Below are 51,876 nucleotides of genomic sequence, written 5' to 3'. Positions count from 1 at the left end.
GCGGGCGGCGCTCGATCTCATAGACGCTGAAAATCTATCGCCTTGCAACTGTTCGCCCAAATGCGATCACCTGACGAACACCCTGACCTGCAGCTCACCAACTCAAGCAGATCTTTCCAAAATGCTTGTTGCTCTCCTGATACCTGAACGCCTCGACGATCTGCTCCAACTCGAAGTGCTTGTCCACCACCGGCCGCAGGCCGTTGGCATCGATGGCGCGGACCATCGCCTGCTGCTGCTCGCGGCTCCCCACCAGCACCCCCTGCAGACGAATCTGCCGCACCAGCGCCTGGACCAGCGGCAATTGCCCGGCCACGCCGGTAAGAATGCCGATCAACGACACATGACCACCAATACGAGCGGCAATCATCGATTGCTCGAGCGTGGCCGGGCCACCCACTTCGATCACATGATCGACCCCGCGGTTGTCGGTGAGCGCACGCACGCGCTCGCCCCACGCCGGGGTGGTCTTGTAGTTGATCAGGTGGTCGGCGCCCAGCGCCTTGAGGCGTTCGAGCTTGGCATCGCTGGACGAGGTGGCGATCACCGTGGCACCGGCCAGCTTGGCGAACTGCAGGGCGAAGATCGAAACGCCGCCGGTGCCCTGCACCAGCACGGTGTCGCCGGGCTTGAGGTGGTCGTCGCTCATCAGCGCGCGCCAGGCCGTAAGGCCGGCGGTGGTCAGGGTGGCCGCCTCGGCGTGGCTGTAGCTTTTGGGGGCGAGGGTGAAGGACGTGGCGCGGGCGGTCACCTGCTCGCGGGCGTAACCGTCGATGCCGTCGCCGGGCACGCTGGCGAAACCTTCGACCTGGGCCTGGCCGGCGAGCCAGTCGGGGAAGAAGGTGCTGACCACCGCATCACCGACCTTGAACTCCGTGACCCCGGCACCGACCGCGATCACCTCGCCGGCGCCATCGGCCATTGGGATGCGCCGCTCGCTCGGGCCCCACATGCCGCTGACCACGGCGAAGTCGTGGTAGTTGAGGGAGCTGGCGTGCAGGCGCACGGTGATTTCGCCGGTGCCGGGCGCGGCGGCCTCGCTAGTGCCGACCTGAACCTTGTCGTAGCCGCCGCCGGGGAGGACGTAGATCGCCTTGGTGCTCATTCGAGGGGTCTCCATCGAGGGAAAGGGTGCAGAGCAGCTTAGACAGGTCTGACCGATCGCGGGGCAAGCCCGCTCCCACGCCTACCCGCACAGACGTAGGAGTGGGCAAGCGTGGGAGCGGGCTTGCCCCGCGATTGGCCATCAGCCCAGCAGTTCCCTCAGCGCCCGGCAATCCGCCGCATGCCAGTCGGCCAGCTCCGGCCAGGGATTGTCCGGCAGGTTGACCAGCACGGTCCTGGTCCCGGCGGCTCGCCCGCAATCCAGGTCGAAGCGGTAGTCGCCGACCATCACCATCTCGCCCGGCGCCACCGCCCATGCCCGGGCGATCTGCAACAACCCGTCCGGGTTGGGCTTGGGCTCCGCCTCATCACGACCAAGCACATGCTCGACCGGGAAGCAGTCGGCCAGCCCAATGGCTTCAAGGGTGACATGGGCCAGCTCGCGGGCGTTGCGGGTCAGGATCGCCAGCCGGCATCCGCGCCCGGCCAGTTCGCGCACCAGCTCCACCGCACCTTCAGCAGCCTGCGAGGCAATCGCCAGGTCGCGTTCGTGCTCCAGCAGCCAGGCATGCTTGGCCGCCGCCTCGGCCGCTGGCAGCGCCGCCAGGTGGGTGAGGATGTCGTGTTCGGCCGGGATGTCGAGCGCCTCGCGGATGGCCGCAAAGTCATGCACCGCGACGGTCAGGGTGCCGTCCATGTCGAACACCCAGTGGCGGATATCACCGAGGCTCATGCCCAGTCCTTGCGGTGGCGGATCAGGCCTTCCTGGGTGGACGAGGCCACCAGTTGCCCGGCGCGGTTGAAGATGCTGCCACGGCAGAAACCACGGGCATTGCCGGCCCAAGGGCTGTCGGTGGCGTACAGCAGCCACTCGTCGGCGCGCAGGTTGCGGTGGAACCACAGCGAGTGATCGAGGCTGGCGATCTGCATGTCCTTCTGCCACACCGACTTGCCATGGGGCAGCAGCGCGGTGGTCAGCAGGCCGAAGTCCGAGGCGTAGGCCAGCAGGTACTTGTGCAACGCGGGGATGTCCGCCAGGTTGCCGTCGGCGCGGAACCAGGCGTACTTGACCGGGTCGCCCGGCTTTGGGTTGAACGGGTCGCGCTCGGTGACCGGGCGGATTTCGATCGGCTTGGCGCACAGCACCTTGTCGCGAATGCGCTCTGGCAGCTGGTCGGCCATGGCGCTGGCCAGCTCGACTTCGCTGGGCAAGTTCTCCGGGCCGACCACGTCGGGCATCTGCACCTGGTGTTCGAAGCCTTCTTCGTCGTACTGGAACGACGCGCTGCAGGTGAAGATCGGCTGGCCCTTCTGGATCGCCGTCACCCGCCGGGTACTGAAACTGCCGCCGTCACGCACGCGATCCACCGAATAGACCACCGGCATGCTGGCGTCACCGGGGCGCAGAAAATAGCCGTGCAGCGAATGCACATGGCGGGCGTCCTCGACCGTCTGGCTGGCCGCCGACAACGACTGGCCGAGCACCTGGCCGCCGTACAGCTGGCGGAAGCCCAGGTCCTGGCTGCGGCCACGGAACAGGTTCTCCTCGATGGACTCTAGGCTCAACAGGTCGACAAGGTCGTCCAGTACGTGACTCATGGAAGGTTCTCCTGGCAAGGCATTACGGCGCGGTTATACCGGCAAATGATACAGGGTTTGTCGGCGGCCCCGTCGAGGGGCATCCCCGTCAGCCACGCAGGGTGTCCTGCCATCGGGCCCGGTCGATGCGGTACAGCACGTGGGGGCGCAGGGGGTGGCCGACGGGCAGCCGGGGGTGTTCGAAGCTGCCGTCCAGGTCCTGCTGCATGCCGATGGCCTGCATGACTTTCTGCGACGGCAGATTGCCCTCGGTAGTGAACGACACCACCTCCTCCAGGCGCAATTGGGCGAAAGCACAGCGCAGGCAGGTCCAGGCCGCCTCGCTGGCGAACCCCAGCCCCCAATGGCGCCGGGCCAGGCGCCAGCCGATCTCCACCGCCGGGCCGAACGGGGCTTCGAAATTGACGTTGAGCAGCCCGGTCATGCCGATGAAGGCGCCGCTGTCCTTGCGCTCCAGCGCCCACAGGCCAAAGCCGAATTCATTGAAATGGCCACGCACCCGGCCGATCAGCGCAGCGGCCTCCAGGCGGGTCATCGGTGCCGGGAAATAGCGCATCACCTGAGGGTCGGCGCACAGCGCGGCGAACTCACGCAGGTCGTCGTCCTGCCATTGGCGCAACACCAGGCGGGCGCTTTCCAGTTCGAGGATGGGGGGCATCGGGGGGCTCCGGAATCGCGGTCTGGCAGTTTACAGCGTAGGCCGCTGAATGAAGTTTCATCCAGGCCGCTGGCAGCGGATGTTTTTTTCACATCCCGTTCACCGGGCTCCGACAGGCCGCTTAGCACAATGCCTGCCATTACAGCGGCCACAAGTCGACGCCGCACTGCCATCGGAGTGACGCATGCTTTCCAGCACGACCTTGCACGACCCTGCCCTTGTGGCCCGCCCCAAGCGCCGACGCTCGCGCAAGCTGATCAGTGCCGCCATCGGCCTGTTGATGGCCGTGGCCGGCGTAGGTACCTGGCTGGCAACGAGGACGCACATCGTGGACCTTGGCAACGAGCAACAGCTGAGCGAAAGCAGCCTGTTGCAGCAATGGAAAGACGGCGCGGTGCTGGTGATGATCCGCCATGCCGAACGCTGCGACAGCGCCCCCGGGCCATGCCTGGACGACCCCACCGGTATCACCGTGGCCGGCAGCGAGGCGGCTGGCCGGGTGGGCCAGGGCCTGCGGCAACTGGGCCTGGCCGGTGCGGACGTGTTCAGCAGCCCGAAGCTGCGCACCCGGCAGACCGCGCACTTCCTGCTGGGCCAGGACGCGGCCACCCAGGACTGGCTGGAAACCTGCGACAAGCAGTTCGCCGACGAAGCCCTGGCACGCAAGCGCAGCGGCCACAACCTGGTGCTGGTCACCCACAACGGCTGCATCGACCACTTCGCCCGCCAGCAACGCGTCGTGGGGGGTGAGCGCGAGAGCGGGTATGCCAGTGCGCTGTTCGTGTCGGTGAATGGCGAGGGCAAGGCCAGGATTCTCGGGCGCATGAACGAGCCGGACTGGCAGCGGGTGTTGGCGTCCTCCGGTAAGTGATGCATTGAATTTTCAGGCCAAATCGCCGGCAAGCCGGCTCCCACAGGGGCTGCACTGATGCTTGTGGGAGCCGGCTTGCCGGCGATTGGGCCCACATTGCCAATACAAAACTGGCAAGATCGGCACAGGCCCACTTCACGAAACCGCCATGCCCCTGCCGCTGATCTACCACGACGACTACAGCCCTGAATTCCCGCCGGACCATCGCTTCCCGATGGACAAGTTCCGCCTGCTGCGCGACCACCTGGTCGACAGCGGGCTGACCACCGACGAGGCGCTGCTGCGCCCCGAGATCTGCCCCAACGACATCCTCGCCCTGGCCCACGACCGCGACTATATCGAGCGCTACATGAACGGCGAACTGTCCCGCGAGGACCAGCGCCGCCTGGGCCTGCCCTGGAGCGAGGCGCTGGCGCGGCGCACGGTGCGCGCGGTGGGCGGCTCGCTGCTCACCGCCGAACTGGCCCTGCAGCACGGCATCGCCTGCCACCTGGCCGGCGGCACCCACCATGCCCACTACGACCACCCGGCCGGGTTCTGCATCTTCAACGACCTGGCGGTGATCAGCCGCTACCTGCTGGAAGCCGGCCGCGTGCACCGGGTACTGATCTTCGACTGCGACGTGCACCAGGGCGACGGCACCGCGCGCATCCTGCACGACACCCCCGAAGCCATCACCGTGTCGCTGCACTGCGAGCAGAACTTCCCCGCCCGCAAGGCCAAAAGCGACTGGGACATTCCCCTGCCCCGCGGCATGAACGACAGCGCGTACCTGAAGGTGGTCGAAGACGCGCTCAACTACCTGCTGCCGCTGTACCAGCCCGACCTGGTGCTGTACGACGCCGGTGTCGATGTGCACAAGGACGACGCCCTGGGTTACCTGCAGCTGACCGACCAAGGCCTGGCCGCCCGCGACGAGCATGTGTTGCGCCAGTGCCTGGGCCGCGATATCCCGGTAGTCGGGGTGATCGGCGGCGGCTACAGCAAGGACCGCGAAGCCCTCGCCCGGCGCCACGGCATCCTTCACCACAGCGCGGCACGCGTCATGGGTTGTTCACAATGACTGTGGAACCGCTTGTGGATAACCTGCGGGAAAGCGCCTCCAGCCCTTTGACTGCATGGCCTGCGGGGGTTTGATCGTTTTTTGATCAGCAGTGTGCAGCGGCGCCGTGGGTTGTTCACAATGACTGTGGAACCGGCTGTGGATAACCTGCGGGAAAGCACCTCCAGCCCTTTACCTGCCTGGCCTGCAAGATGCTGATCATTTTTTGAACAGTACTTGCAGGTACCTGGCTGGGGTAGAATGCGCGCTCTTTTCCACAGCCTGCTGCCGACCATGAACGATCCTCGCCCTGCCTCCCCTCCCTTTGTCGCCGTGATCGGTGGCGGCCCCGCCGGCCTGATGGCCGCCGAGGCGCTGGCCCGGCGCGGGGTGGCGGTGCAGGTGTTCGACGCCATGCCTTCGGTGGGCCGCAAGTTTCTGCTGGCCGGGGTGGGCGGCATGAACATCACCCACTCCGAGCCCTACCCGGTCTTCGTCGGACGCTACGCCGAGCGCCAGGGCGAAATCGACGGCCTGCTGCGCGGCTTCGACGCCGAGGCCCTGCGCCAGTGGATTCACGGGCTGGGCATCGAAACCTTCATCGGCACTTCGGGCCGGGTGTTCCCCCGCGACATGAAGGCCGCGCCACTGCTGCGCGCCTGGCTCAAGCGCCTGCGCGAGGCCGGCGTAGTTATCCACACGCGCCACCGCTGGTTGGGCTGGACCGCCGAAGGCGCCTTGCGGATCGCTTATCCACAGGGTGAATTGCAGCTCCAGGCCGATGCCGTGGTGCTCGCCCTCGGCGGCGGCAGCTGGGCACGCCTGGGTTCGGACGGCGCCTGGGTGCCGCTGCTCGGCGAACGGGCTGTGGATATCTCGCCGCTGCAGGCGAGCAACTGTGGCTTCGAGGTGGCGGGCTGGAGCGAACTTTTGCAAAGCAAGTTCGCCGGTGCGCCGTTGAAGAACATTGCCCTGAGCGTGCCCGGCGCGGTGCCGCGCAAAGGTGAGTTCATCCTCACCGCGCAGGGCGTTGAAGGCAGCCTGGTGTATGCCTGGTCGGCGGCGGTGCGCGAAGCGATCAACCGCGACGGGCGTGGCACCTTGCTGCTCGACCTGCTGCCGGACCGGCCTGTGGACAAGATCGCCCAGGCCCTGGCCAAGCCCCGTGGCTCGCGCTCGATGGCCAAGCACCTGCACGGCCAGTTGGGGATCGATGGGGTGAAGGCGGCGCTGCTGCGCGAGTTGACCGATCAGGCGACCTTTGCCGACCCGGAGCGCCTGGCTGCCGCCATCAAGGCGCTGCCGATCACGCTGGTGCGCACGCGGCCGCTGGATGAGGCGATCAGCAGCGCCGGCGGGGTGCGCTTCGAGGCAATGGATGAGGGCTTGATGCTACAGGCCATGCCCGGGGTGTTCTGTGCCGGCGAGATGCTGGACTGGGAAGCGCCGACCGGGGGGTATCTGCTGACGGCGTGCTTTGCCAGCGGGCTGAGGGCGGGTAGAGCCGCAGCAGACTGGCTGAAACTCCAAAGCTGACCCGCTCCCCTGTGGGAGCGGGTTTACCCGCGAACACGGGCGAAGCCCGTGCCATACACAGCGTTGGATTCTTCGCGGGTGAACCCGCTCCCACAGGGCTCGTACCAGCTTTACAAATTGAGCGAGCCTGCTGGCATCACAAGGCCAGCTTATGGCTTGCGCTTGCGCGCCCCACCGTTGAAGCTCGGCACCTTGCGCACCGCCTTGACCGCCGGCGCCGCCGCCCCGCCCTCGTCGCTGTCCATCCAACGCCCCAGCCCGCGCTTGGCGCTGTTCTCTTTCGGCTTTTTCGGCTTCTTCGGCTTCTTCACCACCTGGCCACTGGCATCGATCATCGGTACCCGGTGGTCAGGGATGAAATCCGGCTCTTCATGGCGTGGCAGCTGCTGGCGAATCAAGGTCTCGATCGACGCGAGCATCTGCACTTCGTCAGCGCACACCAGCGAAATCGCCTCGCCTTTGTTGCCGGCACGGCCCGTGCGCCCGATGCGGTGCACGTAGTCTTCGGCCACGATCGGCAGGTCGAGGTTGACCACCAGCGGCAGGTCGTCGATATCCAGCCCGCGCGCGGCGACATCGGTGGCCACCAGCACCTGCACCTCACGGGCCTTGAAGCTGTCCAGCGCGCGCTGGCGAGTGGCCTGGGGGCGATCGCCGTGGATGCCATCGGCGTTGACGCCTTCGGCGAGCAAGCGCTCGACCAACTGGTCCACGCCGTTGCGGGTCTTGGCGAACACCAGCACCTGGCTCCAGCGCTGCTTGCGCAGCAGGTGGCAGAACAGGTCGGCCTTGCGCTTCTTGTCCACCGGCACCAGCCATTGCTTGACGGTGGTGGCGGCGGCGTTGCGCGGGCTGACTTCGATGCTCAGCGGGTCGTTCAGCGCAAGGCCCGCGAGCAGGCGGATCTGCTCGGAGAAGGTGGCCGAAAACAGCAGGGTCTGGCGCTTGCGCGGCAGCGCGGCGTACACCGCCCGCAACTCTTCGGCAAAGCCCAGGTCGAGCATGCGGTCGGCTTCGTCGAGTACCAGGGTTTGCACCTGGCCGAACTTGATGGCGTTCTGGCGGAACAGGTCGAGCAAGCGGCCGGGGGTGGCCACCAGCAGGTCGACGCCGCGGCGCAGGCGCATCATCTGCGGGTTGATGCTGACCCCGCCGTACACCGCGTAGGTGGACAGCGGCAGGTTCTCGGCATATTCGCGCACGTTGACGTGGACCTGCTCGGCCAGTTCGCGGGTGGGCACCAGCACCAGCGCGCGGATCGAGTTGCTGGCGACCTTCTCGCCTTCCAGGGCCAGGCGCTGCAGCACCGGCAGGGCAAAGCCCGCGGTCTTGCCGGTGCCGGTCTGGGCGGCGGCCATCAGGTCGCGGCCGGCGAGCACGGCGGGGATAGCCTTGGCCTGGACCGGGGTGGGTGTGCTGTAGTCCAGCGTCTGCAAGGTGCGCAGCAGCGGTTCGATCAGGCCGAGTTGGGCGAAATTCATGGCAATACCGTCAGGGGGTTCAGCGAAGGCGGCAAGTTTACCCCAGCACCGCAGTGGCCCAAAGAACTCATCGTGGGAGCGGGCTTGCCCCGCGATTGGATGGCACCGGCTACGCTGGTATCGCGGGGCAAGCCCGCTCCCACGAAACCCTGCCTTACTTGCATGCCTGCTCTTTCAACGGCGCCGGCTGCTCGGGCGCCTTGCGCCACTGCGGCAGGCCGATCAGCACCACCGCGCCGATGATCACTGCCATCGCCAGGCACTCCTCGGCTCCGATCTGCTCGCCGGCAAAGACGATCCCCAGCAACACCGCCACCGCCGGGTTGACGTAGGCATAGCTGGTGGCCGCCGCCGGACGCACGTGCTTGAGCAGGTACATGTAGGCGCTGAAGGCGAGGATCGAACCGAACAGCACCAGGTAGGCCAGCGCGCCCCAACCGGCGGCCGTGGGCATCTGGGTCAGGCGCTCGCCGCTCAGGGCGCTGCCGATCAGCAGCGCGGCACCGCCCACCAGCATTTCCGCGGCGCTGGCCATGGCGCCCTGGGGCAGCGGCAGTTGCTTGCTCCACACCGAACCGAAGGCCCAGGCCGCCGCGGCAAACAGGATCAGCGCAGCGCCCATGGGGCTGGCCTGCAGGTTCGAACCCATGTTGAGCATGCCGATGCCCACCAGGCCGAGGGCGATACCCGCCCATTCCAGGCGCGAGTTGCGGTGGCCGAACAGCAGGCCGAACACCAGGGTGAACAGCGGCACGGTCGCCACCGCCAGGGCGGCCACGCCCGAGGCTACCCCGGCGTGCTCGGCCAGGGTCACACCACCGTTGCCGCAGCTGAGCAGCAGAAAACCGATCGCCCCGGCCGCTCGCCATTGCGCCCAGGTGGGTGCCGGCGCCCCGCGCCAGCGCAAAAAGCCATACAGCAGGCTGCCGGCAATCACGAAGCGCACGCCCGCCATCATCAGCGGTGGCCAGGATTCCACGCCGATGCGAATGAACAGGTAGGTCGAGCCCCAGACCAGGTACAGGGCAAGAAAGGCGCCGACAAGCAGCAAGGGGAAGCGACGGGAGGCAGTCATGGCTGGGGGCTCGAAATCCGTTTACGGGTGGCTTAGTTTAGAAAGGGCCACGGGCAAACTTAAGTTACAAAACACGTTTAAATCACCGAAACACTTTGCAAAACATGGTTATGCACAGCCTTGACCATCGATTGCAAAGTCATCAGGAATCGCCATGGACAAGTACGACCGCATGCTCCTCGCCGCCCTGCTGGAAGACGGCCGGGCCACCTACGCGCAGTTGGCGCGCCAGGTCAACCTGTCGGCCCCGGCGGTGGCCGAGCGGGTCGCCAAGCTCGAGGCCAGCGGGGTGATCAGTGGCTACACGGCCAAGGTCGACCTGGAGAAGATCGGCCTGCCGATCCAGTGCGTTATCGAGTTGCGCTTGGCCAGTCATGGCAACCAGCAGGCCTATGACCTGCTGACGAACATCCCTGAACTGACCGAGTGTCACCGGGTCACCGGTGACCCCTGCGTGATCATGCAGGCGGCGGTGGCTTCGATGGGGGAATTGGAGGCGCTGATCAACCGGGTGTCGCAGCTGGGCTTCAGCAAGACCTCGATCATTCTGTCGAGCGCGGTGGAGCGGCGGGTGCCGCTGGGGCATCTGGAGGGCAATGGCAGGAAGGGATGAAATAGCCAATCGCGGGGCAAGCCCGCTCCCACGATTACTAAGGGAGCAACTGTTTTGTTCACAATTTAAAAACTTGCCGCGATCACTGTGGGAGCGGGCTTGCCCCGCGATTGGCCTTCAATGACGCAGCAGCAGCTTGCCCTCGATCGGCACGTAGCGGCTGGCCGCGCGGATCACCGACAAGGCCGTCAGCCCCGGCACGCCATAGACCACGGTTTCGACGCCGTGGCGCTGCATCGCCCGCTCCAGCAACAGGTCGAAATCGCCGTCACCGGAGGCCAGCACCACCTGATCGACCCGCGCCGCGGCCTCGATCACATCGAGGGTGATGCCCACGTCCCAGTCGCCCTTGGCCGAGCCATCGGCGCGCTGGATGTAGGGTTTGAGGCGCACCTCGAAACCGAGGTTGCGCAGGATCTGCTGGAACTGTTGCTGCTTGCTGTCGCCGCGGTCGATGGCATAGGCCACCGCTTCGACAATCTGCCCTTCGCGGCTGACGTCGGCCCACAGCGCGGCATAGTTGAAATGGCAGCCGTGGCCCTGGCGAACCGTGTAGTAGAGGTTCTGCACGTCGGCGAACAGGGCGATTTTCTTCACGCGTGGTGACCTCGCTGAATCCGTGAAGGGGGCTGCTGCGCAGCCCTTTCGCGGGCAAGCCCGCTCCCACAGGTTATGCGCTGCTTTTGTGGGAGCGGGCTTGCCCGCGAAAGGGGCGCAACGCGCCCCCAAGTGCCAGCGAGTATGCCAGAGCCCTCAGACGTAGTCGTCGTCCGAGAAGAAGCCGCCATCATCACTGCCGTAGTCGGTATCGGCAAAACCACCCTGGTCGCTGCCCCAGCCACCGTTGTCGGCCACCTGCTGCTGGCCGCCCTGGTCGTTCCAGCCGCCTGTGTCGCTGGCCGGCGCGGGTTCTTCCTTGATCACCTCGACCACCTCTTCAGGCTGCGAGTGATGATTGAACAGGCTGCTGATGCCCTGGGCCAGCAGCACGCCGCCGGCTACACCGGCAGCTGTCTGCATCGCCCCGCCGAGGAAGCTGCTGGCGCCACTGCGTGCTGGCGCTGGCGCGGCGCCGAAGCCCTGCTGTGGTTGAGGAGGGGCGTAGGCCTGCGGGGCAGGCTCGCGCCAGCCACCGGCGGAAGATGGCGGTGGCGCAACCGAACGCTGGGGTTCCGGGCTGCGGGCAGCGGCACCGCCACCAAAGATGCTGGACAGGAAACCACCGCCGCCATTACCCGCGCTGGAACGGCTCGCTTCAGCCTGGGCACGGGCCTGCTTGAGCTCGGCCTCGAGCTGCTTGTTCTGCTCGTCCAGGCGCTTGATCGCAGCCTCCTGCACCAGGATCGCCTGGGCCATGTAGTACGGCGCCGCCGGCTGCTGGCGCAGGTGCTGTTCGATGCACGCCTGGGCCTGGGCGTCGCGCGGCTGGGCCGGGTCCTCGGCTTGCTTGAGGCGGCCGAACAGGCCGTCGATCAGGGTTTGTTCTTCAGTGTTCATCAAGCGACCTCATGGGCTGAACTGGACAGCGGACAGGCTCAAAGATGGGGGGCCGGCGCGGGCGATTCAATCGCCCGGGCCATGAAACTTTTTTCAGCAAGCGGGCGGTCTGGGCTAAAGTTACGCCCTGCTTTTTCTGCCATGCGATGTTGACCGATGAATCCGCTGAGCGTTCTGCGCGACTCCCTGTACTTCTTCCGCCGCCACCTGGCGAGCATCCTTCAGCTGTGCCTGCCGTTGGTGATGCTCGAGGCCCTGTGCAGCCAATTGCTCTACCGCGAGCTCGGCGAGCAGGCTTCGCCGGCCTACGGCATGTTGGTCAGCCTGTTGTTCTACCCGCTGTACAGCGCCGCGCTGATCCTCTACCTCGACACCCGCAGCAACGGCGACGCGATCGCCAAGCGCAACCTGTTCGCCCGCGCCGTGCAGCTATGGCCGGCGCTGGCGCTGTTGATCCTGATCAGCTCGCTGCTGATCATGGCGGGCCTGATGCTGTTCATCTTCCCGGGCGTGTGGATCATGGTGAACCTGGTGTTCGCCGAATACCTGCTGGTGCTGCGCGGCCTGCCAGTGGTCGAGTCGATGCGCACCAGCGCGCGCATGACCACCGGGCACTTCATGCGCATCATGGTGTGCATGCTGTCGGTACTGGCGCCGCTGTGGCTGATCGATGGCTTGCTGCTGACGGTATTCCCCGAGCCGCAGCCAGGCGTGCAACTGGCCCTGGACAGCCTCAGCGGCTTCCTGCAGCTGTTCAGTACCGTGGTGCTGTACCGCCTGTTCATGCTGCTGGAGAGCGAAGCGGGGGCCTGATCGTCCGTGCCTGGCAACAATGCGGCCGGAGCATCCTTGGCACCCGCCGGTTAGCCGGCCCTGCCTGGTCAGGTGCCTCTGGGCTTGGCCCGCGCCGTGGCCTCGGCCACCAGCGGGTTGTCCGGCCAGTAGTGCTTGGGATAGCGCCCTTTCAAATCCTTCTTCACCTCGGCATAGGTGGTACGCCAGAAGTTGGCCAGGTCCTGGGTGACCTGCACCGGCCGGCGTGCCGGTGACAGCAGGTGCAGCTTGACCTGCAGGCGCCCACCGGCGATGCGCGGGGTATCGGCCAGGCCGAACAGCTCCTGCAAGCGTACGGCAAGAATCGGTGGCTGCTCGCTGTAGTCCAGGCGGATGTTCGAGCCCGAAGGCACGCTCAGGTGCGCTGGGGCCAGCTCGTCCAGGCGCTGGGGCAACGGCCAGGGCAGCAGGTTGCGCAGGATCGACGACAGGTCCAGCGCGGCGAAATGGCTCAGGCGCGAGACCTTGCCCAGGTAGGGTTGCAGCCAGTCTTCCAGGCTGGCCAGCAGCGCTTCGTCGCCCAGGTCGGGCCACTCGCTGTGGCCGTCCTTCGCCAGGTCCAGCTGGCGCAGCAGCGTGACCCGGGCCTGCCACTGGCGCAGTTCGGGGGTCCAGGTCAGCAGGTTCAGGCCCTTGCGCCGCACCAGGCCGAGCAAGGCCCTGGCGCGGGCATCGTCGTCCAGGCCGGGCAGCGGCTCGCGGCTGAGCACCAGCTCGCCGACCTTGCGCTGGCGTTCGGCGCGCAGCACCTGCTCGCGTTCGTCCCAGTCCAGCAGGTCGAGCTGTTCGACCTGCTCGGCAAGCACATCATCGAACAGTGCCCGCTCGAATTCGGCGGCCAGGTAGATGCGCTCTTCGCGCTGGCCCTGGCGGCTGCCGAGGTCGGCGATCACCAGCCAGGGGCATTTCATCAACGCATCGGCTTCGCCGAACAGCGCCGCACGGCCGTTGGCCAGGCGGTATTCGGCGCCGCCTTCGCGACGCTGCTGGGCGACACGGTCGGGGTAGGCCAGCGCCAGCAGGGCACCGAGCCAGCGCGGATGCTCGGGGTCGGCCACTGGGGTGCGGGGTTTGCCGCGCAGTTGCCCACGGTATTGCCGGGCCAGCTGCCGGGCACGTTGCACGCCGCCCTGGCCACCGCGTGAGGTTCTGCTTTCACCACTGAGCACGCTCAACCGCGAATGCAGGTCGGCGCCGCCGCCGCGCAGGATGTCACGCTCGCCCAGCAAGGCCGCGACGTCGCAGGCCATGTCGGCCAGCCCCAGGTCCTGGCCGCGCAGCAGCAGGTGGGCGATGCGCGGGTGGGCCGGCAGATCGGCCATGGCCTGGCCGTGGGCGCTCAACTGCTCGCGGTGGCCGGGCTTGAAGGCGCCGAGCCGTGCCAGCAGGTCCTGGGCCTGGGCGAAGGCGGCAGTGGGCGGTTGGTCGAGCCAGCTCAGCTGTTCGGGCGGTACGCCCCAGCGCGCCAGCTGCAGGGCCAGCCCGGCCAGGTCGGCCTGGAGGATCTCGGCGCTGCCATGGGCCGCCAGTTGGTCATGCTGCGCCTCGGACCACAGCCGATAGCACACGCCCGGCTCCAGGCGCCCGGCACGGCCGGCGCGCTGGGTGGCGCTGGCGCGGGAGATGCGCTGGGTGTCGAGGCGGGTCATGCCGCTGCCGGGGTCGAAGCGCGGCACCCGGGCAAGGCCTGCATCGATCACCACGCGAACGCCGTCAATGGTCAGGCTGGTCTCGGCGATGTTGGTGGCCAGCACCACCTTGCGCTGGCCCTTGGGTGCCGGCTCGATGGCGGCGCGCTGGGCATTCAGGTCGAGCTCGCCATGCAGCGGGCAGAGCAGGATACCGGGGCGCTCGCCCACGGCCTCCTGCAAGGCCTGGTGCACCCGGCGGATCTCAGCCTGCCCGGGGAGGAACACCAGCAGGCTGCCGCTTTCATCGGCAAGCGCCTGCAGCACACAGTCGACCACCCGCGGCTCGACGAACTCGCCAGGCTGGAAGGGCCGGCTCCAGCGGATGTCCACCGGGTGCATACGGCCCAGGCTGCTGACCACCGGAGCGTCATCAAGCAGCCGCGACAGGCGCTCGCCCTCCAGGGTGGCCGACATCAGCAGGATCTTCAGTGGCAGCTCGTCACGCAGCAACCCGCGGCCATTGAGGCTCAGGGCCAGGGCCAGGTCGGCGTCGAGGCTGCGCTCATGGAATTCGTCGAAGATCAGCAGCCCCACGCCGTCCAGCGCCGGGTCGCTCTGCAGGCGGCGGGTGAGAATGCCTTCGGTGACCACTTCGATGCGGGTATTGGGGCCGACCTTGCTGTCGAGGCGGATGCGATAGCCCACCGTTTCCCCGACCTTTTCGCCCAGCTCGCTGGCCAGCCGCTCGGCGGCGGCACGGGCGGCCAGGCGGCGGGGTTCGAGCATGAGGATGGTCTGCCCGGCCAGCCAGGGTTCGTCGAGCAGGGCCAAGGGCACGCGGGTGGTCTTGCCGGCGCCGGGCGGCGCCTCGAGCACGGCTTCGTCGCGTTCGCCCAGGGCCAGGCGCAGGTCGGGCAGTACGGCATCGATCGGTAATGAAATCATGGTGGTCCTCGAACAATCGCCCGAGTATAACGGCGAACCTGGCCTGCCCTATCATGGTCTTAAGCTTCAGGCGCCGCCCTCTGCCGCGCCCCTTGTCGTGGTTACCTTTTCCGGAGATTCACATGCGCATCCCTTCCCGCGTCATCGGTGGCGCCCTGATCGCCACCCTGCTGACCCAGCTGACGGCCTGCGGCACGGTTTTCTTCCCTGACCGTCGCGGCCAGATCGAAGGCAAGATCGACCCGATGATCGCCGCACTGGATGCCGTCGGCCTGCTGTTCTACATCATCCCCGGCCTGATCGCCTTCGGCATCGACTTCGCCACGGGCGCCATCTACTACCCCGGCGGCTACTCCGCGCAGGTCGATCCGGCCAAGCTCAAGCCCGCCATCAATGCCGATGGCCAGGTCGACAGGCTCAAGCTGCAGGCTATCCTCGAAAGCGAACTGGGCCAGCGCCTGCCGCTGAACGACCCACGGCTGATCCAGCAGCGCGGCAGCGTCGAGCAACTGGCTGCCCTCGGCCTGGTACCGGCAGCCTGAAACCCATAAGGACGATCCTCGGCGCATGACCGTGACCAGCGAACACCAACGCCTGCTGCGCCTGGCCACCCGGGCATCCTTGGCGGTGGCCAGCATCCTGGTGCTGAGCAAGGCCGTGGCCTGGTGGCTGAGCGGCTCGGTGAGTTTGCTGGCCGGGCTTACCGACTCGGCGCTGGATGCCGTCGCCTCCTTCCTCAACCTGCTCGCGGTGCACTACGCGTTGCGCCCGGCCGACGACGATCACCGTTTTGGCCATGGCAAGGCAGAAGCCCTGGCCGGCATGGCGCAGGCGCTGTTCATCGGGGTCAGTGCGGTATTGATCGGGGTGCAGGCCGTGCAGCGCTTGCAATCGCCGCAGCCGCTGGGCGACACCGGGGCCGGTATCGCGGTGATGCTGCTGTCGCTGGTGCTGACCTTGGCGCTGCTGGCGTTGCAGCGCAGGGTGATCCGTATCACAGGCTCGACGGCGGTACGCGCCGACTCGCTGCACTACCGCTCCGACCTGCTGCTCAATGGCAGCATCCTGCTGGCCCTGCTGCTGGCGCGCCTGGGCTGGCCACAGCTGGATGCGCTATTTGGCCTGGGTATCGCCCTGTACATCCTGTGGAGCGCGGTGCAGATCGCCCGCGAGAGCACGGCGATCCTGATGGACCAGGAACTGCCGGCCGACATCGGCGAGCGCATGCTCGAAGCGGTGCTGGCGATCCCTGGGGTCAAGGGCGTGCACGACTTGCGCACGCGGGTGTCGGGGAGCCATTGGTTCGTGCAACTGCACCTGGAATTGCCGGGGGAACTGCCGCTGCATCAGGCCCATGGCTTGTGCGTGCAGGCGTCGCAGGCGATCCGCGAGCGCTACCCACGGGCCGATGTGCTGGTGCATGCCGATCCGGTGTAGGCCTCATCGCTGGCAAGCCAGCTCCCACCTTGACCGCGCTGCTCTGAAGAAATGCGTAATCCTGTGGGAGCCGGCTCAGTTGATGCTGTAACCCCGCCCGCCCAGGCAAGCACCCAATGCCCGTCGATAGTTGTCTGCCACGTTCACCGGCGGCGCATAGCTGGCGGTTGCCGGGTCGAACCCACTCTGGCTCACGGCCCAGCGATGGCACTGATAACGGTCCTGCTCCTGCTGCTCCGGGGCCTGGCCGTACAGGGGATAGGCGATCACATCGTAACCGCCTGCCGGTTGCGGCGCTGGCGCCACCGTGGGCGGGTTGACCACCACGTACTCGGCGCTGCTGGCCTGGTACTGGTAATAGGTGTCGGCCACCAGGAAGAACAACGCGCCGCCCAGCCATACTTCGCGCGCATAGGGCGGCAGGTAGCTGACCCGCACGCCGTAAGGCGGCCTGACCACAACGTAGCCGCCGCCATGGGGGCGATACCAGTAGCCACCGGAGTAGTAGTAGTCCTGACCGCGATAGGGCACTTGCCAGGAGCGGTCCGGGAAGCGATCGATGGTATGCCCGGGGTGATACTGCGGCCCTGGGCCCCAACCATCGCCATGGCCGTCCGGCCGCCCCGACCAATCACCGCCCGGGCGCTGACCGGGGCCACCGGCTTGCCAGTGACGGTTGTCGTCATGCCGGCGCGGGATGTCCTGGTAATAGCCTTGGCGTGGCGGCTGGGTCTGGCGCACTTCATCCCGCGAGTTGAGCGGCGAGCCACGCCCGCCATTGGGATCCTGCGGGCCGTCCCCCGGCCCTTGGGCCAAGGCGCCCAGGCTGATACCGATGCCCAGCAAACCAACACCTGCCAACTGCCAGATGCGTGACCTCATGTTGTTCCTCTCAGTAAATAGCCCCTGCCTGTACTGCCGGCAGTCTAACGCGCCGCACAAGGCCGGCTGATGAAATAGCGGACAGCGAGTGCGTCACACCCGCGCCAGCAAACCGCGCAACAGCAACTCCAGCGCCACCAGTGCATGTTCCAGCCGGGCATCGCCCTCCTCGCCCTGAGCGACCCAGAACGCCGCTTCGGTCAGGCTGCCGTGGACCATCGCCGCCAGCGCCCAGGGGTCGGCCTCGGCCACCACTTGCTGCTGGATCAACCCGGCGAGCAGTTGCTGCAGCGAAGCCACGCAGTGTTGTTGCGCCTCGGGCGAGGCACCGCCCAGTACTGCCCGCGCATCGCGCAGGACGATGCGCTGGATCTGCGGCTCGCGGGCCATGCGCAGGTAGGCCTGGCAGCGTTGACGCAAGCCCTCCCAGGGGTCGCTGGCCGCGTCTGAAATAGCCTGCAGGCGGGCGTCCATCTCAGCGTCGATTTGCGCCACCACCGCCGCCAGCAGGCCCTGCTTGTCACCGAAGTGGTGGTAGAGGGCGCCGCGGGTCAGGCCGGCACGGGCGGTCAGATCGTCCATCGAAGCGTTTGCATAGCCCTGTTCGCTGATGACCTGACGGGCCATCGCCAGCAAAGCGGCGCGGGTTTCTTCCATTTCGGCGCGGGTACGGCGAACCATCACTCCCCCTTACATACACTGCGTATGAATATTTACATTCACATCGTATGATTATTTAATCATACGTGCTGTACGTATTCATTCCGCCGCTCTGCCCTTTGCAGCTGGCGGGGCTCAAGGAGGAACCGAGATGCCTAATCCCTACACCCGACTGTTTGCCTTGCCCGGCACGCGGGGCTTTGCCCTGGCAGCATTACTGGCACGCTTGCCACTGCCGATGACCGGGATCGCGATCATCACCCTGCTGTCCCACACACGCGGCAGCTACGCCCTGGCCGGGGCGGTATCGGCCACTTTCGTGCTGACCTATGCGCTGCTCTCGCCGCAGGTGTCACGCCTGGTCGACCGCCTGGGGCAGCGCCGGGTACTGCCGCTGGCCAGCTTTGTCAGCGTGGCCGGCCTGCTGTTGCTGGCCGCTGCTGCGTGGTTGCGCAGTGCCGATTGGTTGTTGTTCGCAGCGGCGCTGCTCAGCGGCTGCATGCCCAGCATGTCGGCCATGGCCCGTGCCCGTTGGGCCCACCTGTACCGCGGGCAGCCGCTGTTGCAGAGCGCCTATTCGCTGGAGACGGTGTTCGACGAGGCCAGTTTCATCGCCGGCCCGCCCCTGGCGATCGGGCTCGGGGTGGCCCTGTGGCCGGCAGCCGGGCTGGTTGGCGCCGCCACGCTGCTGGCGCTTGGCACGCTGGCACTGGTGCTGCAGACGGCCAGTGAGCCGCCAGTGGGCGATGTCGATCGCACGCCCTCGCGCAACCGGTCGCTGTGGCGCCAGCCAAGCCTGCGGCGGCTGACCTTGCTGATGGTGGCGATGGGCGTGATCGTCGGCACGGTAGATATCGTCAGCGTGGCGTTCGCCAGTGAACGCGGGCAACCCTTCGCGGCCAGCCTGGTGCTGTCGGCCTACGCCATCGGCTCTTGCGCGGCGGGCCTGGTGTTCGGCGCCGTGCGCTGGCGGTTGCCACTGCCGCGCCAGCTGCTGGTGGGCGCGCTGGCGACGGCGCTGGCCACCCTGCCCTTGTTGATGGTCGACTCCCTCACCGGGCTGGCCGGGGCAGTGCTGCTGGCCGGGGTGTTCTTCGCCCCGACCATGATCATCGCCATGACCCTGGTGGAGCGGTGCGTCGCCACGCAGCAGTTGACCGAAGGCTTGACCTGGTTGCTGGCCGGGCTGAATGTCGGCGTGGCTTTGGGCGCCGCTGCGGCGGGGCAACTGGTGGATGCGACGACACCCGGCCAAGGCTTCGTCATCGCCCTGGCCGGTGGGCTGCTGGTACTGCTGAGCGCAGTGGCCGCGAGCCTGTGTCCGGGCGTGGCGCGGGCAGATATACCGGCTGTTCATTCCTGAAACAGCTGCACACTGTCGACGCCATCGCGGGGCAAGCCCGCTCCCACGGGCCACTCGATAGGGCCCTCAGGCGCAATAAAAAAGGGAGGCCTTGCGGCCTCCCTTCGGGAATTGTCGTCCGTGCTCGGCACTTGTGGTACCGGCTCACCTCGCGCCGCCTTCTGGGCAGTGCGTAGCCCGGGGGCCGTGCCGATCCGGTTGGAGGGCTGGCCGCGAGCGCCCGTCTGGGGCGCCTCGCCGTGGACTGATGTCCGGGCAGTGATTCTGGTGATAAAGATAGGCGAGCACGGGGGGCAGAGGATTGCGAAGATTGCTCTGATAAATACTGCTTGCGCAATTTTTCACTCAGGATCGATAATTCGCCGCAATCCGAACAGAAAAGGCCCTATTCATGAGCAAGCTCGACCGCTATGACCTGAGCATCCTTGCCGAATTGCAGCGTGACGCGCGCATCTCCAACCAGGAACTGGCCGAGCGCATCGGCCTGTCGCCCTCCCCTTGCTCACGCCGGGTCAAGCAGCTCGAAGACGACGGCTACATCTCGCGCCAGGTGGCGCTGCTGGACCGCAAGAAGCTCGGCCTGAGCCTGACCGCCTATGTGCTGATCGGCATGGACCGCCACACCCCCGAGCGCTTCGAAACCTTCGAGGCGGCGATCCGCAACCTGCCGCAGGTGCTGGAGTGCAGCCTGGTCACCGGGATGGACGCCGACTATCAGCTCAAGGTGGTGGTACCGGACATGGACCACTACCAGAAGCTGCTGCTCGGCAGCCTGACCCGCATCGACGGCGTGACCAGCGTGCGTTCGAGCTTCGTGCTCAACCAGGTGCTGGCCAGCACCGAGCTGCCATTGACCCACCTGCGTTGAAACCCTGCGCGCCCGGCGTATGATCGGGCTCTTATCCTGCCTGGAGTTGACCGATGGATCCCGCCGTATTCGAAGAGTGGATGATGATCGTCCTCGTCACCGTGCTGATCGCCTTCATGGGCTTCATCGTCTGGGACCTGGCGAAAAAATCCAAGGCTGGCCGGTTCGGCACGCTGATCCTGTTCTTCGTGCTGGGCCTGGGCGTGCTGGCGTTCATCATCAAGAGCGTGGTGGTGGGGTTTCTCGAAGGGGTTTAGGTACCTATCGCGGGGCAAGCCCGCTCCCACGAATGTAGGGAATGTGGGAGCGGGCTTGCCCCGCGATAGCGATCAGAGCTTCGCCGGCACTTCCCGCCAGCAACCCTGTTCCAACCCCTCGATCGTCCAGTCACCAATCCTCACCCGCACCAGGCGCAAGGTCGGCAAGCCCACCGCCGCCGTCATGCGCCGCACCTGGCGGTTGCGTCCTTCACGAATCACCAGTTCCAGCCACGCCGTCGGCACGCTCTTGCGAAAGCGCACCGGCGGGTTGCGTGGCCACAGCGTGGGCTCGTCGAGCAAGCGGGCTTCGGCTGGCAAGGTCGGGCCATCATTGAGCTCGACGCCATCGCGCAGGCGCTGCAACTGCTCCGCGCTCGGCTCGCCCTCCACCTGTACCCAGTAGGTCTTGGCCAGCTTGTGCTTGGGGTCGGCGATACGGGCCTGCAGGCGCCCGTCATTGGTCAGCAGCAGCAAGCCTTCGCTGTCGCGGTCCAGGCGCCCGGCCGGGTAGATGCCGGGGATGTCGATGAAATCCTTGAGCGTGGCGCGCCCTTCGCCGTCGCTGAACTGCGTGAGCACGTCGAACGGCTTGTTGAACAGGATCAGGCGCGGTTCGGCCGGCGGCGCCTTGGCCTGGCGACGTGGGCCGGAAGGCCGCGCCGCCGGGCGGCGCGGGGTGTTGCGGGGTGGCAGGGGCATGGATCCTCAGCGGAACGGCGGCTCATCGAAGCTGCGCAGTTTACGCGAGTGCAGCGAGTTGAGCTCGGTACGCAACAGGTCGAGGGCGGCGATGCCGATCTTCAGGTGCTGGCTGACCGCGCGGTTGTAGAAGGCGTTGGCCGAGCCGGGCAGCTTGATCTCGCTGTGCAGCGGTTTGTCGGAGACACACAGCAAGGTGCCGTACGGCACCCGCAGCCGGTAGCCCTGCGCGGCGATGGTGCCGCTTTCCATGTCCACCGCCACGGCGCGCGACAGGTTGATCAGCGGGCGCTCCTGGGCCCAGCGCAGCTCCCAGTTGCGGTCGTCGTAGGTGAGCACGGTGCCGGTGCGCAGGCGCTTCTTGAGTTCCTCGCCACGCTCGCCGGTAACCTGCGCCGCCGCTTCCTGCAGCGCCAGCTGCACTTCGGCCAGGGCCGGGATCGGGATGTTCGGCGGCACCACGCGGTCGAGGATGCCGTCACGGCGCATGTAGGCGTGGGCCAGCACATAGTCGCCGATGGTCTGCGACTGACGCAGGCCGCCACAGTGGCCGATCATCAGCCAGCAGTGCGGGCGCAGCACGGCCAGGTGGTCGGTGATGTTCTTGGCGTTGGACGGGCCGACGCCGATATTGACCAGGGTGACGCCATCGCCGTCGGCGGCGATCAGGTGGTAGGCCGGCATCTGGTAGCGGTGCCAGACCACGCTGGCCACCAGGGCCTGGGCCTCGCCGTTGTCCATGCCCTTTTCGATGACCACGTTGCCCGGCAGGACCATGCGCACGAAGCGTGGGTCCTGGCGCAGCTGCTCGAGGCCATGGCTGATGAACTGGTCGACGTAGCGGTGGTAGTTGGTCAGCAGGATCCACGGCTGCATGTGCCGCCAGTCGCTGCCGGTGTAGTGCACCAGGCGGCGCAGCGAGAAGTCGACACGGGCCGCGTCGAACAGCGCCAGCGGCAGCGTCTCGGCGCTTTCCCAGTCGTACAGGCCGTCGGCGATGTTGTCGGTGGCGGCCGACAGGTCGGTGCTGGGGAACACCCGCGCCAGCTGCGCGGCGGTGATGCCGCTGCCGGCCAGTTCATCGCCCTGGTCGACCACGTAGGGGTACGGGATGTTCTGTTCGCTGACGCCGACTTCCACGGTCACCGTGTAGTCGTGCATCAATGGCCGCAGCTGCTCCAGCAGGTAGCCACGGAACGCGGCGGGCTGGGTGACGGTGACACTGTAGGTGCCGGCCACCTGGACCTTGGCGTAGGCGCGGGTGGTGGCGGCGACTTCACCCTGGCTGAAGTAGGTCAGGCGCAGCGCCGGGTAGCGGAACAGCGCACGCTCGTCCTGGCCCGGTTCGGTGCGGTCCTTGAGGTAGCGCTTGAGGGCCTGGCTCAGGGCGCCGGTGGCTTGCTCGTGGAGGGCCGCCAGACGGTCGACGGCCTGTTCGGGGGTATCAACGACTTCAAACGCTTGGCTCACGCTGGGCTTCCTGTCTTCTGACATGCATGTTCAGCATCTTGCCTGCGTTCGCGGTTAAAAACACGCCTTTCGCGGGGCAAGCCCGCTCCCACGAACGTTCGAATCGTGGGAGCGGGCTTGCCCCGCGATGGCGTTATCCGCCCCACACCGGCGTCGCCCTGGCCACCAGCGCCTCGACATCCACCCCGCGCGGCAATGCGCCATAAACCCGCCCGCCGCCACCCAGGCGGCTGGCGATAAAGGCATCGCTGACTGTCGCGTTACCGGCCTCGAGCAACAGCTTGGCCTGCAACGCCACGGCAATGTCTTCGGTCAGTTGCCGAGCCCGGTACTGAATGTCGCCGGTATCGGCAAACGCTCCTTTGAGGTTGCCGATGAACGCCGCCAGGCGTGGATCGCCATGCCCATCGCCCAGCTCGATGAACAGCGCATCCAGCACACCCGGCTCCTTCGACAGCGCCCGCAGCACGTCCAGGCACTGAACGTTGCCGGACCCTTCCCAGGTCGAGTTGACCGGTGCCTCACGGTACAGCCGCGGCAGGATGCTGTCCTCGACATAGCCCGCACCGCCCAGGCACTCGGCGGCCTCGTTGATCATTCCCGGCGCGCGCTTGCAGATCCAATACTTGCCCACCGCCGTCACCAGGCGGGCGAAATGCGCTTGCTGCGGGTCGTCGAGCTGCTCCAGGGCCTGGCCCATGCGCAGGCTCAAGGCCAGCGCCGCCTCGCTTTCCAGGGCCAGGTCGGCGAGCACGTTCTGCATCAGCGGCTGCTCGCTCAACACCCGCCCGCCGACTTTGCGGTGGGCGCAGTGATGGGCGGCCTGGGTCAGCGCCTGGCGCATCAGCGCGCTGGAGCCAACCATGCAATCGAAGCGGGTCATGGCCACCATCTCGATGATGGTCGGCACGCCCCGGCCCTCTTCGCCGATCATCCACGCCAGGGCACCGCGGAACTCCACTTCGCTGGAGGCATTGGAGCAGTTGCCGAGCTTGTTCTTCAGGCGCTGGATATAGAACTGGTTGCGCTGGTCATCCGGGCGGTGGCGCGGCAGCAGGAAGCAGCTCAGGCCCTTGTCGGTCTGGGCCAGGGTGAGGAAGGCGTCGCACATGGGCGCCGAGCAGAACCACTTGTGCCCCACCAGCTCATAGGCCTGGCCCGGGCCAGGCTGGCCAACAGGGTAGGCGCGGGTGGTATTGGCACGCACATCGGTGCCGCCCTGTTTCTCGGTCATGGCCATGCCGATGGTCACCCCGGCCTTGTGCCGGTCGCCGACATTGCGCGGGTCGTATTCGCGGGCGAGGATCTTCGGCAACCAATAGCTGGCCAGCTCCGGCTGCAGCCGCAGCGCTGGCACGGCGGCGAAGGTCATGGTCAGCGGGCAGCCGGTGCCGGCTTCGGCCTGGCTGTGCAGGTAGGTCATGGAGGCCCGCGCCACATGGGCGCCCGCACGCGGTTCGGCCCAGGGCAGCGAGGGCAGGCCATGCTCGACCGCAGTGCGCATCAGCTCGTGGTAGGCGGGATGGAACTCCACCAGATCCACCCGGTGGCCGTAGCGGTCGTGGCTGCTGAACTCGGGTTTGTGCGCATTGGCGAGGAACCCGGCGGCCATCAGCGGGCCGCCGGCCAGTGCCCCGTAGGCATCGATCCGCGCCTCGGCCCAGCCGGCACCAAAGCGCCGCGACCATTCCTGCAAGGGCTGGTCGAGACGGTACAGGTTGGCGCCGTCGAGGGCCGGCGGCTGGTTGGTGACTTCGTGGGTTTCGGCGAACTGGTGCAGGTTCATCGGGGGGCCTCCTGGATCCGCTCATGCCTGGAGAACCCAGTGAAGCACCGCAGCCAGCGCAGTCAAAGTGACAAAACTGCCGATGAGCAGAGCATTTTCTGCGCAAGCCTCAGTAGCGCCTGCGCCCCGTCGCCGCCCGGCTGGAAGTCACCTGCACCTGGGCCACGGTCAGGATCAGGCTCAGTTCGAAGCGGCTGCCCAGCCCCGGGGTAGACTCGTGCGACAGCTGCGCGCCAACCAGTTCGCCCAATTGGCGGCAGATCGACAGGCCGATGCCCAGGCCGCCGTAGCGCCGGGTCATCGAACCATCGACCTGGAAGAAGCGCTGGTACAGCACGGCCTGGTCGAGGTCTTCGAAACCAATGCCGCTGTCGCTGACGGTCAGGCTCAGCGCCAGCCGGTCGGGGCCGATGCGCCGGCCACGCACCTGCACGGTCACGCCGCCCTGGTGGGTGAACTTGAGGCCGTTGTCCACCAGGCAGGCCAGGCAGCGGGCGAGCTTCTGCGCATCGCCCACCAGGCTGTCGGGCACGTCGGCGGGGATATCCAGGGTCAGGTACAAGCCCTTGGCCAGCGCTTGCCCGGCGTAACCGGCACGCAGTTCCTGGAGCAGGCGGCGCAGGCTGAACGGCACACCGTGGTTGCGCAGGCGGCCGGCCTGCAGCTCGGTGAGGATCAGGATGTCGTCGACCATGGCCATCATGTCCTGGGCGGAACCTGCGGCCGTGCGGTGGTACTGGGCCTGCTCGGCGCTCATGGGCAGGGTGTGCAGCAGCTCCAACGAGCCGATCACGCCGTTCATCGGGGTGCGCAGCTCGTGGGTGACGGTGGCCAGGAACTCGTCTTTCAGGCGATTGCTGTGGGCCAGTTGCTGGTTAAGTTGCTCAAGGGTGCGCCCGGTCTCGCGCAGGGCCTGGGCCTGCTGCTCGCGCAGGCTGTTGATGCGGTCGGCCAGGGCCAGTGACAGCAACGCCACCTCCAGCGCCGAACCGAGCTGGCTGGCGTACATGGTAAGGAACACGTTGGGCAGATAACCCAGCACCATCAAGGTGTTGACCAGCCCGCCCAGCAGGAAGGCGGTCCAGGCGATGATGAACCAGCGTGCCACCCGCACCCCGCGCCACCAGGCATACAGGCCTGCGCTGAAGATGCTCACGGTGAACAACAGCGCCAGCACCGTGGCCATGCGCAGCGCGATGCCGTAACGCAAGGTCACCGCCAGCACCATGACCAGCGCGCCACCCGCCATCAGTGCCATCAGCAGGCGGTCGAAACCACGGCTGAGCCGGCCCAGTTGCAGGAAATGGCGGGCGAACTGGCAGCCGAACAGCCCGGCAGCGCCGATGAACAGGGGCGTCGCGGCATTCGCCCACCACGGGCTGTCCGGCCAGAAATAGGCGATACCGGCGCCGTTGACCGACACCTGGTACAAGCCGAACGAGGCGATGTAGAGGATGTAGTAGAGGTAACTGACATCGCGCACGCTGAGGTAGATGAACAGGTTGTAGACCAGCATCACCAGCAGCACGCCATAGATCATGCCCAGCACGTACAGGCGGGTGGGCTGGTCTTCAAGGTACGCCTGGGTAGACCACAGCGTCAGCGGCGCCTGGACCGAACCCTGGCTGTGCAGGCGCAGGTAGGCGGTGGTCGCCTGCCCGGGTTTGAGCGCCAGCTCGAACAGGTAGTTGTTCTGGCGAATCTGCCGACTGGCATAGGGCAGTGCATCGCCGGTGCGCTGGGCCAGGCGAAACACCCCTTGGGCATCCGGCAGGTAGAGCTCGAGGTGATCCAGCGGCGGGTAAGCCAGCTCCAGCAACCATTGGCGTGGCGCGGCGGAGGGAGGCGCGGCGTAGTCAAGGTCGATTCGCAGCCAGAACACCGAGGTCGAGTAACCGGCATTGAGCACCTCGTGCGGGTGCGCCTGGAAACGGCTGGCAAAGGCCGGCGCGCTGACCTGGCCAATACTGGCGCTGCCATCGTGGTCTTCGTAGACCTGCATGAACCTGCCCAGTGGCAGGCGTGCGGTGCTGGCGTCGAATTCGACCGCCCCGGCGAACAGGGGCAAGCAGCCCAGAAGCACAATCAGCAAATAGCGCATACAGCCCCAGCATGACCTGTCCGTTCGCGTCGCGTTGCCTCCCTTCCCTTTGAGACGACGTGATCCGGCAGAGTCCGTTGATCGAATTATCCGAGCACTCTAGCATAGCTTTCCGGCAAGGCCAGAGGCCACACCAAATTTGCATTAAACAGCTCTAGAATGGGCATTACAGAAGCAACACCCCACACATCCTGACCATTCGATCAGCAAATCTTGCGCAGCGACCGATCCGCACAAAAAGGTTTGGTGATAAGCTCGCCGACCATGAATACCTACAGCTCCCGCCCCGTTGTCCTCTGTCTCTCCGGCCACGACCCAAGTGGTGGCGCCGGGCTGCAGGCAGATATCGAAGCCCTGATCGCCCAAGGCTGTCACGCCGCACCGACCGTGACCGCCCTGACCGTGCAGGATACCGTCAACGTTTCCGACTTCCGCGTGCTCGACCGCGAGTGGGTACTGGCCCAGGCCAACGCCGTGCTGGCCGACTCCAGCGTGGCCGCGGTCAAGCTGGGCATGCTCGGCTCGATCGAAATGGTCGACACCGTGGCCGAACTGCTCAAGGCCCACCCGCACCTGCCGTTGGTCTGCGACCCGGTACTGCGCGCCGGCGGCGGTGGCCGCCTGGGCAAGGACGAGGTCGGCTACGCCCTGCGCGAGCGCCTGCTGCCGCTGGCCACCATCGCCACCCCGAACCTGCCCGAGGCGCGGATCCTCGCCGAACTGCCGGACGGCACCGCCGATGAATGCGCCGCCAAGCTGCTGCCCTTCGTCGAGCACCTGCTGATCACCGGCGGCCACGGCGACGAGGACGAAATCCACAACCGCCTGTACAGCCGCGATGGCCAGCAGCACACCTGGACCTGCCAACGCCTGCCCGGCAGCTACCACGGCTCGGGCTGCACCCTGGCCAGCGCCCTGGCCGGCCGCCTGGCCCTCGGCGAGCAGCTGCAAAGCGCCGTGCGCAGCGCCCTGGACTACACCTGGCGCACCCTGCGTGACGCCGAGCAACTGGGCAAGGGCCAGTACGTGCCACGCCGCCTGCCCCTGGATTTCTGCTCCTGACACGAGGCCACCCGATGAAGCTCCGCGGTCTGTATGCGATCACCGACAGCCAGCTGCTCGCCGGCCGTTTCCTAAGCCACGTCGAGGCGGCACTCGAAGGCGGCGTCTGCCTGCTGCAGTACCGCGACAAGAGCGACGATGCCGCCCGCCGCCTGCGTGAGGCCGAAGCGCTGATGAAGCTGTGCGAGCGCTACGGCACCCAGCTGATCATCAACGACGACGCCGAACTGGCTGCGCGCCTGGGCGTCGGCGTACACCTGGGCCAGACCGACGGCCCGCTCACGCCGGCCCGCGCCCTGCTCGGCCGTCAGGCGATCATCGGTTCCACCTGCCACGCCAGCCTTGAGCTTGCCCAGCAGGCCGCCAAGGAAGGCGCCGACTACGTCGCCTTCGGCCGCTTCTTCAATTCCGTCACCAAGCCGGGCGCACCGGCCGCCAGCGTCGATCTGCTGGAACAGGCCCGCGCCCAGGTCAAGCTGCCGATCGCCGTGATCGGCGGCATTACCCTCGACAACGCCGCCCCGCTGGTCGCCCATGGCGCCGACCTGCTGGCGGTGATCCACGGCCTGTTCGGTGCCGACAGCGCGCAGGAAGTCACCCGCCGCGCCCGCGCCTTCAACGCCCTGTTCGCTTCCTGATTTCGAGAGAAGATCCCATGTCCCGTTCCGAAGCCCTGTTCGCCCAAGCCCAGAAGCACATCCCCGGCGGCGTCAACTCGCCGGTCCGCGCTTTCAAGAGCGTCGGCGGCACTCCGCTGTTCTTCAAGCACGCCGAAGGCGCCTACGTCGTCGACGAGGATGACAAGCGCTACGTCGACTACGTCGGTTCCTGGGGCCCGATGATCCTCGGCCACGCCCACCCGGACGTGCTGGACTCGGTACGTAAACAGCTGGAACACGGCCTGTCCTACGGCGCCCCGACCGCCATGGAAACCGAGATGGCCGACCTGGTCTGCTCGCTGGTGCCGTCGATGGAGATGGTGCGCATGGTCAGCTCCGGCACCGAAGCCACAATGAGCGCCATCCGCCTGGCCCGTGGCTACACCGGCCGTGACGCCATCATCAAGTTCGAAGGCTGCTACCACGGCCATTCCGACAGCCTGCTGGTCAAGGCCGGTTCGGGCCTGCTGACCCAGGGCGTGCCGAGCTCTGCCGGCGTACCGGCGGACTTCGCCAAGCACACCCTGACGCTGCCGTTCAACGACATCGCCGCGGTCGAGAAAACCCTCGCCGACGTTGGCCAGACCGTGGCCTGCATCATCGTCGAGCCGGTGGCCGGCAACATGAACTGCGTACCACCGGCGCCGGGCTTCCTCGAAGGCCTGCGCGCGCTGTGCGACAAGCACGGCGTAGTGCTGATCTTCGACGAAGTGATGACCGGCTTCCGTGTCTCCCTCGGCGGTGCCCAGGGCTACTACGGCATCACCCCAGACCTGTCGACCTTCGGCAAGATCGTCGGTGGCGGCATGCCGGTCGGCTGCTTCGGCGGCAAGCGCGAGATCATGGGCTGCATCGCCCCGCTCGGCCCGGTCTACCAGGCCGGCACCCTGTCGGGTAATCCGCTGGCCATGGCCGCCGGCCTGACCACCCTCAAACTGATCAGCCGCCCAGGCTTCCACGACGAACTCACCGATTTCACCAGCCGCATGCTCGACGGCCTGCAGCAGCGCGCCGATGCCGCCGGCATCCCGTTCGTCACCACGCAAGCGGGCGCCATGTTCGGCCTGTACTTCAGCGGCGCCGATGACATCGTCACCTTCGACGACGTGATGGCCAGCGATGCGGAGCGCTTCAAGCGTTTCTTCCACCTGATGCTCGAAGGTGGCGTGTACCTGGCGCCGAGTGCGTTCGAGGCGGGCTTCACCTCCATCGCCCACGGCGACAAGGAGCTGCAGATCACCCTGGATGCGGCTGAGCGGGCTTTCGCCAAACTCAAGTAACACGCCGGCCAGATCGCGGGGCAAGCCCGCTCCCACGTGACTTGATCCCTGCGTGGGAGCGGGCTTGTCCCGCGATGAGGCCGGGGAATGTGACCCCTCTCACAAACACTGGCAAAATCGGCAGCCCTCACTCGGGGTGTAGAATTTCCAGTAAAACTTTGTAAGGTTGGCGCTGCTTATCCCATAATGTGCCACCAGAGACCTTGGCCGTAGCTTTGCAGAGGTAAGTCGATCCCCATGAACCGCACCGGCCGCGCCCTGACCATGGGCTGCCTGTTGCTTCTTCAGCCCCTGCTGGCCCTGGCGGAGGGCGGTAACTCGTTGCTGATTCCAGCGACGGGCCGCTGCACGCTGAATGCCGCGCCGGAGGATCAGGCGAGCGCCCTGAAGGCCTGCGAGCAAACCGCGGACTCCGGGGACGCCGAAGCACAGTACGAGCTGGGCGAGTTCTACTACAGCGGTACCCCCCGTCACCTCGACAAAGCGCTCAAGTGGTTCGAGAAAGCCTCGCTGCAGGGCCACGCCCAGTCGCAGTATCGCCTCGGCTCGATGTTCTTCCACGGCGAAGGGGTCAAGGCCAACAACGTGCAGGCCTACATCCTGCTGAAGATGGCTGCGGTCAACGGTGCGGAAGATGCGCTGGACATGGCCGACGAAGTCACCGAGCAGATGCCGCGCGACGAGCTTGAGCATGCCACCCAGGTGCTCGGCCAGATCTTCCGCAAATACCTGCTGGAACTGCAGAACGCCGAAGGGCGTACACCGTTCTCGCCCCTCCCCTGACTGAAGCCCTATCACACAGCCGTAAGAAATGCCGATCACTATGGGCCAAGGATTTCTCGTGCCCGCGTGGGCGCAGCCCAAAACGTGGGAGCGGGCTTGCCCCGCGATGAGGCCGCCACGGCCAGTACCGACCCTTGATCGTTTCAGTGCTTTCGCCACTGCCACTCAAGGGTTATTCTTGAGCTCACATTCATTGCCGTCGAGCGGCTAAAAACCACCTTGAACGCACCCATACAACCCCATCGCTTCATCCTCGAACCTTTCGAGGCCAACCGTTTCGCCAACCTGTGCGGCCAGTTCGACGAGCACTTGCGCCTGATCGAGCAACGCCTGGCCATCGAGATCCGCAACCGCGGCAATCAGTTCGAACTGATCGGCGAACCCAAGACCACCTCTGCCGCTGAACAGCTGCTGCGCCGCCTCTATCGCGAGGCCAAGGCCAGCGAACTGTCGCCGGAAACGGTCCACCTCTACCTCCAGGAATCCGCGGTCGAGAGCATCGGCAACCCTGCGGTCAATGAAGTCAGCGTCTCGCTGCGCACGCGCAAGGGCAAAATCACCCCGCGCGGCGTCAACCAGCAACGCTACGTCAAAGAGATCCTGGCCAACGACATCAACTTCGGCATCGGCCCGGCCGGTACTGGCAAGACCTACCTGGCCGTGGCCTGCGCCGTGGATGCGCTGGAGCGCGAGCAGGTGCGCCGCATCCTGTTGGTGCGCCCGGCGGTCGAGGCTGGCGAGAAGCTCGGCTTCCTGCCCGGCGACCTGGCCCAGAAGATCGACCCGTACCTGCGCCCGCTGTACGACGCGCTGTACGAGATGCTCGGCTTCGAACATGTGGCCAAGCTCATCGAGCGCCAGGTGATCGAGATCGCCCCGCTGGCCTATATGCGCGGCCGCACGCTCAACAACAGCTTCATCATCCTCGACGAGAGCCAGAACACCACGCTCGAGCAGATGAAGATGTTCCTCACCCGTATCGGCTTCGGCTCGACCGCGGTGATCACTGGTGACATCACCCAGGTCGACCTGCCACGCGGCACCAAGTCGGGCCTGGCCCATGTGATCGAGGTGCTCAAGGACGTACCGGGCATCAGCTTCACCCATTTCCAGCCCAAGGACGTGGTGCGCCATCCGTTGGTGCAACGCATCGTCGAAGCCTACGACCGCTTCGAAGCCCGACAGGCCCAGCCCGAGGCGCGCGGCAAAGATGCTTGAACTCGATCTGCAACGGGCCACGGATGCTGCCAGCCCCGATGACGCCGCCTTCCGCCGCTGGTGCGAGCTTGCCTTGCGCCAGCGCAGCGCCGACTCCGAGATGACCATCCGCCTGGTCGACGAAGCCGAAGGCCGCGAGCTTAACCACACCTACCGGCACAAGGACTACGCGACCAACGTGCTGTCCTTCCCCGCCGACGTGCCCGACGACCTGCTGGACATCCCGCTGCTCGGCGACCTGGTGATCTGCGTCGCGGTGGTCGAGCGAGAGGCCAAGGAACAGGGCAAGACCCTCGAAGCGCACTGGGCCCACCTGGTCATCCATGGCTGCCTGCACCTGCTCGGCTACGACCACATCGACGACGACGAAGCCGAAGAGATGGAAGCGCTGGAACGGGAATTGCTGGCAGAACTGGGTCACCCGGACCCGTACGCCGACGACGAAACCGACGCAATCACACACTGACACTGCAAGGAACACGAGTAACCGCCATGAGCGAAGACCGATCGAGCAACGGGCAAAAGTCCTGGCTGGGTAAGCTGACCCAGGCTTTTGCCCATGAGCCGAAAAACCGCCAGCAGCTGCTTGAGCTGCTGCGCGAAGCCCATCAGAACAAGCTGCTCGACAGCGAAGCGCTGACCATCGTCGAAGGCGCCATCCAGGTCGCCGACCTGCAGGTGCGCGACATCATGGTGCCGCGCTCGCAGATGATCAGCATCAAGGCCAGCCAATCGCCACGCGAGTTCCTGCCTGCGGTGATCGATGCCGCGCACTCGCGCTACCCGGTGATCGGCGAGAGCCATGACGATGTGCTTGGCATCCTGCTCGCCAAGGACCTGCTGCCGCTGATCCTCAAAGAGAACGGCGACAGCTTCAACATCAAGGACCTGCTGCGCCCGGCCACCTTCGTGCCCGAGTCCAAGCGCCTGAACGTGCTGCTGCGCGAGTTCCGCGCCAACCACAACCACATGGCCATCGTCATCGACGAATACGGCGGTGTGGCCGGCTTGGTGACCATCGAAGACGTGCTTGAACAGATCGTCGGCGACATCGAAGACGAGCACGACGTCGAGGAAGACAGCTACATCAAGCCGCTGCCCAGCGGCGACTTCCTGGTCAAGGCCCTCACCCCGATCGAGAACTTCAACGAGTTCTTCGACAGCGAATTCTCCGATGACGAGTTCGACACGGTCGGCGGCCTGGTGATGAGTGCGTTCGGTCACCTGCCCAAACGCAACGAGACCACCGAGATCGGCGGCTACCGCTTCCGCATTCTCAACGCCGACAGCCGGCGGATACACCTGCTACGCCTGACACCGATCAACCGTTAAGGACGAACATGCGCTGGATCACCCGCCCCGGCTGGCCCGGTAACCTGCTGGCCATGGTGGCCGGCGCTTCCACCCTCCTGGCCCTGGCGCCTTTCGACATCTGGCCGTTGGCGCTGCTGTCCATCGCCCTGTTCTACGCCGGCCTGCGTACCCTCAACCCGCGCCAGGCACTGGCCCGCGGCTGGTGCTTCGGCTTCGGCCTGTATGGCGCCGGCACCTGGTGGATCTACGTCAGCATGAACACCTACGGCGGCGCCTCGCCGTTGCTGGCGATCCTGCTGCTGCTGGCGTTCTTCGCCTGCCTGGCGTTTTTCTTCGCCTTGCCGGCCTGGCTCTGGGCGCGCTGGCTGCGCCGCGACGAGGCACCCTTGGCCGACGCGCTGAGCTTCGCTGCGCTGTGGCTGCTGCAGGAAGCCTTCCGTGGCTGGTTCCTGACCGGTTTCCCATGGCTCTACGCCGGCTACAGCCAGCTCGACGGCCCCTTGGCCGGTCTGGCGCCGCTCGGCGGTGTGTGGTTGGTGTCGTTCAGCCTTGCGCTGACTGCGGCACTGTTGTGCAACCTGCTGCGCCTGCGCGCACGCCCATCGTTCCTGGCTATCGGCGCCGTGTTGCTGGTGGCGCCCTGGGTCGTCGGCATGGCGCTCAAGGGCCACGCCTGGACCAAGCCCGCCGGCGACCCGCTCAAGGTTGCCGCGCTGCAGGGCAACGTCGAACAGGACCTGAAATGGGACCCGGCCCACGTCAACGCCCAGCTGGCGCTGTACCGTGACATGAGCTTCAGCTCCAAGCCGGTTGACCTGCTGATCTGGCCGGAAACCGCGGTACCGGTGCTCAAGGACCAGGCCCAGGGCTACATCGACATGATGGGGGCGTTCGCCGCCGAGCGGCATTCGGCTCTGATCACCGGGGTGCCGGTACGCCAGATGGTCCACCACCAGCGGCGCTACTTCAACGGCATCACCGTGGCCGGCGAAGGCGACGGCCTGTACCTCAAGCAGAAGCTGGTGCCGTTCGGCGAATACGTGCCACTGCAGGACATGCTGCGCGGGGCGATCGAGTTCTTCAACCTGCCGATGTCGGACTTTGCCCGCGGCCCCGCGGACCAGCCGCTGCTGCAGGCCAAGGGCTACCAGATTGCACCGTACATCTGCTACGAAGTGGTCTACCCCGAGTTCGCCGCTAGCCTGGCAGCACGCAGCGACCTGCTGCTGACCATCAGCAACGACACCTGGTTCGGCACCTCGATCGGCCCGCTGCAGCACCTGCAGATGGCGCAGATGCGGGCACTGGAAGCCGGCCGCTGGATGATCCGCGCCACCAATAACGGCGTGACCGCGCTGATCGACCCGTTCGGCAAGATCACCACGCAGATCCCGCAGTTCGAGCGCGCGGTGCTGTATGGCGAGGTCGTGCCGATGCAACAGCTGACGCCTTACCTGCAATGGCGTTCGTGGCCGCTGGCGATTGTCTGTGCATTGCTGCTGGGCTGGGCGCTGCTGGCCGGGCGGATTGCCAAGACCGTCTGATAGCGCCTGTATCGGCCTCATCGCGGGTAAACCCGCTCCCACAGGTTCGCCGCGGCCCTCAAGGCTTGCATGGTACCTGTGGGAGCGGGTTTACCCGCGAAGAGGCAGGCACCTGCGGTGCAAGATTCAGTAGAAAACCCGATACCCCACCAGCCCCACCGCCTCGTTCAATAGCTGCCCGCTCTGCCAGATCGCCCGGCTTTCCGGGAGCAAACCGGCAAACGGCCGGGCATGATCGCGCCCGAGGAACCCCACCGGCGCCGGCACCACTTCAAACCCGGCACGCTCAAAGCTCCAGCGCGAGCGTTGCATGTGCCAGGCCTGGGTCACCACCACCACACGACGGATCCCCAGCGGCTGCAGGACCTGTGCGCTGAGCGCGGCGTTCTCCCAGGTGGTATGGCTGGCCTCTTCCTTCCAGGTGACCGAAACGCCGAAATCTGCCTGCAGCCGCTCCGCCATCAACTGCGCCTCACTCGGCGGCGTGCCATAGTGCAGGCCACCGCTGGTCAGCACCGGCAACCCGGACGCCTTGGCCAGTTGCGCGGCATAGCGGATGCGCTCCAGGGCCAGGTAGGAAGGTTGATCGCTGCCACCCCAGGCCGGATCGCCTCGATCACGCCCAGCGCCGAGCACCACGATGGCATCGGCACGGCTTGCCAGGCTCGCCCAGCTCTGCGGCGCCAACGCAGGTTCCGTTTCCAGCTGCCGGGCCGCCTGCTCCACGACCAGCGGCAAGCTCATCAGCCACAGCCCGCCCAGGCCCAGGGCAAAGCACGCAGCCGCCAGGCGCGGCCGGCGTCGACGCCACCACCAGGCCGCCAGCAGCAACAGCAGCAATACGCCCGGCGGCATCAGCCATTGTTTGATGAAAAAGCGAATCGGCATCGCACACCTCCATGGAAGGCATGCAGCCTAAGAGGATCGGCGCCGGGCCTCAAGGGGAGGTCGACGCCGATCACAGTGTGGGTGTTGAAGAACCGGCGCGTGAGCACGTGCGCCTGCAAACCTGAACGGCTATCGGGATGGCTGCGTCCTGGATCTTGCTGGAGCAGTGGCGCGTTTTCGATCCTTTAGCCAGATGATCCTGGCCGAGGATGGTTCCGGTTGCGGGTAGGCACCGGCGCTGGCATGGCGACCTGCCGGGAGAGACTCCAGGTAGGCCTTGATCACCTCGAACTCGGCGTGGCTCAGGCCACGCAATTCCAGCTCGGCAGGCATCTCGTCGCGCAATCGTACCGAGGTTCTGGCCACTTCCAGTGCCAGGCCCAGGCGGTCGATCAGGCGTTCGTAGAGCTCCGGTTTGCTTGCAGGTAGTTGCGACTCTCCCATCCGTTCACCTCATTGAAGGTAAGAATATCTCCCCCCACAAATGAGCTTAGCGTTGTCATGAAAAGCAGCTGCCCGCCGCGACCAACGGCCCGCGCGGCGGGGGATGCAATCAGGGTTTCCCACGATGCGCGACGCTCATGTATGCTACGGCGTTCACTCTATCGACACCGGAGTGCCGGTCGCAGCGAGGTTCCGCTGCCTGGAAACAGGGTCCTTTCTCTCTCAGTTAAAAAGTAGCCATGCACGAACAATACACGCCCCGTGATATCGAAGCCGCCGCCCAGAAGTTCTGGGACGAGCAACAGTCGTTCGCTGTTACCGAACAGCCAGGCAAGGACACCTACTACTGCCTGTCGATGTTCCCGTACCCGAGCGGCAAGCTACACATGGGCCACGTGCGCAACTACACCATCGGCGACGTGATTGCCCGCTACCAGCGCATGCTGGGCAAGAACGTCCTGCAGCCGATGGGCTGGGACGCCTTCGGCATGCCGGCGGAAAACGCGGCGATGAAAAACAACGTCGCCCCGGCCAAGTGGACTTACGAAAACATCGACTACATGAAGACCCAGCTCAAGAGCCTGGGCCTTGGCATCGATTGGGCGCGTGAAGTCACCACCTGCAAGCCGGACTACTACCGCTGGGAACAGTGGCTGTTCACCCGCCTGTTCGAGAAAGGCATCATCTACCGCAAGAACGGTACCGTGAACTGGGACCCGGCCGACCAGACCGTGCTCGCCAACGAGCAGGTCATCGACGGCCGTGGCTGGCGCTCGGGCGCGCTGATCGAAAAGCGCGAAATCCCGATGTACTACTTCCGCATCACCGACTACGCCGACGAGCTGCTGGAAAGCCTCGACGAGCTGCCGGGCTGGCCTGAACAGGTCAAGACCATGCAGCGCAACTGGATCGGCAAGTCGCGCGGCATGGAAGTGCAGTTCCCTTACGACCAGGCCAGCATCGGCCACGAAGGCACGCTGAAAGTCTTCACCACTCGCCCCGACACCCTGATGGGCGCCACTTACGTCGCCGTCGCCGCCGAGCACCCGCTGGCCACCCAGGCCGCCCAGGGCAACCCGGCGCTGCAGGCGTTCATCGACGAGTGCAAGAGCGGCAGCGTCGCCGAAGCCGACATGGCCACCCAGGAGAAGAAGGGCATGGCCACTTCCCTGCTGGTCGAACACCCGCTGACCGGCGAGAAACTGCCGGTGTGGGTCGCCAACTACGTACTGATGCACTACGGCGACGGCGCCGTGATGGCCGTACCTGCCCACGACGAGCGCGACTTCGAGTTCGCCCACAAGTACAACCTGCCGGTGAAGGCCGTTGTGCGCACCAGCGCCGGTGACGAAGTGTCCAGCGAATGGCAGGCCGCCTATGGCGAGCATGGCCAGCTGATCAACTCCGGCGAATACGACGGCCTGGATTTCGCCGGCGCCTTCGACGCCATCGAAGCCGCCCTGATCCGCAAGGACCTCGGCAAGTCGCGTACCCAGTTCCGCCTGCGCGACTGGGGTATCAGCCGCCAGCGCTACTGGGGCTGCCCGATCCCGATCATCCACTGCCCGGCGTGCGGCGACGTGCCGGTGCCGGAAGACCAGCTGCCAGTCACCCTGCCGGAGAACGTGGTGCCGGACGGCGCCGGTTCGCCGCTGGCGCGCATGCCCGAATTCTATGAATGCACCTGCCCGAAATGCGGCACTGCGGCCAAGCGCGAAACCGACACCATGGACACCTTCGTCGAGTCGTCCTGGTACTTCGCCCGCTACGCCTCGCCGAACTACGACAAGGGCCTGGTAGACCCGAAAGCGGCCAACCACTGGCTGCCGGTCGACCAGTACATCGGTGGCATCGAGCACGCCATCCTGCACCTGCTGTACGCGCGCTTCTTCCACAAGCTGATGCGTGACGAAGGCCTGGTCACCTCCAACGAGCCGTTCAAAAACCTGCTCACCCAGGGCATGGTCGTCGCCGAAACCTACTACCGCGTCGCCAGCAACGGCGGCAAGGACTGGTTCAACCCGGCCGATGTAGAGATCGAGCGTGATGCCAAGGCCAAGATCATCGGCGCACGCCTGAAGACCGACGGCCTGCCGGTGGAAATCGGCGGCACCGAGAAGATGTCGAAGTCGAAGAACAACGGCGTCGACCCTCAGTCGATGATCGACGTCTACGGCGCCGACACCTGCCGCCTGTTCATGATGTTCGCCTCGCCGCCCGACATGAGCCTGGAATGGTCCGATTCCGGCGTCGAAGGCGCGAGCCGCTTCCTGCGCCGCGTCTGGCGCCTGGCCCAGGCCCACGTTGCCCAGGGCCTGCCGGGCAAGCTGGATGTCGCCTCGCTCGACGACGCACAAAAAGTCATCCGCCGTGCCATCCACGCGGCGATCAAGCAGGCCAGCACCGATGTCGGCCAGTTCCACAAGTTCAACACCGCCATCGCCCAGGTGATGACCGTGATGAACGTGCTGGAAAAGGCCCCGCAAGCCACCGCCCAGGACCGTGCCCTGCTGCAGGAAGGCCTCGAGGCCGTGACCCTGCTGCTGTCGCCGATCACCCCGCACATTTCCCACGAGCTGTGGAAGCACCTGGGCCACGACCAGGCCGTGATCGACGCCGGCTGGCCGGCCGTTGACGAAAGCGCGCTGGTGCAGGACACCGTCACGCTGGTGGTACAGGTCAACGGCAAGCTGCGCGGCCAGGTGGACATGCCTGCCGCCGCCAGCCGCGAGGAGATCGAAGCGGCTGCCCGCAACAACGAGAATGTCCTGCGCTTCACCGATGGCCTGACCATCCGCAAGGTCATCGTGGTACCGGGCAAGCTGGTCAACATCGTCGCCAATTGATGGCAACGCCCGTCCGCGCACAGCGCGGGCGGGCGTATTCGGCCCACGAGGGAGCTACAACATGATCAAACGCAATCTGCTGGTAATGGGCCTGGCCGTACTGCTCAGCGCCTGTGGTTTCCAGCTGCGCGGCACCGGCACCACCGAACTGACCATCAAGGAGCTGGACCTCAGCGCCCGCAACGCTTACGGCGATACCGTCAAGCAGTTGCGCCGCACTCTGGAAAGCAACGAGGTAAGGGTATACAGCGGTGCACCGTTCAAGCTGGTACTCACCAACGAACAGGAAACCCAGCGCGCGGCGACCTACAGCGGTGGTAACCGCTCGTCGGAATACGAGCTGACCACGGTGCTGAACTATGCCATCGAAGGCCGGAACGACACTGTGCTGCTGGAAGACAAAGTGCAGGTGCAGCGCTACTACGTGCACAACGGCAACAACATCACCGGCTCCAGCCAGGAAGCGACCCAGGTTCGTCAGGAAATGCGCAGCGACCTGGTACAGAACATGATGGTTCGCCTGCAACAGCTCACTCCGGAACGCCTGGACGAGCTGCAGCACAAGGCCGACGAACGCGCCAAAGCCGAAGCCCAGGCCCTGCAGGAAGCACAACGCATCCGCGACGAGACGCCCCAGCAATCCCCGCTGGAAGTCCCGGCCAACTGAGCCTGAACGGGGTGCCCCGGCACCCCGCCCTTCGCCATGAAACTCTCCCCAGCCCAACTCAACAAACACCTGCAGGGCCAGCTGGCGCCTGTGTACATCGTCAGCGGCGACGACCCGCTGCTGTGCCAGGAAGCCGCCGACGCCATTCGTGGCGCCGCGCGCCAGCAAGGCTACGACGAGCGCCAGGTGTTCAGCGCCGATGCCAACTTCGACTGGGGCAACCTGCTGCTGGCCGGTGCCAGCCTCTCGCTGTTCGCCCAGCGCCGCCTGCTGGAGCTGCGCCTGCCTTCGGGCAAACCTGGCGACAAGGGCGCCGCCGCACTCATCGAGTACTGCACCAACCCCGCCGAAGACACCTTGCTGCTGATCAGCCTGCCCAAGCTCGATGGCAGCGCGCAGAAAACCAAGTGGGGCAAGGCACTGATCGAGGGCGGCCACTGCCAGTTCATCCAGATCTGGCCGGTGGATGCCCAGCAGTTGCCACAGTGGATCAACCAGCGTCTCTCACAGGCCGGCCTGACGGCCCAGCGCGATGCGGTCGACATGATCGCCGCCAGGGTCGAAGGCAACCTGCTGGCCGCCGCCCAGGAAATCGAAAAGCTCAAGCTGTTGGCCGATGGCAACCAGATCACCGTCGAGACGGTACAGGCGGCGGTTGCCGACAGTGCCCGTTTCGATGTGTTCGGCCTGGTCGATGCCATCCTCAACGGCGAGGCAGCCCATGCCCTGCGCATGCTCGAGGGGCTACGCGGCGAAGGTGTCGAGCCGCCAGTGATCCTCTGGGCCCTGGCCCGTGAACTGCGCCTGCTGGCGGGGCTGGCGCAGCAGTTCAGCCAGGGGGTGCCGTTGGACAAGGCCTTCAGCCAGGCCCGGCCACCGGTGTGGGACAAGCGTCGACCGCTGGTGAGCAAGGCCCTGCAGCGCCTCTCGGCGCAGCGCTGGGCCATGCTGCTGCAGGATGCCCAGCGTATCGATGCGCAGATCAAAGGCCAGGCCCAGGGTTCGCCCTGGACCAGTCTGGCGCGCTTGTCGCTGCTGATGGCCGGACAGCGCCTGGCCCTTCCCGCCGAATGATGATCGCGGGGCAAGTCGGGACGCCGAACCGCCGCTCCCACGCGCCCCGCGATAGGCCTTCGAACCATAAACACAATCAATTGGCCCCCACGCCTGCACAAGCCTAGAGTGCGCCCCGAAACCCACCCCAATCGGGAACCCGCCATGAGCAAAAAGCCGAAAAAGCACGGCCCCAACAAGGCCAAGTCGATCATCGCCCAACCGCTGTTCCGCTGCCGCCAGGAACGACCGGACAAAGGCAAAGGCAGCTACCGCCGCGAAGCCTTCCAATCGAGAGATTGGGAGGCTTCCTGCTTTATGGCGGCATGAAAGCCATCAAAGGCATGAAATGCGCAGGCATGGTATGGTCGGCACCTGACCTGCAATTCTGGATTCGTGCATGCCCTCTCGTCTCACTCTACGCTGGCAACCTCGCCAGCTGATCGCGGCCACCAGCTTCATCCTGCTCGTTGCCTGCGCCGAGAAACCCACCGCCGCCGACGCCCTGCCGCTGGCTCCCGCCCAGCCCGCCCCCGTCGTCACGCTGCCCGGCACCAGCGCCGACACCAGCAGCGAAATCCAGCCTCTGCAGACCTTCGCCCAATGGCAGGCCGGCTTCCGCCAGCAGGCCCTGCAAGCCGGTATCAGCCCCAGCCTGTTCGACCGCGCCTTCCTCGGCGTCACCCCGGACATGGACGTGATCAAGGCCGACCGCAGCCAACCCGAATTCACCCGCCCGGTCTGGGAATACCTGGATGGCGCCTTGTCGCCACTGCGCGTGCGCAACGGCAAGAAACTGCTGGAGCAGAACGCCGAGCTGCTGGCCCGCATCGAGCAACGCTATGGTGTCGATCGCCAGGTGCTGGTGTCGGTGTGGGGTATGGAGAGTAACTTCGGCCAGTTCCAGGGCAGCAAATCGGTGATCCGCTCGCTGGCCACCCTGGCCTACGAAGGCCGTCGCCCGCAGTTCGCCCAGGACCAGCTGATCGCCGCCCTGCAGATCCTGCAGAACGGCGACATCCAGCCTGACGCCATGCGTGGCTCCTGGGCCGGGGCCATGGGCCAGACCCAGTTCATCCCCACCACCTACCTGACCCACGCCGTGGACTTCGACGGTGATGGCCGCCGCGATATCTGGAACAGCACCGCCGATGCCCTGGCGTCGACCGCGCACTACTTGCAGGCGTCTGGCTGGAAACGCGGGCAACCCTGGGGCTTCGAAGTGCAGGTACCTGCCGGCTTCGACTACTGGCTGGCCGACGGCAGCCAGCGCAAGAGCGTCAACGATTGGTTGCAACTGGGCGTGAAACTGCCGGCGGGCACCCAACTGCCGGCCAACAGCAGCCAGCTGTCCGCCGCCCTGCTGCTGCCGGCTGGCGCTCGCGGCCCGGCGTTCCTGGTGCTGGACAACTTCCGCGCAATCCTCAAGTACAACAACTCGTCGTCCTACGCGCTGGCGGTCAGCCTGCTGGGCGACCGTTTCTATGGCTGGGGCTTCATCGCCGGCAGCTGGCCGAAGGACGACCTGCCCTTGAGCCGCAGCGAGCGCATCGAACTGCAGAGCCTGCTCAACGCCAGCGGGCATGAGGCGGGTAACCCCGATGGCATCATCGGCGCCAACACCCGCAAGGCCATTCGCAATGCGCAACAGGGCCAGGGCTGGCCGGCGGACGGATACCCGACGCACAAGTTGCTAAATTCGCTGCGTGCGCAGTGATCGTTTCACTCACTCAGTGATTGCTTGATCGCTCGTAAAGTACATAAAAGTGGCACGCCCACTGTAGTGGCTTGGTAGTCGAAGGCTGATGATCGGGAGAAACCTTCCGGTCTCAGCCTTGAACCTGCGCTGGTCGTACTGGGCATAACTTACAGCCAACGAGTTATCCCGACCTGCTCTATTGAAATAAAACAGTGCCTCGATAGGCAGCTGACCTGGAATATTATCCAACCACGTTATCGCCACCATCTCATTCTCATCATAATTAGGATCAAGATAGTTGACACTCGCCACTGCCTTCAAGTTCTGATAAAAAGAATTCGCAGAATTTGGCGAGCCCTCCCGAACATCAAAGCTGCACTGCTTTTGCTTAGGATTGAAACCATTCCCCAAATCGGCGTAATACTTGCTGACATATTGCTCTGCGCTGATGATTCCCTGAGAGCTGCAATATCTACTTGAGAGATCGCCATTAACCATACCACAACCTCTGTCTGACCTTAGATCAGTTGCCGCATCGACCGGAAATACGCATACATATTTGAAAGGGCTTGCCACTGCACCCGCCATTGGTGGCATTGCAATAAAACCCTTAACCAAGCCAGGCATCCCATTTACAAATACAGAACCGCTACGCAGATAGGAAAACGAAACGCCACCCCGATACTTGGAGCCTGGACTAGGATTCCAAAAATCAAAATTTCTACTGTACTCAGTCGCTCTGATTATTACACCGGAGCACAAAAATGCCGGCCTGGAAGGACTCCCACAATCTGCTCTTACATCATCAAAACGAGCAGTCAACCTTGCAGCCATTTCCTCGCCTTGCTGCTGCAAAAAGGCTTCCGCCCTAGGAAACCCGTGATTCAGCAATAAAGCCAAAGATAGAAACACCCGTGCACAACCAGCGTTGAGCCACATGACCTGTCTCCTTCAGTTTGACGACAATGTGCCAACTTCGACATCAGTATCAGCAAACGCAGAACTCGTACAACTAGCAGAATTACCAGGTCATTTAAACGCTACTGAACAATACACATCGTTAACAGATCGATATCATCACGAGGCATCGCTCTTGCCACGCATAGTCCTATGCCGTGGTCATACTCTGCTCGACGATAGCTTCCATGGTTGCGGACCCTACTAGCGCGTAGGTGCAGCGAGCGGGTCGCGTGCAGGACTCACCCATAGCCGCAGACCGTGAAAGCGAGTAGCCCCGTCGGGATCATCAGCGCCAATACCCGTGATCGCTGGCAAGCCCGCTCGCAGGTCACATTCCTGTGGGAGAAACTGCCTTTTGTGGGCTCTGTGCAGGAGCGGCCGCGTGCCGCGAATGGGCTGCATCGCAAGCCGAGCCCTATCGATTGCCGGGGCCGCTTTGCGGCCCCGGCATTCTCAAAGCCTGAACAGTGCCTGCTCCAACACCAGGGCTCGACCTGCGGCATCCAATTTCACCCGCCCCCCCATCGGCAAACACAGGTTCGGATCACAATGCCCGCTGCGCCACCCGGCCATCACCGGCACCCCGAGCGGCCCGAATATGTCCACCAGCAACGGCGTCATCGCTGCCACCGACACCCCGGCAAAGTCCCCCACCAGCACACCCCTCAGGCCTTCCAGCTTGCCCGCCAGGCGCAGCTGGGTCAGCAGGCGGTCAACCCGGTACAGCGGCTCGTTGACGTCCTCGATAAAGAGGATTGCGCCCTCGCAATCGATCTCGGCCACAGTCCCCAGCGTTGCACCCAGCAACGACAGGTTACCGCCGACCAGCCGCCCGCTCGCCACACCCGGCACAACTGTGGTCAACGGGTAGGCCGCCGGGTGGACAATCGCATCACCCTCCCCCAGCCGCCCACTCAACTGCTCGAACAGTGAGCTCACCGTCGGCTCCAGCTTGCCCCCCAACAGATCGGCATTGAGCATCGCACCGTGGAAGCTGATCAGCCCGGCATGGCGGTTGAGCACCGTATGCAACGCGGTGATATCGCTGTAGCCCACCAGCGGCTTGGGGTGGCGACGGATCAGGTCGAAGTCCAGCGCATCCAGCAGGCGCATGCTGCCGTAGCCGCCACGCATGCAGACGATGGCGTCGATATCCGGGGCCTGGAAGGCATCGTGCAGGTCTTGCAGGCGCTGTTGATCACTGCCCGCCAGGTATCCATCGGCCTGGTTGACGCCTGGGTAGATTCGGCATTGATACCCACGGCTGTCGAACCACTGGCGAGCCTTGTCAGCATCCAGTCGGGCCGGCCCTGCCGGGGCGACGATAGCGAACCGGGCATTGCCGGACAGAGCCCCTGGCAGCAGGGTTTCAACGGTCTCCACGCAATTCATCGCGCTACTCCTTGCAGCTTGTCGCTTGAAACTTACAGCTAAAAAAAAGCCGATGCCGCCTTTCGGCGTGCATCGGCATGTTCAGCTCAAGCCCGCTTCAGAGCTTGATCTTGGCTTCGTGAGCCTGCTGGTCGGCGTGGTACGAGGAGCGTACCAGCGGGCCGGAAGCAACGTTCTTGAAGCCCATCTTGTAGCCTTCCTCGGCGAACCAGGCGAAGGTGTCCGGGTGCACGAAGCGCTGCACCGGCAGATGGCTGCGCGACGGCTGCAGATACTGGCCGAGGGTGAGCATGTCGATCTCGTGCTCACGCATGCGGTGCATGACCTCGATCACTTCCTCGTCGGTCTCGCCCAGGCCCAGCATCAAGCCGGACTTGGTCGGTACGTGCGGCACCATCTGCTTGAACTTCTGCAGCAGGTCCAGCGACCAGTCGTAGTCCGAACCCGGGCGCGCGGCCTTGTACAGGCGCGGTACGGTTTCGAGGTTGTGGTTGAACACGTCCGGCGGGGTCTGCGCGGTGATTTCCAGCGCCACGTCCATACGGCCGCGGTAGTCCGGCACCAGGGTCTCGAGCTGCACACCCGGCGACAGCGCGCGGATCTCGCGGATGCAGTCGGCGAAGTGCTGGGCACCGCCGTCACGCAGGTCGTCGCGGTCCACCGAGGTGATCACCACGTACTTAAGGCGCAGGTCGGCGATGGCCACGGCAAGGTTCTTCGGCTCGTCCAGGTCCAACGGCTTCGGCCGGCCATGGCCGACGTCGCAGAACGGGCAGCGACGGGTGCAGATGTCACCCATGATCATGAAGGTGGCGGTGCCACCCGAGAAGCACTCGCCCAGGTTCGGGCAGGATGCCTCTTCGCACACGCTGTGCAGCTTGTGCTTGCGCAGCAGCTGCTTGATACGGTCGACTTCCGGCGAAACCGGGATGCGTACGCGGATCCAGTCGGGTTTCTTCGGCAGTTCTTCGGTGGGGATGATCTTCACCGGAATGCGCGCCACCTTCTCGGCGCCGCGCAGCTTCACGCCGGCTTCGACTTTCTTGGGCGCGGGGCGCGGGGTGACGTCTTGCGTCGGGATCAGGTTCGGCACGGCTTCTTGCACAGTTGTCATATTCAGTCGATTCCGCCCGTGAGGGTCGTCTGCTCAGCGTAGTCGAGGTGCTTGACCAGCTGTCCGCGCAGCCTTGTCCTGACCTCGTCGAGTTCGATCGGGCCTGCCAGGTCGCGCAGCTGGGTCATGGCCAGCCCCGCATACCCACAGGGGTTGATTCGGCGGAATGGCGCGAGGTCCATGTCCACATTCAGAGCAAGGCCGTGGAAGCAACGACCGTTGCGGATTCGCAGGCCAAGGGAGGCGATTTTCGCTCCATCGACATAAACGCCAGGGGCATCGGGTTTGGCGGCAGCCTGCACGCCGTAACTGGCGAGCAGCTCGATCAGCGTCTGCTCGATGCGGCTGACCAGCTCGCGCACGCCAAAGCCCAGGCGACGCACATCCAGCAGCAGGTAGGCGACCAACTGGCCGGGGCCGTGGTAGGTCACCTGGCCGCCGCGGTCGGTCTTCACCACCGGGATGTCGCCAGGCACCAGCAGATGCTCGGCCTTGCCGGCCTGGCCCTGGGTGAACACCGCCGGGTGCTCCACCAGCCAGACTTCGTCCTGGGCATCCGGGCCACGCGCCTCGGTAAAGCGACGCATGGCCTCGAGCACCGGTTCATAGGGCTGCAGGCCAAGCTCGCGGATACCGAGGCATGCGCTCATCACAGCACCATTTTCACGATGCCGGTGGCACGCAGGGCACTGTTGATGTCGTGCAGTTGATCTTCGCTTTCGGCAATGATGTGCAGTTGCACCGTGGTGTACTTGCCTTCCTTGCTCTGGCGCTCGGCCAGTGTGGCCAGGTCGACCTTGGCGTACTTGCTGAGGATCTCGATCACGGTGTCCTTGAAGCCGACCACGGTATCGCCGATCACTTTGATCGGATAGTCCGCACAAGGGAATTCGATCTTATGCGACTTGACGTCTTCTTCGCTCATTGCGGGATGGCCTCGTAAGCCGTGGCAACAGCAACGCCCCCGCCTGGTTCACGGGGGCATGCAGGTCACGTATCAGTTGAACAAACCGTAGAAGAACAGGCGGATGCTATCCCACATACGGCCGAAGAAACCAGCTTCCTCCACGCCATCGAGGGCGATCAGGTCGGCGCTGTGAATCACTTTCTCGTCCAGTTTGACTTCCACTTTACCGATCACGTCACCTTTGGCGATCGGAGCGGTCAGTTGCGGATTCATGCTCATCGAAGCCTGCAGGCGCTTCAACTGGCCTTTAGGCATGGTCATGGTCAGGTCGTTGGCCAGGCCGGCTTTCACCTGGTTGGTCGCGCCTTTCCATACCGGGGCCTGAGTCAGCTCGGTGCCCTTCTGATAGAAGGTCTGGGTTTCGAAGAAGCGGAAGCCGTAGGTCAGCAGCTTTTGCGTTTCGGCGGCACGCGATTGCTCGCTGTTGGTGCCGAACACCACGGCGATCAGGCGCTGACCGTCACGCACGGCGGAGGCGACCATGCAGTAGCCGGCTTCGTCGGTGTGGCCGGTTTTCAGGCCGTCGACGGTCTTGTCGCGCCACAGCAGCAGGTTGCGGTTAGGCTGCTTGATGTTGTTCCAGAAGAACTCTTTCTGCGAGTAGATGGCGTAGTGCGCAGGGTCTTCGTTGATGATCGCGCGTGCCAGCAGGGCCATGTCGTGGGCCGAGGAGTAGTGCTCCGGGTTCGGCAGGCCGGTCGGGTTCATGAAGTGGCTGTTGCCCATGCCCAGGTCGGCGGCCGTCTTGTTCATCATGTCGGCGAAGGCGTCTTCGCTGCCGGCGATGTGCTCGGACAGGGCCACCGATGCATCGTTGCCGGACTGGATGATGATGCCGTGCAGCAGGTCGCTGACGGTCACCTGGGTACCGACCTTGATGAACATGCGCGAACCGCCGGTACGCCAGGCGTTTTCGCTGACGGTCACCGGGTCGTTCTCGCCGATCTGGCCACGACGGATGTCGAGGGTGGCGATGTAGGCGGTCATCAGCTTGGTCAGGCTGGCTGGCGGCAGGCGCTCGTCACCGTTGTTCTCGACCAGCACGTTGCCGCTGGCCGCGTCCATGAGTACATAGGACTTGGCGGCCAGTTGCGGTGGTGCCGGCATCATCTGCTCGGCCGCGAAGGCGACAGGCGTGATCAGCAGCAGAACAGGCAGGCAAAGTCGTTTGGCAAGGTTGGTGATGTTCATCCGTCTCTCGTAAATCGCTAATGGTCTGATGTTCCGCGGGCCACATCGTGTGCCCGGCGCCCCGTCAGTCTAGTTTTATGGCCAATGGCCTGGCCCGCAAAAGTGCGACCTAATGCCGCTGCGGGCAAAAGCGGGCATTGTACATGGCAACGCCCGGCAATTCATGAACAAACCGACAGGTCGGCGCTTTGATTCATCGCGGGGCAAGCCCGCTCCCACGCCGTTTGGAGTACCTGGCGTGGGAGCGGGCTTGCCCCGCGATGACGTTGATGCGACCGGTCAGTCAGTCACGACTTTGGCCTGGCCGAGATTGGCCAGGCGAATGCTGTCCTGGGTCTGCTGGATCTCGCCCTGGCTGTTGAACGGCCCCAGGCGCACCCGGTGCAGGGTCTGCTGGTTGCGCACGACCGAGCTGATGAACACCGGCGCACTGACCATGGTGCTCAACTTGGAGCGCAGCAGCTCGGCGGCATCCGGGTTGGCGAAGGCGCCCACCTGCAGGATGCTGCCGCCGTTGCTGTTCGGCACGTTGTTGCCGCTCACCTGCACCGGCACCACGGGCGCGGCGTGCTGCTGCGGCGGCGGGGTCCATTGCTCGACACGCCCGGTGCTGGCGGCGATCGGCTGGGCCTGGGCGACCTGCGGTTCCTTGAGCATCAGCGGTGGCTGCTGGCCACGCTGGGCCCACCATTGCTGCGGGTCGATACCTTCGACGCGCACATGGGCGGTGCCGCTCTCGGCATAGCCGAGCTTCTTCGCCGCCGCGTAGGACAGGTCGATGATGCGGTCGGAGTAGAACGGCCCGCGGTCGTTGACCCGCAGGATCACGCTGCGGCCGTTGGCCAGGTTGGTCACCCGCACGTAGGCCGGCAGCGGCAGGGTCTTGTGCGCCGCGCTCATGCCGTAGAGGTCGTACAGCTCGCCGTTGGCAGTGTTCTGCCCGTGGAACTTGGTGCCGTACCACGAGGCAGTGCCCTCGGCGCGGTAGTTGCGCGAGTCCTGCATCGGGTAATAAGTCTTGCCCAGCACCGTGTACGGGTTGGCCTTGTAGTTGCCGGTGTGCACGGTTGGGGTGGCGTCGGGGATCTTGTTGACGTCCACGTCCCACCACGGCGCGCCATCCTTGTGGGCGCGGTTGATATCCAGGCCCGGTTGCGAACGCACGGAGTTGCCGCTGCTCTGGGAGGTCGGGCGGCTGCTGGAGCAGCTGACCAGGAGCATGCCGACGGTGACGCAAGTCAGCAGCTTGAAGGTATTGGCAGAGATGATTGCGCGCATTACTTGACGCCCCGTGCTTGAACCAGCTGTTCGGCAAGCTGATGCACCGCCATGGCATACATCACGCTGCGGTTATAGCGAGTGATCGCGTAGAAGTTCTTCTGGCCCATCCAGTACTCGGGGCCGTACTCGCCTTCCAGGCGGAAGGCGGTGACCGGCAGATCATCGCGCAGCGCATCATGACTCGACCAGCCCAGCGCTCGCAACTGCCCCACGGTCTTGACCGGCTCGATGCCGGTGGTCAGGCCTTGGTCGGCGCTGGCGCCTGCGACCTGCGCGCGGCTGACCACGGCGCCACCGGCTACCCAGCCGTGACGTTTGAAATAGCTGGCGACGCTGCCGATGGCATCGTCAGGGTTGTTCCAGATATTGATGTGGCCGTCGCCGTCGAAATCCACCGCGTAGTTGCGAAAGCTGCTCGGCATGAATTGCGGCAGGCCCATGGCGCCGGCGTAGGAGCCCTTGAGCGTCAGCGGGTCGAGCTGTTCATCGCGGGCCAGCAGCAGGAACTCGCGCAGTTCCTTGCGGAAGAATTCGGCGCGCGGCGGGTAATCGAAACCGAGGGTGGACAGTGCGTCGATCACCCGGTAGTTGCCGGTGTTGCGGCCGAAGAAGGTCTCCACGCCGATGATCGAGACGATGTACTGCGCCGGCACGCCGTATTCCTGCTCGGCGCGGGCCAGCACCGCCTCGTGCTGGCGCCAGAAGTCCACGCCGCGGGCGATGCGCGCGTCGGTGATGAACATCGGGCGGTACTCTTTCCACGGCTTGACCCGCTCGGCCGGCCGCGAAATCGCGTCGAGGATCGCCTGCTTGCGCTGCACCTCGCTGAACACGCCCATCAACTGCTCACTGGCAAAGCCGTAGTCACGGGTCATCTCGCCAACGAACTCGGCCACCTGGGGCGAGCCGTCGTAATCGCCGGCAAGGGCTTGCTGGACAGCGCCGAACAGGCCCACCGCGCCGATCCACGGCACACAACGGGCAACCCAGCCACGCACTGCTTGCATTGAATTCTTCACCTTTTTCAAACTTGAGCAATCCATTTGCGGTGCGTATGGATCGACATCAGAACGCCAAACGCTGACAGCAGCGTCACCAACGAAGTTCCGCCATAGCTGATGAAGGGCAGCGGCACGCCCACCACGGGCAGAAGGCCGCTGACCATACCGATATTGACGAACACATAAACAAAGAAGGTCATGGTCAGGCTGCCCGCGAGCAGCTTGCCGAACAGGGTCTGCGCCTGGGCCGTGATCATCAGCCCACGGCCGATCAGCAGCATGTAGATCAGCAGCAGCAGGCAGATGCCGACCAGGCCGAACTCTTCACCGAGCACGGCGATGATGAAGTCGGTGTGGCTTTCCGGCAGGAAGTCCAGGTGCGACTGGGTGCCCAGCAGCCAGCCCTTGCCGAACACCCCGCCCGAGCCGATCGCCGCCTTGGACTGGATGATGTTCCAGCCGGTGCCCAGCGGGTCGCTTTCCGGGTCGAGGAAGGTCAGCACACGCTGTTTCTGGTAGTCGTGCATGACGAAGAACCACATGGCCACCGCCACCGGCACCGCCGCGGCGATCACACTGACGATCCAGCGCCAGCGCAGGCCGCCCATGAACAGCACGAAGGCACCAGAGGCGAGGATCAGCAGCGCCGTGCCCAGGTCGGGCTGGCGCACGATGAGGATGAACGGCACGCCGATCAGCACCAGGCTGATTGCCACGTGCTTGAGGTGCGGCGGCAGGGTGCGCTTGGACAGGTACCAGGCGATGGTCGCCGGCATGATGATCTTCATGAACTCCGAGGGCTGGAAGCGGATCACCCCGGGGATGTTGATCCAGCGCGTGGCGCCCATGGCGTTGTGGCCCATCACGTCCACCACCACCAGCAGCATCACCCCGGTGAGGTAGGCCAGCGGCACCCAGCGCGCCATGAAGCGCGGCTCCAGCTGGGCAATGATGAACATCGACACCAGGCCGATGCCGAAGGAGGTGGCCTGCTTCATCAGCAGGTCCCAGTTCTTGCCGCTGGCCGAATACAGCACGAACAGGCTGCCGGCGGCCAGCGTCAGCAGGATGAGCAGCAAGGGGCCGTCGACGTGGATGCGCTGCAGGAAGCTGGCGCGCCGGCGCATCACGTCCTCGCTGGAGAGCATGCGATCGAAGTTGTTCATCACGGGGCCGTTTCCTGGGCGACTGTGGCGGGGCCGAACTCAGGCTTGAGCCGGCCGTTCTCGTCGAGCAGCCAGGCGTCCATGACCTGGCGTACCACGGGGGCGGCGACACCGGAGCCGGACTCGCCGTTCTCGACCATCACCGAGACCACGATCTTCGGGTCTTCGGCGGGGGCGAAGGCAACGAACAGGGCGTGGTCGCGGTGGCGCTCCTGGAGCTTGTTGCGGTCGTACTTCTCGCCCTGCTTGATCGCCACCACCTGCGCGGTGCCGCTCTTGCCGGCGATACGGTATTGCGAGCCAAGGGCCGCCTTGCGCGCGGTGCCACGGGCACCGTGCATCACCTGCTCCATGCCATGGGTGACCTTGGCCCAGTCGGACTTGTCGCGCAGGACGATGTTCTCCATCGGGTTCTCGTCCACCGGCGGCTGGCCTTCGATGGTCTTGGCCAGGTGCGGGCGGTTCCACACGCCCTTGTTGGCGATCAGCGCGGTGGCCTGGGCCAGCTGCAACGGCGTGGTCTGCATGTAGCCCTGGCCGATACCGAGGATCAGCGTTTCGCCCGGGAACCAGGCCTGGCGGCGGGTGGCGCGCTTCCATTCGCGGGACGGCATCAGCCCGGGGGATTCCTCGAACATGTCCAGCGAGACCTTCTGCCCGATGCCGAACCGGTTCATGTAGTTGGACAAGCGGTCGATGCCCATCTTGTGCGCAAGGTCGTAGAAGTACGTGTCATTAGACCGCATGATCGCCACATCCAGGTCCACCCAGCCATCGCCGGTGCGGTTCCAGTTGCGGTATTTGTGGTCGTAGTTGGGCAGTTGGTAGTAGCCCGGGTCGAACACCCGGCTGGAGGCGGTCACCACGCCACTGTCCAGGCCGGCAATGGCCACGGCCGGCTTGATGGTCGAACCCGGCGGGTACAGGCCGCGCAG

At 65.4% G+C, this 51,876-nt stretch carries 50 protein-coding genes (1 of these 50 only partly in view); 23 read left to right on the top strand and 27 right to left on the bottom strand.

What is annotated here, in order from left to right; genetic code table 11:
- Window positions 1–94: 94 nt before the first annotated feature.
- The 4 genes from F6X61_RS18105 to F6X61_RS18090 form a co-directional block, all read right to left on the bottom strand.
- Window positions 95–1,105: an NAD(P)-dependent alcohol dehydrogenase gene (locus F6X61_RS18105; RefSeq protein WP_153787763.1), complete on the bottom strand. Its 1,011-nt coding sequence runs from the start codon at window positions 1,103–1,105 to the stop codon at window positions 95–97.
- Between the two features lie 141 nt (window positions 1,106–1,246).
- Window positions 1,247–1,837, bottom strand: coding sequence for an HAD family hydrolase (locus F6X61_RS18100; RefSeq protein WP_153787762.1), 591 nt, complete (start codon window positions 1,835–1,837; stop codon window positions 1,247–1,249).
- Window positions 1,834–2,703 (bottom strand): acyl-CoA thioesterase II, encoded by an 870-nt coding sequence (gene tesB / locus F6X61_RS18095; protein ID WP_110992748.1) that lies wholly within the window; start codon window positions 2,701–2,703, stop codon window positions 1,834–1,836. Before tesB ends, F6X61_RS18100 begins: the two co-directional genes overlap by 4 nt.
- 88 nt (window positions 2,704–2,791) lie before the next feature.
- Window positions 2,792–3,361, bottom strand: a complete 570-nt coding sequence (locus F6X61_RS18090; protein ID WP_153787761.1) for a GNAT family N-acetyltransferase — start codon at window positions 3,359–3,361, stop codon at window positions 2,792–2,794.
- Between the two features lie 184 nt (window positions 3,362–3,545).
- Between F6X61_RS18090 and F6X61_RS18085 the strand changes: the two genes are divergently transcribed.
- From F6X61_RS18085 to F6X61_RS18075, 3 genes are all read left to right on the top strand, one after another.
- Window positions 3,546–4,232 carry a histidine phosphatase family protein gene (locus F6X61_RS18085; protein ID WP_153787760.1) on the top strand — a complete coding sequence of 229 codons (687 nt, stop codon included), beginning with the start codon at window positions 3,546–3,548 and terminating at the stop codon, window positions 4,230–4,232.
- 148 nt (window positions 4,233–4,380) lie between these two features.
- Window positions 4,381–5,295 carry a histone deacetylase gene (locus tag F6X61_RS18080; RefSeq protein WP_153787759.1) on the top strand — a complete coding sequence of 305 codons (915 nt, stop codon included), beginning with the start codon at window positions 4,381–4,383 and terminating at the stop codon, window positions 5,293–5,295.
- Between the two features lie 273 nt (window positions 5,296–5,568).
- The gene (locus F6X61_RS18075; RefSeq protein WP_153787766.1) at window positions 5,569–6,810 is read left to right on the top strand and encodes a TIGR03862 family flavoprotein; all 1,242 of its coding nucleotides are present in this window, start codon (window positions 5,569–5,571) and stop codon (window positions 6,808–6,810) included.
- Between the two features lie 149 nt (window positions 6,811–6,959).
- Here F6X61_RS18075 and F6X61_RS18070 read toward each other — a convergent pair whose 3' ends face one another.
- Window positions 6,960–8,291, bottom strand: a complete 1,332-nt coding sequence (locus F6X61_RS18070) for a DEAD/DEAH box helicase (protein ID WP_153787758.1) — start codon at window positions 8,289–8,291, stop codon at window positions 6,960–6,962.
- A gap of 154 nt (window positions 8,292–8,445) precedes the next feature.
- Complete coding sequence (gene yedA, locus F6X61_RS18065) at window positions 8,446–9,366, bottom strand: drug/metabolite exporter YedA (protein WP_153787757.1); 921 nt, start codon at window positions 9,364–9,366, stop codon at window positions 8,446–8,448.
- Between the two features lie 154 nt (window positions 9,367–9,520).
- On the opposite strand from yedA, the gene F6X61_RS18060 reads away from it, so the two are divergent.
- Complete coding sequence (locus F6X61_RS18060) at window positions 9,521–9,979, top strand: Lrp/AsnC family transcriptional regulator (RefSeq protein ID WP_153787756.1); 459 nt, start codon at window positions 9,521–9,523, stop codon at window positions 9,977–9,979.
- Window positions 9,980–10,096: 117 nt separating this feature from the next.
- Here F6X61_RS18060 and F6X61_RS18055 read toward each other — a convergent pair whose 3' ends face one another.
- Both F6X61_RS18055 and F6X61_RS18050 read right to left on the bottom strand, forming a co-directional pair.
- On the bottom strand, window positions 10,097–10,576 hold the full coding sequence (locus tag F6X61_RS18055; RefSeq protein WP_110992755.1) for an NYN domain-containing protein: 480 nt from the start codon (window positions 10,574–10,576) through the stop codon (window positions 10,097–10,099).
- Window positions 10,577–10,732: 156 nt separating this feature from the next.
- Complete coding sequence (locus tag F6X61_RS18050; RefSeq protein WP_153787755.1) at window positions 10,733–11,476, bottom strand: DUF2076 domain-containing protein; 744 nt, start codon at window positions 11,474–11,476, stop codon at window positions 10,733–10,735.
- Window positions 11,477–11,632: 156 nt separating this feature from the next.
- Here F6X61_RS18050 and F6X61_RS18045 point away from each other — a divergent pair, with 156 nt between their 5' ends.
- Window positions 11,633–12,289 (top strand): YciC family protein, encoded by a 657-nt coding sequence (locus F6X61_RS18045; RefSeq protein ID WP_153787754.1) that lies wholly within the window; start codon window positions 11,633–11,635, stop codon window positions 12,287–12,289.
- 68 nt (window positions 12,290–12,357) lie between these two features.
- On the opposite strand, the gene hrpB is transcribed toward F6X61_RS18045, so the two are convergent.
- Window positions 12,358–14,886, bottom strand: coding sequence for an ATP-dependent helicase HrpB (gene hrpB, locus F6X61_RS18040; RefSeq protein ID WP_153787753.1), 2,529 nt, complete (start codon window positions 14,884–14,886; stop codon window positions 12,358–12,360).
- Between the two features lie 122 nt (window positions 14,887–15,008).
- On the opposite strand from hrpB, the gene F6X61_RS18035 reads away from it, so the two are divergent.
- Together F6X61_RS18035 and F6X61_RS18030 are read left to right on the top strand one after the other, a co-directional pair.
- Window positions 15,009–15,428, top strand: a complete 420-nt coding sequence (locus F6X61_RS18035; RefSeq protein ID WP_153787752.1) for a polyribonucleotide nucleotidyltransferase — start codon at window positions 15,009–15,011, stop codon at window positions 15,426–15,428.
- Between the two features lie 25 nt (window positions 15,429–15,453).
- On the top strand, window positions 15,454–16,323 hold the full coding sequence (locus F6X61_RS18030) for a cation diffusion facilitator family transporter (RefSeq protein ID WP_153787751.1): 870 nt from the start codon (window positions 15,454–15,456) through the stop codon (window positions 16,321–16,323).
- A 75-nt stretch (window positions 16,324–16,398) separates the two neighbouring features.
- On the opposite strand, the gene F6X61_RS18025 is transcribed toward F6X61_RS18030, so the two are convergent.
- Together F6X61_RS18025 and F6X61_RS18020 are read right to left on the bottom strand one after the other, a co-directional pair.
- Window positions 16,399–17,205: a DUF6515 family protein gene (locus F6X61_RS18025; protein ID WP_153787750.1), complete on the bottom strand. Its 807-nt coding sequence runs from the start codon at window positions 17,203–17,205 to the stop codon at window positions 16,399–16,401.
- A gap of 93 nt (window positions 17,206–17,298) precedes the next feature.
- Window positions 17,299–17,886, bottom strand: coding sequence for a TetR/AcrR family transcriptional regulator (locus F6X61_RS18020; protein ID WP_153787749.1), 588 nt, complete (start codon window positions 17,884–17,886; stop codon window positions 17,299–17,301).
- A gap of 130 nt (window positions 17,887–18,016) precedes the next feature.
- Here F6X61_RS18020 and F6X61_RS18015 point away from each other — a divergent pair, with 130 nt between their 5' ends.
- From F6X61_RS18015 to F6X61_RS18005, 3 genes are all read left to right on the top strand, one after another.
- A complete protein-coding gene (locus F6X61_RS18015) occupies window positions 18,017–19,228 on the top strand; it encodes an MFS transporter (RefSeq protein WP_153787748.1) in 1,212 nt (403 codons plus the stop codon).
- 391 nt (window positions 19,229–19,619) lie between these two features.
- A complete protein-coding gene (locus F6X61_RS18010) occupies window positions 19,620–20,096 on the top strand; it encodes an Lrp/AsnC family transcriptional regulator (RefSeq protein ID WP_125462492.1) in 477 nt (158 codons plus the stop codon).
- A 53-nt stretch (window positions 20,097–20,149) separates the two neighbouring features.
- A complete protein-coding gene (locus F6X61_RS18005) occupies window positions 20,150–20,353 on the top strand; it encodes a DUF2788 domain-containing protein (RefSeq protein WP_011535816.1) in 204 nt (67 codons plus the stop codon).
- Window positions 20,354–20,425: 72 nt separating this feature from the next.
- Here the strand turns inward: F6X61_RS18005 and F6X61_RS18000 are convergent, their stop codons facing one another.
- The 4 genes from F6X61_RS18000 to F6X61_RS17985 all read right to left on the bottom strand — a co-directional run bounded on the left by F6X61_RS18000 (window position 20,426) and on the right by F6X61_RS17985 (window position 26,412).
- Entirely contained in the window at window positions 20,426–21,055 is a 630-nt protein-coding gene (locus tag F6X61_RS18000; protein WP_153787747.1) for a pseudouridine synthase, read from the bottom strand.
- A gap of 6 nt (window positions 21,056–21,061) precedes the next feature.
- Window positions 21,062–22,549: an AMP nucleosidase gene (gene amn / locus F6X61_RS17995; RefSeq protein WP_178125843.1), complete on the bottom strand. Its 1,488-nt coding sequence runs from the start codon at window positions 22,547–22,549 to the stop codon at window positions 21,062–21,064.
- 109 nt (window positions 22,550–22,658) lie between these two features.
- Window positions 22,659–24,311 (bottom strand): acyl-CoA dehydrogenase family protein, encoded by a 1,653-nt coding sequence (locus tag F6X61_RS17990; protein WP_153787745.1) that lies wholly within the window; start codon window positions 24,309–24,311, stop codon window positions 22,659–22,661.
- Between the two features lie 109 nt (window positions 24,312–24,420).
- A complete protein-coding gene (locus tag F6X61_RS17985; RefSeq protein ID WP_153787744.1) occupies window positions 24,421–26,412 on the bottom strand; it encodes a hybrid sensor histidine kinase/response regulator in 1,992 nt (663 codons plus the stop codon).
- Between the two features lie 264 nt (window positions 26,413–26,676).
- Between F6X61_RS17985 and F6X61_RS17980 the strand changes: the two genes are divergently transcribed.
- From F6X61_RS17980 to lnt, 8 genes are all read left to right on the top strand, one after another.
- Complete coding sequence (locus F6X61_RS17980; protein ID WP_153787743.1) at window positions 26,677–27,474, top strand: hydroxymethylpyrimidine/phosphomethylpyrimidine kinase; 798 nt, start codon at window positions 26,677–26,679, stop codon at window positions 27,472–27,474.
- 14 nt (window positions 27,475–27,488) lie between these two features.
- Window positions 27,489–28,112: a thiamine phosphate synthase gene (thiE, locus tag F6X61_RS17975; RefSeq protein ID WP_153787742.1), complete on the top strand. Its 624-nt coding sequence runs from the start codon at window positions 27,489–27,491 to the stop codon at window positions 28,110–28,112.
- 17 nt (window positions 28,113–28,129) lie between these two features.
- Window positions 28,130–29,413 carry a glutamate-1-semialdehyde 2,1-aminomutase gene (hemL, locus tag F6X61_RS17970; protein ID WP_153787741.1) on the top strand — a complete coding sequence of 428 codons (1,284 nt, stop codon included), beginning with the start codon at window positions 28,130–28,132 and terminating at the stop codon, window positions 29,411–29,413.
- A 237-nt stretch (window positions 29,414–29,650) separates the two neighbouring features.
- Window positions 29,651–30,196: a tetratricopeptide repeat protein gene (locus F6X61_RS17965; protein WP_153787740.1), complete on the top strand. Its 546-nt coding sequence runs from the start codon at window positions 29,651–29,653 to the stop codon at window positions 30,194–30,196.
- Window positions 30,197–30,415: 219 nt separating this feature from the next.
- The gene (locus F6X61_RS17960) at window positions 30,416–31,414 is read left to right on the top strand and encodes a PhoH family protein (protein WP_153787739.1); all 999 of its coding nucleotides are present in this window, start codon (window positions 30,416–30,418) and stop codon (window positions 31,412–31,414) included.
- Window positions 31,407–31,880, top strand: coding sequence for an rRNA maturation RNase YbeY (gene ybeY, locus F6X61_RS17955; protein WP_153787738.1), 474 nt, complete (start codon window positions 31,407–31,409; stop codon window positions 31,878–31,880). Before F6X61_RS17960 ends, ybeY begins: the two co-directional genes overlap by 8 nt.
- Window positions 31,881–31,906: 26 nt before the next feature.
- The gene (locus tag F6X61_RS17950; protein ID WP_110993410.1) at window positions 31,907–32,746 is read left to right on the top strand and encodes an HlyC/CorC family transporter; all 840 of its coding nucleotides are present in this window, start codon (window positions 31,907–31,909) and stop codon (window positions 32,744–32,746) included.
- 8 nt (window positions 32,747–32,754) lie between these two features.
- A complete protein-coding gene (gene lnt / locus F6X61_RS17945; RefSeq protein WP_153787737.1) occupies window positions 32,755–34,272 on the top strand; it encodes an apolipoprotein N-acyltransferase in 1,518 nt (505 codons plus the stop codon).
- Between the two features lie 126 nt (window positions 34,273–34,398).
- On the opposite strand, the gene F6X61_RS17940 is transcribed toward lnt, so the two are convergent.
- Entirely contained in the window at window positions 34,399–35,160 is a 762-nt protein-coding gene (locus tag F6X61_RS17940; protein WP_153787736.1) for a YdcF family protein, read from the bottom strand.
- 129 nt (window positions 35,161–35,289) lie between these two features.
- Window positions 35,290–35,604 (bottom strand): hypothetical protein, encoded by a 315-nt coding sequence (locus F6X61_RS17935; RefSeq protein WP_125462479.1) that lies wholly within the window; start codon window positions 35,602–35,604, stop codon window positions 35,290–35,292.
- Window positions 35,605–35,843: 239 nt separating this feature from the next.
- On the opposite strand from F6X61_RS17935, the gene leuS reads away from it, so the two are divergent.
- The 5 genes from leuS (at window position 35,844) to F6X61_RS17910 (ending at window position 41,887) form a co-directional block, all read left to right on the top strand.
- Window positions 35,844–38,450, top strand: a complete 2,607-nt coding sequence (leuS, locus tag F6X61_RS17930) for a leucine--tRNA ligase (protein ID WP_153787735.1) — start codon at window positions 35,844–35,846, stop codon at window positions 38,448–38,450.
- A 61-nt stretch (window positions 38,451–38,511) separates the two neighbouring features.
- Window positions 38,512–39,117, top strand: coding sequence for an LPS assembly lipoprotein LptE (lptE, locus tag F6X61_RS17925; protein ID WP_153787734.1), 606 nt, complete (start codon window positions 38,512–38,514; stop codon window positions 39,115–39,117).
- A gap of 36 nt (window positions 39,118–39,153) precedes the next feature.
- Window positions 39,154–40,191 carry a DNA polymerase III subunit delta gene (gene holA, locus F6X61_RS17920; protein ID WP_153787733.1) on the top strand — a complete coding sequence of 346 codons (1,038 nt, stop codon included), beginning with the start codon at window positions 39,154–39,156 and terminating at the stop codon, window positions 40,189–40,191.
- Between the two features lie 144 nt (window positions 40,192–40,335).
- Window positions 40,336–40,500, top strand: coding sequence for an alternative ribosome rescue factor ArfA (gene arfA / locus F6X61_RS17915; RefSeq protein ID WP_153787732.1), 165 nt, complete (start codon window positions 40,336–40,338; stop codon window positions 40,498–40,500).
- Window positions 40,501–40,570: 70 nt separating this feature from the next.
- On the top strand, window positions 40,571–41,887 hold the full coding sequence (locus F6X61_RS17910) for a lytic murein transglycosylase (RefSeq protein WP_153787731.1): 1,317 nt from the start codon (window positions 40,571–40,573) through the stop codon (window positions 41,885–41,887).
- A 9-nt stretch (window positions 41,888–41,896) separates the two neighbouring features.
- On the opposite strand, the gene F6X61_RS17905 is transcribed toward F6X61_RS17910, so the two are convergent.
- The 10 genes from F6X61_RS17905 to mrdA form a co-directional block, all read right to left on the bottom strand.
- Window positions 41,897–42,808: an N-acyl homoserine lactonase gene (locus tag F6X61_RS17905; protein ID WP_153787730.1), complete on the bottom strand. Its 912-nt coding sequence runs from the start codon at window positions 42,806–42,808 to the stop codon at window positions 41,897–41,899.
- A 474-nt stretch (window positions 42,809–43,282) separates the two neighbouring features.
- Window positions 43,283–44,221 (bottom strand): LD-carboxypeptidase, encoded by a 939-nt coding sequence (locus F6X61_RS17900; RefSeq protein WP_153787729.1) that lies wholly within the window; start codon window positions 44,219–44,221, stop codon window positions 43,283–43,285.
- Between the two features lie 97 nt (window positions 44,222–44,318).
- On the bottom strand, window positions 44,319–45,335 hold the full coding sequence (gene lipA, locus F6X61_RS17895; protein WP_153787728.1) for a lipoyl synthase: 1,017 nt from the start codon (window positions 45,333–45,335) through the stop codon (window positions 44,319–44,321).
- Between the two features lie 2 nt (window positions 45,336–45,337).
- A complete protein-coding gene (gene lipB, locus F6X61_RS17890; RefSeq protein WP_153787727.1) occupies window positions 45,338–45,985 on the bottom strand; it encodes a lipoyl(octanoyl) transferase LipB in 648 nt (215 codons plus the stop codon).
- On the bottom strand, window positions 45,985–46,260 hold the full coding sequence (locus F6X61_RS17885; RefSeq protein WP_153787726.1) for a DUF493 domain-containing protein: 276 nt from the start codon (window positions 46,258–46,260) through the stop codon (window positions 45,985–45,987). Before F6X61_RS17885 ends, lipB begins: the two co-directional genes overlap by 1 nt.
- Before the next feature lie 72 nt (window positions 46,261–46,332).
- The gene (locus F6X61_RS17880; protein WP_153787725.1) at window positions 46,333–47,493 is read right to left on the bottom strand and encodes a D-alanyl-D-alanine carboxypeptidase family protein; all 1,161 of its coding nucleotides are present in this window, start codon (window positions 47,491–47,493) and stop codon (window positions 46,333–46,335) included.
- 279 nt (window positions 47,494–47,772) lie between these two features.
- Window positions 47,773–48,771: a septal ring lytic transglycosylase RlpA family protein gene (locus F6X61_RS17875; RefSeq protein WP_153787724.1), complete on the bottom strand. Its 999-nt coding sequence runs from the start codon at window positions 48,769–48,771 to the stop codon at window positions 47,773–47,775.
- The gene (gene mltB / locus F6X61_RS17870) at window positions 48,771–49,781 is read right to left on the bottom strand and encodes a lytic murein transglycosylase B (protein ID WP_153787723.1); all 1,011 of its coding nucleotides are present in this window, start codon (window positions 49,779–49,781) and stop codon (window positions 48,771–48,773) included. The genes F6X61_RS17875 and mltB overlap by 1 nt, the downstream gene beginning before the upstream one ends.
- A 17-nt stretch (window positions 49,782–49,798) precedes the next feature.
- Complete coding sequence (gene rodA / locus F6X61_RS17865; RefSeq protein ID WP_167409818.1) at window positions 49,799–50,902, bottom strand: rod shape-determining protein RodA; 1,104 nt, start codon at window positions 50,900–50,902, stop codon at window positions 49,799–49,801.
- Window positions 50,903–50,940: 38 nt separating this feature from the next.
- Window positions 50,941–51,876, bottom strand: the 3' end of a protein-coding gene (mrdA, locus tag F6X61_RS17860) for a penicillin-binding protein 2 (protein ID WP_110993392.1). It continues 963 nt past the right edge of the window; the window shows 936 of its 1,899 coding nt (coding positions 964–1,899); the start codon falls outside the window, past its right edge; it ends in the stop codon at window positions 50,941–50,943.

It is taken from the genome of Pseudomonas sp. EMN2 (assembly GCF_009650555.1).
Classification (GTDB): Bacteria; Pseudomonadota; Gammaproteobacteria; order Pseudomonadales; family Pseudomonadaceae; genus Aquipseudomonas; species Aquipseudomonas sichuanensis.
This window is presented reverse-complemented; position numbering and strand designations above follow the sequence as displayed.

Coding starts and splice junctions, on each gene's coding strand:
- F6X61_RS18105 (WP_153787763.1), bottom strand. CDS start 1,105: ATGAGCACCAAGGCGATCTACGTCCTCCCCGGCGGCGGCTACGACAAG.
- F6X61_RS18100 (WP_153787762.1), bottom strand. CDS start 1,837: ATGAGCCTCGGTGATATCCGCCACTGGGTGTTCGACATGGACGGCACC.
- tesB (WP_110992748.1), bottom strand. CDS start 2,703: ATGAGTCACGTACTGGACGACCTTGTCGACCTGTTGAGCCTAGAGTCC.
- F6X61_RS18090 (WP_153787761.1), bottom strand. CDS start 3,361: ATGCCCCCCATCCTCGAACTGGAAAGCGCCCGCCTGGTGTTGCGCCAA.
- F6X61_RS18085 (WP_153787760.1), top strand. CDS start 3,546: ATGCTTTCCAGCACGACCTTGCACGACCCTGCCCTTGTGGCCCGCCCC.
- F6X61_RS18080 (WP_153787759.1), top strand. CDS start 4,381: ATGCCCCTGCCGCTGATCTACCACGACGACTACAGCCCTGAATTCCCG.
- F6X61_RS18075 (WP_153787766.1), top strand. CDS start 5,569: ATGAACGATCCTCGCCCTGCCTCCCCTCCCTTTGTCGCCGTGATCGGT.
- F6X61_RS18070 (WP_153787758.1), bottom strand. CDS start 8,291: ATGAATTTCGCCCAACTCGGCCTGATCGAACCGCTGCTGCGCACCTTG.
- yedA (WP_153787757.1), bottom strand. CDS start 9,366: ATGACTGCCTCCCGTCGCTTCCCCTTGCTGCTTGTCGGCGCCTTTCTT.
- F6X61_RS18060 (WP_153787756.1), top strand. CDS start 9,521: ATGGACAAGTACGACCGCATGCTCCTCGCCGCCCTGCTGGAAGACGGC.
- F6X61_RS18050 (WP_153787755.1), bottom strand. CDS start 11,476: ATGAACACTGAAGAACAAACCCTGATCGACGGCCTGTTCGGCCGCCTC.
- F6X61_RS18045 (WP_153787754.1), top strand. CDS start 11,633: ATGAATCCGCTGAGCGTTCTGCGCGACTCCCTGTACTTCTTCCGCCGC.
- hrpB (WP_153787753.1), bottom strand. CDS start 14,886: ATGATTTCATTACCGATCGATGCCGTACTGCCCGACCTGCGCCTGGCC.
- F6X61_RS18035 (WP_153787752.1), top strand. CDS start 15,009: ATGCGCATCCCTTCCCGCGTCATCGGTGGCGCCCTGATCGCCACCCTG.
- F6X61_RS18030 (WP_153787751.1), top strand. CDS start 15,454: ATGACCGTGACCAGCGAACACCAACGCCTGCTGCGCCTGGCCACCCGG.
- F6X61_RS18025 (WP_153787750.1), bottom strand. CDS start 17,205: ATGAGGTCACGCATCTGGCAGTTGGCAGGTGTTGGTTTGCTGGGCATC.
- F6X61_RS18020 (WP_153787749.1), bottom strand. CDS start 17,886: ATGGTTCGCCGTACCCGCGCCGAAATGGAAGAAACCCGCGCCGCTTTG.
- F6X61_RS18015 (WP_153787748.1), top strand. CDS start 18,017: ATGCCTAATCCCTACACCCGACTGTTTGCCTTGCCCGGCACGCGGGGC.
- F6X61_RS18010 (WP_125462492.1), top strand. CDS start 19,620: ATGAGCAAGCTCGACCGCTATGACCTGAGCATCCTTGCCGAATTGCAG.
- F6X61_RS18005 (WP_011535816.1), top strand. CDS start 20,150: ATGGATCCCGCCGTATTCGAAGAGTGGATGATGATCGTCCTCGTCACC.
- F6X61_RS18000 (WP_153787747.1), bottom strand. CDS start 21,055: ATGCCCCTGCCACCCCGCAACACCCCGCGCCGCCCGGCGGCGCGGCCT.
- amn (WP_178125843.1), bottom strand. CDS start 22,549: ATGTCAGAAGACAGGAAGCCCAGCGTGAGCCAAGCGTTTGAAGTCGTT.
- F6X61_RS17990 (WP_153787745.1), bottom strand. CDS start 24,311: ATGAACCTGCACCAGTTCGCCGAAACCCACGAAGTCACCAACCAGCCG.
- F6X61_RS17985 (WP_153787744.1), bottom strand. CDS start 26,412: ATGCGCTATTTGCTGATTGTGCTTCTGGGCTGCTTGCCCCTGTTCGCC.
- F6X61_RS17980 (WP_153787743.1), top strand. CDS start 26,677: ATGAATACCTACAGCTCCCGCCCCGTTGTCCTCTGTCTCTCCGGCCAC.
- thiE (WP_153787742.1), top strand. CDS start 27,489: ATGAAGCTCCGCGGTCTGTATGCGATCACCGACAGCCAGCTGCTCGCC.
- hemL (WP_153787741.1), top strand. CDS start 28,130: ATGTCCCGTTCCGAAGCCCTGTTCGCCCAAGCCCAGAAGCACATCCCC.
- F6X61_RS17965 (WP_153787740.1), top strand. CDS start 29,651: ATGAACCGCACCGGCCGCGCCCTGACCATGGGCTGCCTGTTGCTTCTT.
- ybeY (WP_153787738.1), top strand. CDS start 31,407: ATGCTTGAACTCGATCTGCAACGGGCCACGGATGCTGCCAGCCCCGAT.
- F6X61_RS17950 (WP_110993410.1), top strand. CDS start 31,907: ATGAGCGAAGACCGATCGAGCAACGGGCAAAAGTCCTGGCTGGGTAAG.
- lnt (WP_153787737.1), top strand. CDS start 32,755: ATGCGCTGGATCACCCGCCCCGGCTGGCCCGGTAACCTGCTGGCCATG.
- F6X61_RS17940 (WP_153787736.1), bottom strand. CDS start 35,160: ATGCCGATTCGCTTTTTCATCAAACAATGGCTGATGCCGCCGGGCGTA.
- F6X61_RS17935 (WP_125462479.1), bottom strand. CDS start 35,604: ATGGGAGAGTCGCAACTACCTGCAAGCAAACCGGAGCTCTACGAACGC.
- leuS (WP_153787735.1), top strand. CDS start 35,844: ATGCACGAACAATACACGCCCCGTGATATCGAAGCCGCCGCCCAGAAG.
- lptE (WP_153787734.1), top strand. CDS start 38,512: ATGATCAAACGCAATCTGCTGGTAATGGGCCTGGCCGTACTGCTCAGC.
- holA (WP_153787733.1), top strand. CDS start 39,154: ATGAAACTCTCCCCAGCCCAACTCAACAAACACCTGCAGGGCCAGCTG.
- arfA (WP_153787732.1), top strand. CDS start 40,336: ATGAGCAAAAAGCCGAAAAAGCACGGCCCCAACAAGGCCAAGTCGATC.
- F6X61_RS17910 (WP_153787731.1), top strand. CDS start 40,571: ATGCCCTCTCGTCTCACTCTACGCTGGCAACCTCGCCAGCTGATCGCG.
- F6X61_RS17905 (WP_153787730.1), bottom strand. CDS start 42,808: ATGTGGCTCAACGCTGGTTGTGCACGGGTGTTTCTATCTTTGGCTTTA.
- F6X61_RS17900 (WP_153787729.1), bottom strand. CDS start 44,221: ATGAATTGCGTGGAGACCGTTGAAACCCTGCTGCCAGGGGCTCTGTCC.
- lipA (WP_153787728.1), bottom strand. CDS start 45,335: ATGACAACTGTGCAAGAAGCCGTGCCGAACCTGATCCCGACGCAAGAC.
- lipB (WP_153787727.1), bottom strand. CDS start 45,985: ATGAGCGCATGCCTCGGTATCCGCGAGCTTGGCCTGCAGCCCTATGAA.
- F6X61_RS17885 (WP_153787726.1), bottom strand. CDS start 46,260: ATGAGCGAAGAAGACGTCAAGTCGCATAAGATCGAATTCCCTTGTGCG.
- F6X61_RS17880 (WP_153787725.1), bottom strand. CDS start 47,493: ATGAACATCACCAACCTTGCCAAACGACTTTGCCTGCCTGTTCTGCTG.
- F6X61_RS17875 (WP_153787724.1), bottom strand. CDS start 48,771: ATGCGCGCAATCATCTCTGCCAATACCTTCAAGCTGCTGACTTGCGTC.
- mltB (WP_153787723.1), bottom strand. CDS start 49,781: ATGCAAGCAGTGCGTGGCTGGGTTGCCCGTTGTGTGCCGTGGATCGGC.
- rodA (WP_167409818.1), bottom strand. CDS start 50,902: ATGCGCCGGCGCGCCAGCTTCCTGCAGCGCATCCACGTCGACGGCCCC.